At 69.0% G+C, this 56,182-nt stretch carries 52 protein-coding genes and 1 tRNA gene (2 of these 53 running past the window's edge); 44 read left to right on the forward strand and 9 right to left on the reverse strand.

The genetic code is table 11. The annotated features are described in order from the left end of the window. From IEX18_RS10830 to IEX18_RS10845, 4 genes are all read left to right on the forward strand, one after another. Positions 1 to 326, forward strand: the 3' portion of a protein-coding gene (locus IEX18_RS10830) for a 4-(cytidine 5'-diphospho)-2-C-methyl-D-erythritol kinase (RefSeq protein WP_188658798.1). Its footprint begins 499 nt before the window's first position; the window shows 326 of its 825 coding nt (coding positions 500–825); the start codon falls outside the window, past its left edge; its stop codon occupies positions 324 to 326. Between the two features lie 98 nt (positions 327 to 424). After that, a complete protein-coding gene (gene recA, locus IEX18_RS10835) occupies positions 425 to 1,498 on the forward strand; it encodes a recombinase RecA (protein WP_188658799.1) in 1,074 nt (357 codons plus the stop codon). Between the two features lie 250 nt (positions 1,499 to 1,748). Continuing rightward, complete coding sequence (locus IEX18_RS10840) at positions 1,749 to 2,582, forward strand: class I SAM-dependent methyltransferase (protein WP_188658800.1); 834 nt, start codon at positions 1,749 to 1,751, stop codon at positions 2,580 to 2,582. Beyond that, positions 2,579 to 3,205, forward strand: a complete 627-nt coding sequence (locus IEX18_RS10845) for a glutathione S-transferase family protein (RefSeq protein WP_188658801.1) — start codon at positions 2,579 to 2,581, stop codon at positions 3,203 to 3,205. The genes IEX18_RS10840 and IEX18_RS10845 overlap by 4 nt, the downstream gene beginning before the upstream one ends. On the opposite strand, the gene IEX18_RS10850 is transcribed toward IEX18_RS10845, so the two are convergent. Further along, a complete protein-coding gene (locus tag IEX18_RS10850) occupies positions 3,196 to 4,542 on the reverse strand; it encodes a dicarboxylate/amino acid:cation symporter (RefSeq protein WP_188658802.1) in 1,347 nt (448 codons plus the stop codon). The two genes, IEX18_RS10845 and IEX18_RS10850, sit on opposite strands and share 10 nt — an antisense overlap. A 73-nt stretch (positions 4,543 to 4,615) precedes the next feature. On the opposite strand from IEX18_RS10850, the gene IEX18_RS10855 reads away from it, so the two are divergent. The 4 genes from IEX18_RS10855 (at position 4,616) to IEX18_RS10870 (ending at position 10,042) form a co-directional block, all read left to right on the forward strand. Continuing rightward, positions 4,616 to 5,869, forward strand: a complete 1,254-nt coding sequence (locus IEX18_RS10855; protein ID WP_188658803.1) for a M24 family metallopeptidase — start codon at positions 4,616 to 4,618, stop codon at positions 5,867 to 5,869. Next, on the forward strand, positions 5,869 to 6,534 hold the full coding sequence (locus IEX18_RS10860) for a phytanoyl-CoA dioxygenase family protein (RefSeq protein ID WP_188658804.1): 666 nt from the start codon (positions 5,869 to 5,871) through the stop codon (positions 6,532 to 6,534). Before IEX18_RS10855 ends, IEX18_RS10860 begins: the two co-directional genes overlap by 1 nt. 71 nt (positions 6,535 to 6,605) lie before the next feature. Continuing rightward, positions 6,606 to 9,278 (forward strand): alanine--tRNA ligase, encoded by a 2,673-nt coding sequence (gene alaS / locus IEX18_RS10865; RefSeq protein WP_188658805.1) that lies wholly within the window; start codon positions 6,606 to 6,608, stop codon positions 9,276 to 9,278. Between the two features lie 98 nt (positions 9,279 to 9,376). Next, the gene (locus IEX18_RS10870; RefSeq protein ID WP_188658806.1) at positions 9,377 to 10,042 is read left to right on the forward strand and encodes a hypothetical protein; all 666 of its coding nucleotides are present in this window, start codon (positions 9,377 to 9,379) and stop codon (positions 10,040 to 10,042) included. A 45-nt stretch (positions 10,043 to 10,087) separates the two neighbouring features. Here IEX18_RS10870 and IEX18_RS10875 read toward each other — a convergent pair whose 3' ends face one another. Both IEX18_RS10875 and IEX18_RS10880 read right to left on the reverse strand, forming a co-directional pair. Next, positions 10,088 to 11,860 (reverse strand): cation:proton antiporter domain-containing protein, encoded by a 1,773-nt coding sequence (locus tag IEX18_RS10875; protein ID WP_188658807.1) that lies wholly within the window; start codon positions 11,858 to 11,860, stop codon positions 10,088 to 10,090. Between the two features lie 134 nt (positions 11,861 to 11,994). Further along, positions 11,995 to 13,215 carry an NADP-dependent isocitrate dehydrogenase gene (locus IEX18_RS10880; protein ID WP_188658808.1) on the reverse strand — a complete coding sequence of 407 codons (1,221 nt, stop codon included), beginning with the start codon at positions 13,213 to 13,215 and terminating at the stop codon, positions 11,995 to 11,997. Between the two features lie 148 nt (positions 13,216 to 13,363). Here IEX18_RS10880 and IEX18_RS10885 point away from each other — a divergent pair, with 148 nt between their 5' ends. From IEX18_RS10885 to IEX18_RS10895, 3 genes are all read left to right on the forward strand, one after another. Beyond that, entirely contained in the window at positions 13,364 to 14,392 is a 1,029-nt protein-coding gene (locus IEX18_RS10885; protein ID WP_229664527.1) for an SGNH/GDSL hydrolase family protein, read from the forward strand. A 93-nt stretch (positions 14,393 to 14,485) separates the two neighbouring features. Then, positions 14,486 to 15,208 carry a phosphatidylserine decarboxylase gene (locus IEX18_RS10890; protein WP_188658809.1) on the forward strand — a complete coding sequence of 241 codons (723 nt, stop codon included), beginning with the start codon at positions 14,486 to 14,488 and terminating at the stop codon, positions 15,206 to 15,208. Between the two features lie 50 nt (positions 15,209 to 15,258). Beyond that, complete coding sequence (locus IEX18_RS10895; protein ID WP_229664585.1) at positions 15,259 to 16,047, forward strand: CDP-alcohol phosphatidyltransferase family protein; 789 nt, start codon at positions 15,259 to 15,261, stop codon at positions 16,045 to 16,047. On the opposite strand, the gene IEX18_RS10900 is transcribed toward IEX18_RS10895, so the two are convergent. After that, complete coding sequence (locus IEX18_RS10900; protein WP_188658810.1) at positions 16,007 to 16,240, reverse strand: hypothetical protein; 234 nt, start codon at positions 16,238 to 16,240, stop codon at positions 16,007 to 16,009. The two genes, IEX18_RS10895 and IEX18_RS10900, sit on opposite strands and share 41 nt — an antisense overlap. Positions 16,241 to 16,570: 330 nt before the next feature. On the opposite strand from IEX18_RS10900, the gene rpsB reads away from it, so the two are divergent. From rpsB to IEX18_RS11000, 20 genes are all read left to right on the forward strand, one after another. Next, on the forward strand, positions 16,571 to 17,395 hold the full coding sequence (gene rpsB / locus IEX18_RS10905; RefSeq protein WP_188658811.1) for a 30S ribosomal protein S2: 825 nt from the start codon (positions 16,571 to 16,573) through the stop codon (positions 17,393 to 17,395). Positions 17,396 to 17,480: 85 nt separating this feature from the next. After that, on the forward strand, positions 17,481 to 18,416 hold the full coding sequence (tsf, locus tag IEX18_RS10910; RefSeq protein ID WP_188658812.1) for a translation elongation factor Ts: 936 nt from the start codon (positions 17,481 to 17,483) through the stop codon (positions 18,414 to 18,416). A gap of 204 nt (positions 18,417 to 18,620) precedes the next feature. Then, positions 18,621 to 19,361 carry a UMP kinase gene (gene pyrH / locus IEX18_RS10915; protein WP_188658813.1) on the forward strand — a complete coding sequence of 247 codons (741 nt, stop codon included), beginning with the start codon at positions 18,621 to 18,623 and terminating at the stop codon, positions 19,359 to 19,361. Then, positions 19,348 to 19,905: a ribosome recycling factor gene (gene frr / locus IEX18_RS10920; RefSeq protein ID WP_188658814.1), complete on the forward strand. Its 558-nt coding sequence runs from the start codon at positions 19,348 to 19,350 to the stop codon at positions 19,903 to 19,905. The genes pyrH and frr overlap by 14 nt, the downstream gene beginning before the upstream one ends. A gap of 94 nt (positions 19,906 to 19,999) precedes the next feature. Beyond that, positions 20,000 to 20,716: a polyprenyl diphosphate synthase gene (gene uppS / locus IEX18_RS10925; RefSeq protein ID WP_188658815.1), complete on the forward strand. Its 717-nt coding sequence runs from the start codon at positions 20,000 to 20,002 to the stop codon at positions 20,714 to 20,716. Positions 20,717 to 20,772: 56 nt separating this feature from the next. Further along, on the forward strand, positions 20,773 to 21,525 hold the full coding sequence (locus IEX18_RS10930) for a phosphatidate cytidylyltransferase (RefSeq protein WP_188659401.1): 753 nt from the start codon (positions 20,773 to 20,775) through the stop codon (positions 21,523 to 21,525). Beyond that, on the forward strand, positions 21,522 to 22,679 hold the full coding sequence (locus IEX18_RS10935; RefSeq protein ID WP_188658816.1) for a 1-deoxy-D-xylulose-5-phosphate reductoisomerase: 1,158 nt from the start codon (positions 21,522 to 21,524) through the stop codon (positions 22,677 to 22,679). The genes IEX18_RS10930 and IEX18_RS10935 overlap by 4 nt, the downstream gene beginning before the upstream one ends. Beyond that, positions 22,676 to 23,809: an RIP metalloprotease RseP gene (gene rseP / locus IEX18_RS10940; protein ID WP_188658817.1), complete on the forward strand. Its 1,134-nt coding sequence runs from the start codon at positions 22,676 to 22,678 to the stop codon at positions 23,807 to 23,809. Before IEX18_RS10935 ends, rseP begins: the two co-directional genes overlap by 4 nt. A 122-nt stretch (positions 23,810 to 23,931) precedes the next feature. Continuing rightward, positions 23,932 to 26,679: an outer membrane protein assembly factor BamA gene (bamA, locus tag IEX18_RS10945; protein WP_188659402.1), complete on the forward strand. Its 2,748-nt coding sequence runs from the start codon at positions 23,932 to 23,934 to the stop codon at positions 26,677 to 26,679. Next, positions 26,679 to 27,350, forward strand: a complete 672-nt coding sequence (locus IEX18_RS10950) for an OmpH family outer membrane protein (RefSeq protein WP_188658818.1) — start codon at positions 26,679 to 26,681, stop codon at positions 27,348 to 27,350. Before bamA ends, IEX18_RS10950 begins: the two co-directional genes overlap by 1 nt. Then, complete coding sequence (gene fabZ / locus IEX18_RS10955; RefSeq protein ID WP_268234946.1) at positions 27,347 to 27,823, forward strand: 3-hydroxyacyl-ACP dehydratase FabZ; 477 nt, start codon at positions 27,347 to 27,349, stop codon at positions 27,821 to 27,823. The genes IEX18_RS10950 and fabZ overlap by 4 nt, the downstream gene beginning before the upstream one ends. 105 nt (positions 27,824 to 27,928) lie before the next feature. Continuing rightward, the gene (gene rpmE / locus IEX18_RS10960) at positions 27,929 to 28,159 is read left to right on the forward strand and encodes a 50S ribosomal protein L31 (RefSeq protein WP_188658819.1); all 231 of its coding nucleotides are present in this window, start codon (positions 27,929 to 27,931) and stop codon (positions 28,157 to 28,159) included. Between the two features lie 36 nt (positions 28,160 to 28,195). Further along, positions 28,196 to 28,510: a PilZ domain-containing protein gene (locus IEX18_RS10965; RefSeq protein WP_188658820.1), complete on the forward strand. Its 315-nt coding sequence runs from the start codon at positions 28,196 to 28,198 to the stop codon at positions 28,508 to 28,510. 71 nt (positions 28,511 to 28,581) lie between these two features. Then, complete coding sequence (locus IEX18_RS10970) at positions 28,582 to 30,234, forward strand: MFS transporter (RefSeq protein WP_188658821.1); 1,653 nt, start codon at positions 28,582 to 28,584, stop codon at positions 30,232 to 30,234. Then, on the forward strand, positions 30,231 to 31,379 hold the full coding sequence (locus IEX18_RS10975) for an HlyD family secretion protein (protein WP_188658822.1): 1,149 nt from the start codon (positions 30,231 to 30,233) through the stop codon (positions 31,377 to 31,379). Before IEX18_RS10970 ends, IEX18_RS10975 begins: the two co-directional genes overlap by 4 nt. Continuing rightward, positions 31,376 to 32,758 (forward strand): efflux transporter outer membrane subunit, encoded by a 1,383-nt coding sequence (locus IEX18_RS10980; RefSeq protein WP_188658823.1) that lies wholly within the window; start codon positions 31,376 to 31,378, stop codon positions 32,756 to 32,758. The genes IEX18_RS10975 and IEX18_RS10980 overlap by 4 nt, the downstream gene beginning before the upstream one ends. 79 nt (positions 32,759 to 32,837) lie before the next feature. Continuing rightward, complete coding sequence (gene gntA, locus IEX18_RS10985) at positions 32,838 to 33,521, forward strand: guanitoxin biosynthesis heme-dependent pre-guanitoxin N-hydroxylase GntA (RefSeq protein ID WP_188658824.1); 684 nt, start codon at positions 32,838 to 32,840, stop codon at positions 33,519 to 33,521. Then, positions 33,518 to 34,114: a DUF1989 domain-containing protein gene (locus IEX18_RS10990; RefSeq protein WP_188658825.1), complete on the forward strand. Its 597-nt coding sequence runs from the start codon at positions 33,518 to 33,520 to the stop codon at positions 34,112 to 34,114. Before gntA ends, IEX18_RS10990 begins: the two co-directional genes overlap by 4 nt. An 83-nt stretch (positions 34,115 to 34,197) precedes the next feature. Continuing rightward, the gene (locus IEX18_RS10995) at positions 34,198 to 35,055 is read left to right on the forward strand and encodes an SDR family oxidoreductase (RefSeq protein WP_188658826.1); all 858 of its coding nucleotides are present in this window, start codon (positions 34,198 to 34,200) and stop codon (positions 35,053 to 35,055) included. A 139-nt stretch (positions 35,056 to 35,194) separates the two neighbouring features. Next, positions 35,195 to 36,121: an alpha/beta hydrolase gene (locus IEX18_RS11000; protein ID WP_373284545.1), complete on the forward strand. Its 927-nt coding sequence runs from the start codon at positions 35,195 to 35,197 to the stop codon at positions 36,119 to 36,121. Between the two features lie 4 nt (positions 36,122 to 36,125). On the opposite strand, the gene IEX18_RS11005 is transcribed toward IEX18_RS11000, so the two are convergent. Then, the gene (locus IEX18_RS11005) at positions 36,126 to 36,854 is read right to left on the reverse strand and encodes an arylesterase (protein ID WP_229664528.1); all 729 of its coding nucleotides are present in this window, start codon (positions 36,852 to 36,854) and stop codon (positions 36,126 to 36,128) included. 19 nt (positions 36,855 to 36,873) lie between these two features. Here IEX18_RS11005 and IEX18_RS11010 point away from each other — a divergent pair, with 19 nt between their 5' ends. Both IEX18_RS11010 and IEX18_RS11015 read left to right on the forward strand, forming a co-directional pair. Beyond that, positions 36,874 to 37,545 carry an ABC transporter ATP-binding protein gene (locus tag IEX18_RS11010; protein ID WP_188658828.1) on the forward strand — a complete coding sequence of 224 codons (672 nt, stop codon included), beginning with the start codon at positions 36,874 to 36,876 and terminating at the stop codon, positions 37,543 to 37,545. Beyond that, the gene (locus IEX18_RS11015; RefSeq protein WP_188658829.1) at positions 37,542 to 40,040 is read left to right on the forward strand and encodes an ABC transporter permease; all 2,499 of its coding nucleotides are present in this window, start codon (positions 37,542 to 37,544) and stop codon (positions 40,038 to 40,040) included. The genes IEX18_RS11010 and IEX18_RS11015 overlap by 4 nt, the downstream gene beginning before the upstream one ends. On the opposite strand, the gene IEX18_RS11020 is transcribed toward IEX18_RS11015, so the two are convergent. The 3 genes from IEX18_RS11020 to IEX18_RS11030 are packed head-to-tail and all read right to left on the reverse strand — an operon-like array spanning position 40,035 to position 42,531. Then, a complete protein-coding gene (locus IEX18_RS11020) occupies positions 40,035 to 40,385 on the reverse strand; it encodes a reverse transcriptase-like protein (protein WP_229664529.1) in 351 nt (116 codons plus the stop codon). The genes IEX18_RS11015 and IEX18_RS11020 overlap by 6 nt on opposite strands. Further along, positions 40,382 to 40,921: a pseudouridine synthase gene (locus tag IEX18_RS11025; RefSeq protein WP_188658831.1), complete on the reverse strand. Its 540-nt coding sequence runs from the start codon at positions 40,919 to 40,921 to the stop codon at positions 40,382 to 40,384. Before IEX18_RS11025 ends, IEX18_RS11020 begins: the two co-directional genes overlap by 4 nt. Further along, positions 40,918 to 42,531: an NAD(P)/FAD-dependent oxidoreductase gene (locus IEX18_RS11030; RefSeq protein WP_188658832.1), complete on the reverse strand. Its 1,614-nt coding sequence runs from the start codon at positions 42,529 to 42,531 to the stop codon at positions 40,918 to 40,920. Before IEX18_RS11030 ends, IEX18_RS11025 begins: the two co-directional genes overlap by 4 nt. Before the next feature lie 233 nt (positions 42,532 to 42,764). Between IEX18_RS11030 and IEX18_RS11035 the strand changes: the two genes are divergently transcribed. From IEX18_RS11035 to IEX18_RS11075, 9 genes are all read left to right on the forward strand, one after another. Continuing rightward, complete coding sequence (locus IEX18_RS11035; protein WP_188658833.1) at positions 42,765 to 44,024, forward strand: TolC family protein; 1,260 nt, start codon at positions 42,765 to 42,767, stop codon at positions 44,022 to 44,024. Beyond that, on the forward strand, positions 44,025 to 45,149 hold the full coding sequence (locus IEX18_RS11040) for an efflux RND transporter periplasmic adaptor subunit (protein ID WP_188658834.1): 1,125 nt from the start codon (positions 44,025 to 44,027) through the stop codon (positions 45,147 to 45,149). A gap of 4 nt (positions 45,150 to 45,153) precedes the next feature. Continuing rightward, on the forward strand, positions 45,154 to 48,261 hold the full coding sequence (locus tag IEX18_RS11045; RefSeq protein ID WP_188658835.1) for an efflux RND transporter permease subunit: 3,108 nt from the start codon (positions 45,154 to 45,156) through the stop codon (positions 48,259 to 48,261). Positions 48,262 to 48,347: 86 nt separating this feature from the next. Next, complete coding sequence (locus IEX18_RS11050; RefSeq protein ID WP_188658836.1) at positions 48,348 to 48,542, forward strand: hypothetical protein; 195 nt, start codon at positions 48,348 to 48,350, stop codon at positions 48,540 to 48,542. Beyond that, the gene (locus IEX18_RS11055; protein WP_188658837.1) at positions 48,539 to 48,865 is read left to right on the forward strand and encodes a hypothetical protein; all 327 of its coding nucleotides are present in this window, start codon (positions 48,539 to 48,541) and stop codon (positions 48,863 to 48,865) included. Before IEX18_RS11050 ends, IEX18_RS11055 begins: the two co-directional genes overlap by 4 nt. A gap of 17 nt (positions 48,866 to 48,882) precedes the next feature. Further along, positions 48,883 to 50,163 carry an NAD(P)/FAD-dependent oxidoreductase gene (locus tag IEX18_RS11060; RefSeq protein WP_188658838.1) on the forward strand — a complete coding sequence of 427 codons (1,281 nt, stop codon included), beginning with the start codon at positions 48,883 to 48,885 and terminating at the stop codon, positions 50,161 to 50,163. A 55-nt stretch (positions 50,164 to 50,218) separates the two neighbouring features. Then, positions 50,219 to 51,586 carry an L-serine ammonia-lyase gene (locus IEX18_RS11065; protein ID WP_188658839.1) on the forward strand — a complete coding sequence of 456 codons (1,368 nt, stop codon included), beginning with the start codon at positions 50,219 to 50,221 and terminating at the stop codon, positions 51,584 to 51,586. Positions 51,587 to 51,753: 167 nt separating this feature from the next. After that, the gene (locus IEX18_RS11070) at positions 51,754 to 52,413 is read left to right on the forward strand and encodes an acetylxylan esterase (RefSeq protein ID WP_229664530.1); all 660 of its coding nucleotides are present in this window, start codon (positions 51,754 to 51,756) and stop codon (positions 52,411 to 52,413) included. 11 nt (positions 52,414 to 52,424) lie between these two features. Continuing rightward, positions 52,425 to 53,861: a family 43 glycosylhydrolase gene (locus tag IEX18_RS11075; RefSeq protein WP_188658840.1), complete on the forward strand. Its 1,437-nt coding sequence runs from the start codon at positions 52,425 to 52,427 to the stop codon at positions 53,859 to 53,861. A gap of 14 nt (positions 53,862 to 53,875) precedes the next feature. Here IEX18_RS11075 and IEX18_RS11080 read toward each other — a convergent pair. Further along, a tRNA-Ser gene (locus IEX18_RS11080) sits at positions 53,876 to 53,965 on the reverse strand. A gap of 92 nt (positions 53,966 to 54,057) precedes the next feature. On the opposite strand from IEX18_RS11080, the gene IEX18_RS11085 reads away from it, so the two are divergent. Then, complete coding sequence (locus IEX18_RS11085; protein WP_229664531.1) at positions 54,058 to 55,104, forward strand: lytic murein transglycosylase; 1,047 nt, start codon at positions 54,058 to 54,060, stop codon at positions 55,102 to 55,104. Between the two features lie 75 nt (positions 55,105 to 55,179). Continuing rightward, a protein-coding gene (locus tag IEX18_RS11090; protein ID WP_188658841.1) for a D-alanyl-D-alanine carboxypeptidase family protein crosses the window boundary here: on the forward strand, positions 55,180 to 56,182 show its 5' portion. Its footprint extends 161 nt past the window's final position; 1,003 of the gene's 1,164 nt are visible here — the first part of the coding sequence; its start codon is at positions 55,180 to 55,182; its stop codon lies beyond the right edge, outside the window.

Here is a 56,182-nt window from a genome sequence, read left to right on the forward strand (position 1 = left end):
TGCTGGTCAATCCCGGCGTCGCCGTACCGACCGCCGCGGTGTTTGCCGGCTGGGACGGGATGGATCGCGGTCCCTTGCCCGAGGGCACGTTGCTCGACCGCGCGCGGGCCGGGCGCAACGATCTGGAACCGCCGGCTTTGCAAGTCGCGCCGGTGATCGCGGAAGTGCGCGCGATGCTCGATGCCGCACCGGGCGTGATCCTGTCGCGCATGTCGGGATCGGGCGCGACCTGTTTCGCGCTGTTCGCCAGCGATGCGGAACGGGACGCGGCCGCCGCCGGTGCGCAGGCCCGCGGATGGTGGATTCTGGCTACAGCGCTGGCCTGACGGCGAAGTTCTCCTCTTGTTCTCACGGAACAGATTGCGTACATAGCGCTCGACGCGTTGCCCCCGGCACGCTGATGCTCTAGCGATGGGAGCCCCTGATGGCCGCCAATCTGAAAGTGATCGACACCGGCATGGCAACCGCAAACGCAGACCGGCAGAAGGCGCTCGACGCCGCGCTGGCCCAGATCGACCGTGCCTTCGGCAAGGGCTCCGCGATGAAGCTCGGCCAGAAGGAGGCGATGCAGGTCGAGGCGATCTCGACCGGTTCGCTCGGCCTCGACATCGCACTCGGCGTCGGCGGCCTGCCGCGCGGGCGCGTGATCGAGGTCTATGGTCCTGAATCCTCGGGCAAGACGACGCTGGCGCTCCATGTGATCGCCGAGGCGCAGAAGAATGGCGGCACCGCCGCCTTCGTCGATGCCGAGCACGCGCTCGACCCCGTCTATGCCAAGAAGCTGGGCGTCAACATCGACGAGCTGATCGTGTCGCAGCCCGACACGGGCGAGCAAGCGCTGGAGATCACCGACACGCTGGTCCGTTCGAACGCGATCGACGTGCTGGTGGTCGATTCGGTCGCCGCGCTCGTTCCGCGCGCGGAGATCGAGGGCGAGATGGGCGACAGCCATGTCGGCCTGCAGGCGCGGCTGATGTCGCAGTCGCTGCGCAAGCTGACCGGCTCGATAAGCCGGTCGCGCTGCATGGTGATCTTCATCAACCAGCTGCGCATGAAGATCGGCGTGATGTACGGCAATCCGGAGACGACGACCGGCGGCAACGCGCTCAAATTCTACGCCTCGGTCCGCCTCGACATCCGCCGCACCGGTGCGATCAAGGACCGCGACGAGGTGACCGGCAATGCCACCCGCGTGAAGGTGGTGAAGAACAAGGTCGCGCCGCCGTTCAAGCAGGTCGAGTTCGACATCATGTATGGCGAAGGCATCTCGAAGATCGGCGAGATCATTGATCTGGGCGTCAAGGCGGGTCTGGTCGAGAAGTCGGGCAGCTGGTTCAGCTACGACTCGATCCGGATCGGTCAGGGACGCGAGAACGCCAAGACCTATCTGCGCGAGAACCCCGAAGTGGCCGACCGCCTGGAGAAGGCGATCCGCCAGCGCATCGACAAGGTGGCCGACGAGATGATGGTCGGCCCAGGTGCAGACGACGACATCTGATGCGCCGGAGCCGGAGCTCCATGCCGGAAGGGCTCGCCAGCGATGGCGGGCCCTTTTTGCGTGGGCCAGCCGCGCGCCGGTGTGAAAGGGGTGTCGGCGTCGGTCGGAAGAGGGAGCCGGAGGGCGGCTCGGGCTGCTCGGGCTGCTCTGGCGGCTCTGGCGGCTCGGGCGGCGTGGACGGCTCGGGCGGCCCGGCCTGCCCGGGCGATCCCGTCGGTGCGAACGGCTCGGACGTCTGGAGGCGCTGGCGATGACCCGCAGCTTCGACTGGCAAGCACGGGTCGGCGACGTCTGGGCGGAGGATTGGCAGCGGACCGACCGGGCCTTTGCCGGTCTGGTGCCGCATTTCGACGCGGCGATCCTCGCCGCCGCGCCCGGGGCGGGTGGCCGGGTGGTCGATATCGGCTGCGGCGCCGGGTCGACCGCGCTGGCTTTGGCCGACGCGCGGCCCGATTTGGTCGTGCATGGCGTCGACCTCTCGCCCGCGCTGCTCGCGGTTGCGCGCCACCGGGACGAGCGTGGCGCGGTGCAGTTCGTCGAGGGCGATGTGCTGACGGTGGTCCCGTCGCTCGCACCGGTGGACCTCTATGTCTCGCGCCATGGCGTCATGTTCTTCGCCGATCCCGCCGCGGCGCTCGCGCGGCTGGCAAACGCGGCACGTCCCGGAGCGGCGCTGGTGTTCAGCTGCTTCGCCGCGCCGGCTGACAATCCATGGTCGACGCTCATCACCCCGCCGCCCGCCCCGCGCGATCCGCCGCCGCCCGGCCCCTTCGCCTTTGCCGATCCGCAGCGCGTCGCGGCGCTGCTCCGCGATGCCGGCTGGCACGCCGAAGAGCCGGCCCGCATCGACTTCGCCTATCGCGTCGGGGCGGGTGAAGACCCGGTGGCCGATGCAGTCGATTTCCTGTCCCGCATCGGCCCTGCCGCCACGGTGCTGCGCGAGGCACGGCCCGCGGATCGGCCGGCGCTTGTCGAGCGGCTCGCGGCGGCGCTGGCGGACCATCGCCATGGCTCGTGCGTTGAGCTGCCCGCAGCCGCCTGGATCTGGCGGGCGAGGCGCATCGGGGCAGGGGAGGCGACATGACGATCATCGTGCATCATCTGGAAAATTCGCGGTCGCAGCGCGTGCTGTGGATGCTGGAAGAGCTCGGCATCCCCTATGAGGTGCGCCGCTACCAGCGCGACAAGGCGACGATGCTCGCCCCGCCCGAGCTGCGCCGCGTCCACCCGCTCGGCAAGTCGCCGGTGATCGAGGATGGCGAGCGCGTCGTCGCGGAGACCGGCGCGATCGTCGAATATCTGGTCGACAAGGCGGACGGCCGGCTGGGCGCGCCGCCGCATCGCGACGCCGCGCTCCGCTACCGCTTCTGGCTCCATTATGCGGAAGGGTCGCTGATGCCGCCGCTGCTCCTCAAGCTGGTGCTCGGCCGCATCCCGCTGATGGGCAAGCCGGCGATGAAGCGGATCCAGCCGATGATCGACCGGCATCTGGACTATGTCGAGAGCGAGCTGGCGCAGCGGCCGTGGTTCGCCGGCGATGCGATGAGCGCGGCGGACGTCATGATGAGCTTCCCGCTCGAGGCGGCGCGCAGCCGGGCGGGGCTGGATGGATCGCGGCCCGCGACCATCGGCTGGCTGGATCGCGTCCATGCCCGCCCCGCCTATCAGGCCGCGCTCGCCCGCGGCGGTCCCTATGCCTATGCGTGAGGGGGGCGGGGGGCACCGATCTCCTCGAACCGCTCCACCGCCACCGCCGGGCCGCCACCCGCAGGTGAGGGCGCCGCATCGACATCGGGGCTGTCGCGCGGGTCCAGCCCGCCCTCCCATTTGGCGACGAGCGAGGCGGCGATCGCATTGCCGATGACGTTGGTCGCCGAGCGGCCCATGTCGAGGAAATGGTCCACCGCCAGGATCAGCAGCAGCCCGGCCTCGGGGATCTTGAACATCGACAGCGTACCCGCGATCACCACCAGCGACGCCCGCGGCACGCCGGCGATGCCCTTCGACGTCACCATCAGCACCAGCAGCATCGTGATCTGCTCGCCGAGCGACAGGTCGATGCCATAGGCCTGGGCGATGAACAGCGACGCGAAGGTCATGTACATCATCGAGCCGTCGAGATTGAACGAATAGCCGAGCGGCAGCACGAAGCTGGCGATGCGCGGCGGCACGCCGAACCGGTCGAGCGCCTCGAGCGTGCGCGGATAGGCGGCTTCGGACGATGCCGCGGAGAAGGCGATGATCAGCGGATCGCGGACATAGCGGATCAGCAGCCGCGTCCGCCCGCCGATCAGCAGGAAGGCGATGCCGATCAGCAGCGCCCAGAGGAGCAGCAGCCCGAGGTAGAAGCTGCCCATGAAATAGCCCAGTTCGCCGAGCACGCTCGGTCCGCGTTCGGCGAGGGTCGAGGTCACGGCGGCGAAGACGGCGACGGGTGCGAAGCGCATCACATAGCCGGTCACCTGCAGCATCACCGCGACCAGGCCTTCGATGCCGCGGACCAGCGGCGCGGCCTTTTCGCCGACCGCGGTGATCGCGACGCCGACGAACAGCGAGAAGATGACGATCTGCAGGATCTCGTTGGTCGCCATCGCCTCGATGCCCGACGCGGGGACGATATGGGTGACGAAGGTGTTGAGGTTGAAGGCGGCGCGCTCGACGCCGCTGGCCGCGGTGGCGGGCGGCACCGGCAGGGCGAGCCCGACTCCCGGCTGGAGCAAGTTGACCAGCACCAGCCCGAGCGACAGCGACAACAGGCTGGCGGTGACGAACCAGCCAAGGCTCTTCAGGCCGACGCGGCCGAGCGCCGCGGTGTCGCCCATATGCGCGATCCCGACCACCAGCGTCGAGAAGACGAGCGGCGCGATGATCATCTTGATCAGGCGCAGGAACAGCGTGGTCAGGATCGAGAAATAGCCGGCGATCTCCTTCAGCTGCGCTGCCGCGGCCGGGGTCCCGTCGTCGATCGCGACGTGCAGCCCCCAGCCGAGGGCGAGGCCCGCCACCAGCCCGATCAGGATCCAATAGGTAAGGCGCGTGGCCATGCAGTGCTCCCGGAAATGCGGGCGCGAACGAAGGGGATTGTGATCGCCGGGTCAAGCGCCGTAACGATCGCGGATGCAGGCCGTCTCCCGCCGTTCGCTCCTCGTCGCCGCTGCGGCGACGCCGCTCCTGTCCGTCGCGGGCGTTCTGCGCGCCGCCGAAAGGGACTTGTCGGCGCTGAAGGACCTGACGGGCGATGCGCGCCCGATCGATGCCGCCGAGCGCGCCCGCCGCCTGGCCGCGGTACAGGCGCTGATGCGCGCGCAGGGGATCGGCGCGACCGTGGTCGAATCGGGCACGTCGCTCGCCTATTTCACCGGCATCCGCTGGGGCCGCAGCGAGCGGCCGACGCTGGCGATCCTGCCGGTCGAGGGCGAGCCGTGTATCGTCACGCCCTTTTTCGAGGAGCCGTCGATCCGCCAGATGCTGGCGGTGCCGGCCGAGGTGCGGGTGTGGCAGGAGGACGAGAATCCCTTTTCGACGGTCGCCGGCGTCCTGCGCGATCGGCGGCTTCAGGGCCGGCCCGTGGCGATGGAGGAGACGGTGCGCTTCTTCATCAGCGACGGCATCGCGCGGGCGCTGCCGGGGGCGCGGATCGTGTCGGCCAATCCCGTGGTGCGCGCCTGCCGCATGGTGAAGAGCCCGGCGGAGATCGCGCTGATGCAGGTGGCGACCGACGTCACCGTCGCCGCCTATCGCTGGCTCCATCCAAGGGTGGAGGCGGGGATGACGGGGGCGCAGATCGGCGCGTTGATGACCGCGGCGACGCGGGCGCTGGGCGGCGAACCCGAATTCGCGTTGGCGCTGATCGGCCCTGCCGCCGCGCTGCCGCACGGCAGCCGCGAGGTGATCCGCGTCGCCGCCGGGCAGGTGGTGCTGATGGACTGCGGCTGCACCGTGCAGGGCTATCAGTCGGATGTCTCGCGCAGCTGGGTCCATGGCGCGGCGAATGCGGAGCAGCGGCGCGTCTGGGATCTGGTCGCGCAGGGGCAGCAGCTCGCCTTCCGCACCGCGCGGATCGGCACGCCCGCCGGCGCGATCGACGATGCGGTGCGCCGGCTCTACGAAGCGCGGGGGTTCGGGCCGGGCTACCGCCTGCCCGGCCTGTCGCACCGGACCGGCCATGGCATCGGCTTGGACGGGCACGAGCCGGTCAATCTCGTCCATGGCGAGGCGACGCCGCTGGCGCCGGGCATGTGCTTCTCGAACGAGCCGGGCCTCTACCTGCCGGGCAAGTTCGGCATCAGGCTGGAGGACTGTTTCCACATGACGCCCGCCGGCCCGCGCTGGTTCAGCACCCCGCCCGTGTCGATCGAGCGGCCGGTTTGATGCAGGAGGCGCTTCACCGCGAGGGCTATGTGCAGTGGCCGGGCAGGTTGGATGCCGCCGGGCTGATCGCCCTCGCAAACCTGTCCGAGCAGATGGACCCGACACAGCCCGGCCATCGGCTCGACCCCCGATTGCTGCACGATGCGGACTGGCTGCGCCCGATCGAGGCGGATGTCCGGCCGCTGCTCGGAGGCAAGGCGCGTCCGGTCAGGGCGTTGCTGTTCGACAAGCGGGGCGAGGTGAACTGGGTGCTGGGCTGGCATCAGGACCGGACGATCGAGGTCGCGGAAGAGACGGCGGTCCCCGGCTTCGGCCCCTTCACACGCAAGCAGGGCCGCCTGCATGTCGCGCCGCCCATCGCGATCGTTGAGGCCATGCTGACGGTTCGCCTCCACCTCGACCCGGTGGACCGTGACAACGGCGTGCTCGTCGTCGCGCCGGGATCGCATCGCGAGGGCTTCATCGCGGAGGACCGCATCGAGACGGTGATCGCACGCTGCGGCGAGGCGGAATGCCCGGCCGGCGCGGGCGAGGTCTGGATTTATGCGACGCCCATCCTCCATCGGTCGGCGCGGTCGGCATCGGCGGCGCGGCGACGGGTTCTCCAGATCGACTATGCGCATCTGCCGCTTCCGGGCGGGCTGAGGTGGCTTGCGGATAGCTGATCCCCGTCGTCCCGCGGCCGCGCCGTGCAGCGTCTTGAGGCATCCCGCAGTCTCGCCTAAGCCGGGCGCCTATGACTTCGCCCTCCTTCACGTCGACCAACGACATTCGCCGCGGCTTCCTCGACTATTTCGGGCGTCACGGGCACCAGATCGTCCCGTCCGCGCCGCTCGTGCCGCAGAACGATCCGACGCTGATGTTCGTCAACGCCGGCATGGTGCCGTTCAAGAACGTCTTCACCGGGCTCGAGACGCGCTCCTACGACAAGGCGACATCCTCGCAGAAGTCGGTGCGCGCGGGCGGCAAGCATAACGACCTCGACAATGTCGGCTATACGGCGCGGCATCATACGTTCTTCGAGATGCTCGGCAATTTCTCGTTCGGCGACTATTTCAAGGAACAGGCGATCACCCATGCCTGGACCCTGCTGACGAAGGAGTGGGGCATCCCCGCCGATCGGCTGACCGCCACCGTCTACCACACCGACGACGAGGCGTTCGACCTGTGGCGCAAGATCGCCGGCCTGCCCGAGGAGCGGATCATCCGCATCCCCACCAAGGACAATTTCTGGGTGATGGGCGAGAATGGCCCGTGCGGCCCGTGCTCCGAGATCTTCTACGACCATGGCGACCATATCCCCGGCGGCCCTCCCGGCAGCCCGGACGAGGATGGCGACCGCTTCGTCGAGATCTGGAACCTCGTCTTCATGCAATATGAGCAGGAGGCGAACGAGATCGTCGCCGAACTGCCCAAAAAGTCGATCGACACCGGCATGGGGCTGGAGCGGATCGCCGCGGTGATGCAAGGCGTCCACGACAATTACGACACCGACACCTTCAAGGCGCTGATCGCCGCCTCCTCGGCGCTGACGCACAGCGATCCGGCGGGCGACATGAAGGCGTCGCACCGCGTGATCGCCGATCACCTCCGCTCTTCGGGCTTCCTGGTCGCAGACGGCGTGCTCCCGGCGAACGAAGGCCGCGGCTATGTGCTGCGCCGGATCATGCGCCGGGCGATGCGCCATGCGCACCTCTTGGGCGCGAAGGAGCCGTTGATGCACCGGCTGGTGCCGGCGCTGGTGGCGGAGATGGGCGCGGCTTATCCCGAGCTGATCCGCGCCCAGCCGCTGATCGAGGCGACGTTGCAGCAGGAGGAGACGCGCTTCCGCCAGACGCTCGATCGCGGGCTGAAGCTGCTCGACGAGGCGACGGCAGGACTGGCGCCCGGCGGCACGCTGTCGGGCGAGACTGCCTTCCGCCTCTACGACACCTATGGCTTCCCCTATGACCTGACCGAGGATGCGCTGCGGGCGCAGGGTCTGGCGGTCGACCGCGCCGGCTTCGACGCGGCGATGGCGGAGCAGAAGCGCGCGGCCCGGGCGGCCTGGAAGGGTTCGGGGGCCAAGGCGTCCGACGATATCTGGTTCGACATCGCCGAGCAGCATGGCTCGACCGAATTCACCGGCTACGCGAACGATGTCGGCGAGGCGGAGGTGCTGGCGCTGGTCAAGAACGGCGAGCGCGTCGATGTGGCGCGGGTCGGGGACGCCGTATCGGTCGTCGTCAACCAGACGCCCTTCTATGGCGAGAGCGGCGGGCAGGTCGGCGACGCCGGGACGATCAGCGGCGATGGCGGACTGCGCGCAATCGTTACCGACACCACCAAGCCGCTCGGCCGGGTCTGGGTCCATCATGCCGAGGTGCAGGCGGGCGAGATCAAGGTCGGCGATCCCGTGCGCCTCGCCATCGATCTGGGCCGCCGCGCGCAGATCCGCGCGAACCATTCTGCCACGCACCTGCTGCACGAAGCGCTGCGCCAGCGGCTGGGCAAGCATGTCGCGCAGAAGGGCTCGCTGGTCGCGCCCGACCGGCTGCGCTTCGACTTCTCGCAGCCGGTGGCGATGACGCCCGGCGACATCGCGGAGGTCGAGGAAAAGGTGAACGCACAGGTCCGTCGCAACGGCCCGGTGGTCACCCGCCTGATGACCCCGGACGAAGCGATCGCCGAGGGCGCGATGGCGCTGTTCGGCGAGAAATATGGCGACGAGGTCCGCGTCGTGTCGATGGGCGAGGACGAGGACGGCACCTACAGTCTGGAGCTGTGCGGCGGCACGCATGTCGGCGCACTGGGCGAGATCGGCCTGTTCAAGGTGGTGGGCGAGGGCGCGGTGGCGTCCGGCGTCCGCCGGGTCGAGGCGCTGACCGGCGAGGCGGCGCGCGCCTATCTGTCGCATCGCGACGAGGTGCTGCGCGAGGCGGCGGGCGCGCTGCGCTCGACCCCGGACGAGGTCCCGGGCCGCATCGCCACGCTGCTCGACGAGCGCCGCCGCCTGGAGCGTGAACTGGCCGAGGCCAAGAAGGCGCTGGCCATGGGCGGCGGTGCGGGCGGTCCGGCCGGGCCGGAGGACATCGGGGGCGTCGCCTTTATCGGCCAGCTGCTCGACGGCTTCGATGCCAAGGGGCTGCGCGGCGCGGTGGACGACGCCAAGCAGCGGCTCGGCTCGGGTGTGGCGGCGGTGGTCGCGGTCAATGACGGTCGCGCGTCGGTCGCGGTCGGCGTCACCGCCGATCTGACCGGGCGTTTCAACGCGGTCGACCTGCTGCGGCGCGCGGTGACGGCGCTGGGCGGGCAGGGCGGCGGCGGGCGGCCCGATATGGCCCAGGGCGGCGGCCCGGACGGCGCCAAGGGCGATGCGGCGCTCGCTGCGATCCGCGAGGCACTGGCGATGGAGCCGAGTGCCGCCTGATCCGTTTGCAGTATGACACGGATCGGATGCCGCGACAGAAGACGGCCCGGTCAGCAGGGGAGCGGCGGATGCGGGGTTGTACGGCGGTCGGAATAGCGATGCTGGCAGCATCGGCGCTGTCTTGCCCCGCCGCGGCGCAGTCCGCCCGTGATCTGTTGACCCAGGCCGCGTTTCAGGATCGCAACGCGCAGACCGCGCTGGCGCGGGTCGACAAGGCGCGCGCCACCGCCCAGGCCGAGCTGGACCGCGATCCGGCCGATGCCGACGCGGCGGTCGTCGCCGCGATTGCGCTCGGCTATCGGGCCAAGCTGACGGGCGAACGATCGGAAGCCCTGGCCGCGCGCCGCCAGTTCGAGGCGCTGGTCGCGCGCTATCCGAAGAACGCCGAGGCACAGGCGGGGCTCGGCGCATGGCATCTCGGCATCATCCTGCGCGTCGGGCGGCTGATGGGTCGGGCGGGCGCTGGCGCGCGCGAGGCCGTGGGGCTCTCCGCGCTCGACCGCAGCGTGCAGCTGGGCGGCAATCGGGCCTTCTTCGCCGGGCTCGCGGGCATGTTGCGGATCAATTACGATCGCGACGATGCGGTCGCCTTTACGTTGATCGAAACGGCCGCGCGTGCGCCCACGCCGACGCCGATCGACCGGATCATGCAGCGGTCTGCGCAGGCCGTGCTCGCCGTGCTGCGGCGGGGCGACCGCAAGGGCGCCCAGACGCTGGCCGACCGGCTGCTGCCATTCGGCTGGTACAACGACAAGAACCGGTAGGTCCTGACACCCGGGCCGGCCTGCGGGGCCCGGCACCGCCTCCGCCTATCCCGCGAGCTGGCTCTTGCGCACCCGCCGCAGCCGGGGCTCCCGCTCCAGCGACGCCTCGCGCCGGATGAGCTGACGCAGTTCGTCGCGTTTCTCGTGGATCGAGGCGATGACCGGTCCCATTGCCACCCCCAGATCGACCAGCACCGCCTCCGACAGCTGGAGCGAGCTTTCCAGCGTCTCGGGCACGGCGTCGGTCACGCCGGCGCGGTAGAGTTCGGCGGCATGGGCGGCATCGCGGGCGCGGGCGATGATCGGCAGCGTGGGCGACAGCGACCGCATGCGCTGCGCCAGCCGGACCGTCAGCACCGGATCGTCCATGGTCAGGACCAGCGCACGCGCCTCGGCGAGGCGCAGCCGCTCGACCAGCTCGCCGCGCACCACGTCGCCGAACAGGACGGGGTAGTTGGCCGATCGCGCCTGCGAGACGACGTCGATGTCCGCCTCGACCGCCAGATAGGGCTGGCCATGGGCGGCGAGCATATCTGCGACCATGCGGCCGACCCGGCCGAAGCCGATCAGGATCGTGCCCGGCTGCGCCTCGACATCGGTGGCGGCCGGCTCCAGGCTCGGTGCCTCGAGCCGGCGCGCGACGATCCGCCCCGCCTTGGCGAGCAACGGCGTGATGGTCAGCCCGATCGAAGTGACGGTCTGCCAGAAGGCGGCGGTGGACGGCAGGATCAGCTGTGCCTGGGCCGCGGTGGCGAGCACGATCAGCGTCGTCTCGGACGGGCTGCCCATCAGCAGCCCCGTCTCGGCGGCGGTGCCGAGACGCGCCTGGCCGATCCGCAGCAGCAGGAAGGTGACGACTGCCTTCACCGCGACGACGCCGGCCACGGCCAATAGCAGCGCCGGCCAGTTGGCGACGATCGAGCGCAGGTCGAGATCCATGCCGACGGTGATCAGGAAAACGCCGAGCGCGAGGCCCTTGAATGGGGCGGTGATGACCTCGACCTCGCTGTGATATTCGGTCTCCGCGATCAGCAGCCCGGCGAGCAGCGCACCGACGATCGGCGACAGGCCGGCCGCGGTGGTCGCGACCGAGGCGATGATGACGACGAGGAGCGAGGCGGCGAGGAACAGCTCCGGGCTCTTCGTGCGCGCCGCCTGCGCGAACAGGCGCGGGAGCACGATGCGGCCGCCGACATACATGCCCACGACGGTCAGCCCACCGCGCAGGGCGACCCCGCCAATGCCGCTCCAGCCGCCGTCCCCCGCGGTCGGCGCGAGGGCGCCGAGCACGAAGATGATCGGCACCAGCGCCAGATCCTCGAAGAGCAGCATGCCGAAGGCCGACCGCCCGACCGCGCTGGTCGTCCCCACCAGCGGCAGCACCAGCGCGGTCGAGGACAGCGCCAGCGCGAGACCCAGGCCGGCGGCGCCAGACCATCCCTGTCCCATGAGGTGCAGGGCGACGCCGATCAGGGCGGCCGAGCCGGCAAGCTCCGCGAAACCGATGCCGAACACCAGGCGCCGCATCGCCCAGAGCCGGCGGAACGACAATTCCAGCCCGATCGAGAAGAGCAGGAGGACGATGCCGAACTCGGCGAAGGGCGCGATCGATTCCCGGTCGCTGATCGTGACGTAGTAGAGCCAGGGGAAGCGATCGGTCAGCGTGCCGAGACCCGCCGGTCCGACCAGCACGCCGACGAGGATGAAGCCGATGACGGGGCTGATCCGGAAGCGCGCGAAGGCCGGAATGACGATCCCCGCGGCGCCCAGGATCACGAGCGCGTCGCTGAACGCAGGATTGTCGAGTTCGATGGCCATGACCGCGTTAGACCAGTCGCGGCGCGCTTCCGCCACCCCAAAGCCGTCAAAGCGGCCGATCCGGCCGGGCATGGTATGAAAAAGGGGTGCGCGACGCCCGTGCCGCGCACCCCTTGTCAGGTCTGTTGAAAGGATCAGGCCCAGGCGGCCATCTTCGCCTCGAGATTGGTGCGGATCTGCTCGAAGAACTGCTCGGTCGTCATCCAGGGCTGGTCCGGGCCGATCAGGATCGCGAGATCCTTGGTCATATGGCCGTTCTCGACGGTCTCGATGCAGACCTGCTCCAGCGTCTCGGCGAAGCGGGTGACGTCGGGCGTGTTGTCGAACTTGCCGCGATACTTGAGGCCGCCGGTCCAGGCGAAGATCGAGGCGATCGGATTGGTCGAGGTCGCCTTGCCCTGCTGGTGCTGGCGATAATGGCGGGTGACGGTGCCGTGCGCCGCCTCCGCCTCGATCGTCTTGCCGTCCGGCGTCATCAGCACCGAGGTCATGAGGCCGAGGCTGCCGAAGCCCTGCGCCACCTGATCCGACTGGACGTCGCCGTCATAGTTCTTGCAGGCCCAGACGAACTCGCCGTTCCACTTCAGCGCGGAAGCGACCATGTCGTCGATCAGGCGATGCTCGTAGACGATGCCGGCGGCCTTGAACTGGTCCTTGAACTCCGCCTCGAACACCTCGGCGAAGATGTCCTTGAAGCGGCCGTCATAGGCCTTGAGGATCGTGTTCTTGGTCGAAAGATAGAGCGGCCAGCCGCGGTTGAGCGAATAGTTCATGCTCGCACGGGCGAAGTCGCGGATCGACTCGTCCAGATTGTACATGCCCATGGCGACGCCGCCCGAGGGAAAGTCGAACACTTCGTGCTCGATCTTCTGGCCGTCCGCGCCCTCGAAGGTCATGGTCAGCTTGCCGGGGCCGGGCACGACGAAATCGGTCGCCTTGTACTGGTCGCCGAAGGCGTGACGGCCGACGACGATCGGGTGGGTCCAGCCGGGGATGAGGCGGGGCACGTTCTTGATCACGATCGGCTCGCGGAAGATCACGCCGCCCAGGATGTTGCGGATCGTGCCGTTGGGCGACTTCCACATCTTCTTCAGGCCGAACTCCTCGACGCGCGCCTCGTCCGGCGTGATCGTCGCGCACTTCACCGCGACGCCGTACTTCTGGGTCGCGTGCGCCGAATCGATGGTGATCTGGTCGTTGGTCGCGTCGCGATTCTCGACGCTGAGATCGAAATAGGCCAGCTCGATATCGAGATAGGGCTTGATGAGGCGCTCGCGGATCCATTCCCAGATGATCCGCGTCATCTCGTCGCCGTCGATCTCCACGACGGGCGTGTTCACCTTGATCTTGGCCATGCGGTAAGGGTCCTTCGCTGGATGAGAGATTGCGCCCGCGTCTAGGGGCGCTGCCAGCGGCTGGCAACGGGTCGCGCACCGCGGAACACCGGTGACGTCATGCCGTTGAAGCGTGACCGATAAACCATAGTGGGAGAGAGACATGCGGATGCGTGACGGTAGCGTAGCGTTCGGGCTGGCCGCGATGGCGCTGGCACTCGCCGGCCCGGCGGCGGCGCAGCAGCAGCGATACGACCGATTGTTCGTCTTCGGCGACAGCCTGGTCGATTCCGGCAATGCCCAAAAGCTGCGTGCCGACGGCGGCGGTGCCGATCCCGCGCCCGCCTCGCAGAGCTATTTCGAGGGCCGCTTCTCGAACGGCTACAACTTCGCCGACTATCTCTCGACCTATATCGCCGGCGGACCGGCGACCGCGTCGGAGCGCGGCGGCATCAACTTCTCGGTCGGCGGGGCACAGGCAGCGGAGGTGGCGGGCGACGCCAGCCCTAGCTTCCTCGAGCAGATCGACACCTTCGCCAAGAGCGGCGCGACCTTCGACTCCCGAGCGCTCGTCCTCGTCACGCTCGGCGGGAACGACGTCCGGCGCGAACTGGCGAATCTCGGGACCATTCCGGGCTATACGCCCGACCTGACCTCGACCGTGCAGGCGATGAGCACCGGTCTGACCCGGCTCTATGCCGCCGGGGCGCGCAACTTCGTCATCACCGGCTTGCCGGATATCGGCCAGATCCCGGCGGTCACCTCGCTCAACGTCCCGGCCCTCAACCAGGCGGGAACCGCGCTGTCGGCCGGCCTGAACACGGCCTTCGCGCAGCTGGTCGGCGGGTTCGACCGGCAACCCGGCGTCGACGCGGTGTTCTTCGACCTCTTCAACTACCAGAAGGCGATCTATCAATCGCCCGCAGCGGCAGGCCTCGTAACGCCGGGCGGGACGCTGAACACGTCGACGCCCTGCCTGTCGGTGCCGGGGGCCGCGCCGAACTGCGACAATTTCGTCTATTTCGATGCGATCCATCCGGTGACCGACGTGCATCGCGCGATCGCCAACGGCATCGCCACGCAGATCGGCGTCGCGGTGCCCGAGCCGGCGAGCTGGGCGCTGATGCTGACCGGTTTCGCCCTTACGGCCATGATGCTGCGCCGGCACCGGACGCGGGTACGGGTCGCCTTCGCCTGACCGGACGATCGGGGTCCGCGCCGTCCCTGTGAACGGACGGCGCGGACGCCGCGCGATTGTCACATCCGCCCCACGACGATACACCCCCCGGCCATGACCTCGCTCGACAAGCCGCCGATGACCACATCCACCGTCAAATGGCGCTTCCCGACCGTCCACCCCGAAGGGCGCAAATATGCCGCCATCGCCTTCGGCCTGACGCTCCTGCTGACGATCCTGTCCAAGGTGCTGTTCTGGCCGATGATCGGCGTGACCATCTGGGTGCTGACCTTCTTCCGCGATCCGGTCCGGACCACGCCGCAGGGCGACGGCCTGATCGTCGCCCCGGCGGACGGGCTGGTGACGATGATCCAGCGCGTCCCGATCCCGCGCGAGCTGATCGGCGATCTCGGTGAGGCGCCGCTGATCCGCGTGTCGATGTTCATGTCGGTGTTCGACGTCCACATCAATCGCACCCCGATCGCCGGGACGATCCGTCAGGTCGTCTACATCTCCGGCAAATTCCTCAATGCGGACCTCGACAAGGCATCCGACGAAAATGAGCGGCAGCATATCGTGGTGGAGGGGCGCGACGGCCGCCGCATCGGCTTCACGCAGATCGCCGGCCTGGTCGCGCGACGGATCGTACCGTTCGTCAAGCCGGGCGACATGGTCGCGACCGGCCAGCGGGTCGGACTGATCCGCTTCGGAAGCCGGGTGGACGTCTACCTTCCCGATGATTGCGCGCCACAGGTGACGCTCGGACAGCGGACGATCGCCGGCGAGACGGTGATCGGCCGGGTCGACGGGGTGCCCGTGACCGGGATTGCGCAGTGAGCGACGTCGGCGACGGCGCGCCGGATGCGGCGCTGCTCGGCGGGGCGTCCGTGCGACCAGTCCGGCCGCGTCGCTTCTCGCGCCCGCCGCGGGGGCTGCCGCTGCGAGCGATCGCACCCAATGCGGTCACGGCGCTGGCGCTCTGCTCGGGCCTGTCGGGCGTGCGCTTCGCGATCTCCGGCGAGTGGGAAAAGGCGGTGGCCATGATCATGGTCGCAGGCGTGCTCGACGGCATCGACGGGCGCATCGCACGGTTGCTGCGCGGCGAGAGCCGGTTCGGCGCGGAACTCGACTCGCTGTCCGACGCCATATCGTTCGGCGTGGCGCCGGCGCTGATCCTCTATCTCTGGACGCTGTCCGCCCTGCCACGCGTCGGCTGGATCAGTGCGCTGCTGCTCGCGGTCTTCTGCGCGCTGCGGCTCGCCCGCTTCAACGCGCAGATCGACGAGACCGTCCAGCCCCACAAGTCGGCGGGCTTCCTGACGGGCGTGCCCGCGCCCGCCGGGGCCGGCCTGGCGCTGTTGCCGATGTTCCTGTGGTTCTGGACCGACGAGCCGCTGCTCGCCTCGCCCTATCTCGTCGCGCCCTGGGCGGTATTCGTCGCCGTGCTGATGGTATCGAGCGTGGCGACCTTTTCCTGGTCGTCTCTGCGGCTTCGCCGGAGCATCCGGTTCGAGGCGCTGGCCGTGATCGTGTTGCTGGGTGCGGCGCTGATCAACGTGCCATGGCATACGTTGAGCGTGATCGCGATCCTCTATCTGGCGACGATCCCCTTCAGCATCGCCGCCTATGCGCGGGTCAGGCGACCTCGCGCAGTCGGCGGATCGGGGCCGGAATAGGTGCCGAGGCCCAGCGCCGCACGGCGATCCGCCGCTCGGCATGGGCGAGCGTGCGCAGCGGCGTGAACGCTTCGTCCGGACGACCGAAGGCGAGGCGCAGGATGCGCCGCCATTGCGGCGCCACCGCCATCGCGATCACCGCGACGGAGAGGGCGAAGGCACCCGTGAAAACCAGCAGACCGATCACCGCCATGTTCGTCTCCCTGACGAGGACGTCATCTATTCGACGTCCGCAAACCTGCAGACGCGCGCCGGGGTTCCGAGAGCCACGCCCAAATGCGTGCCCTTACGGGACAATTCGCATCGCAATTGCGGTGCGTGACAGGGCGTGCTTCTGTTGAACACGGTATGTTCCATTTGTGTTCCAGGTGTCAAGTGCGATGATGTGGTTGCGTTTTCGGGAGCATTCGCCTAGAGGCGCGGCCCTCAACCCCGCATGGGGAGCATCATACACCGGTGCGCATGGCTTCTGAGCCGCCGCGTCATCCGCTCCCCAGAGGCTCAACCGGAAGGAAAACACATCATGGCGGCTCCTGTCGTCTCCATGCAGCAGCTCATCGAGACCGGCGCGCACTTCGGCCACCAGACGCATCGCTGGAACCCGAAGATGAAGCCCTACATCTTCGGCGACCGCAACGGCGTCCACATCCTCGACCTGTCGCAGACCGTGCCGCTGTTCGCGCGCGCGCTCGAGTTCGTGTCGTCGACCGTCGCCGCGGGCGGCAAGGTGCTGTTCGTCGGCACCAAGCGCCAGGCGCAGGAGCCGATCGCCGATGCGGCGCGTCGTGCCGGCCAGCATTTCGTCAACCATCGCTGGCTCGGCGGCATGCTGACCAACTGGAAGACGATCTCCAACTCGATCAAGCGCCTGAAGTCGCTCGAGGAGCAGCTGTCGGGCAACACCGCCGGCCTCACCAAGAAGGAAGTGCTGCAGCTCACCCGCGAGCGCGACAAGCTGGAGCTGTCGCTCGGCGGCATCCGCGACATGGGCGGCATCCCGGACGTGATGTTCGTGATCGACGCCAACAAGGAAGAGCTGGCGATCAAGGAGGCCAACACACTCGGCATCCCGGTCGTCGCGATCCTCGACTCGAACGTGTCGCCCGACGGCATCGCCTTCCCTGTGCCCGCGAATGACGACGCGGCCCGCGCCATCCGCCTCTATTGCGAGGCGATCGCCATCGCCGCGACCCGTGGCGGCCACGAGCAGCAGCAGCGCCGCGGCGTCGACTTCGGTGCGATGGCCGAGCCGCCCGCCGAGGAGACGCTGGAGGTTTCCGCGGAGGATCAGGGCGCCGCGACCGTCGAGGGTGCGGGCGCCGAGACCGAGCGCCAGATCGACGCCTGACGCGTCACCGTTTCGTCATGCGGGCGGGGCAGGGCGTCAGCCTCGCCCCGCCCGCAAACACATTCCGATCAGAAGGACGACAGACATGGCCGATATCACGGCAGCGATGGTCAAGGACCTGCGCGAGAAGAGCGGCGCAGGCATGATGGACTGCAAGAAGGCGCTGAACGAGACCGGCGGCGACATGGACGCGGCCATGGACTGGCTGCGCACGAAGGGTCTCGCCGCCGCCGCCAAGAAGTCGAGCCGTACGGCGGCCGAGGGCCTGGTCGGCGTCGCGACCAGCGGCAATCGCGGCGCGGCCGTCGAGGTGAACTCGGAGACCGACTTCGTCGCCAAAAACGACCAGTTCCAGGACTTCGTGCGCGAGGTCACCCAGATCGCGCTGGCGACCGGCGGCGACATCGAGGCGCTGAAGCGCGAGGCGATGCCGTCCGGCACCACCGTCGGCGACGTGCTGACCAACAACATCGCGACGATCGGCGAGAACCAGTCGCTGCGTCGCGCCAAGCGCCTCGAAGTGTCGAAGGGCGCGGTGGTCGGCTACGTCCACAACAAGCAGTCCGAGGGTCTCGGCAAGATCGGCGTGCTCGTCGCGCTCGAGTCCGACGCGTCGGACGAGGTCCTGCAGAAGCTGGGCAAGGATCTGGCGATGCACGTCGCCGCGGCTTTCCCCAAGGCGCTGAACGAGGAGGATCTGGACGAGGCCGAGATCGAGCGCGAGCGCGCGATCGCGACCGAGAAGGCCGCGGAGTCGGGCAAGCCGGCCGACATCATCGCCAAGATGGTCGAGGGTGGCATCGCCAAGTATCGCAAGGAGCACGCGCTGGTCAGCCAGCTGTTCGTCATGGACGGCAAGACCAAGATCAGCGACGTCGTCGCCAAGGCGGCCAAGGATGCCGGCACGTCGATCGTGCTGAAGGACTATGTCCGCTTCCAGCTCGGCGAAGGCATCGAGAAGGAAGCCTCGGACTTCGCGGCCGAGGTTGCAGCCGCGTCGGGCGTGCCGCAGAAGGCCTGATCGCAAGGTCCTGAGGGGGCGGGGTGCCTCGGCATCCCGCCCCTTTCCGTGTCCGCCGTCCGGCCGTGCGGCGCGCGGGCAGGCCGGGGCCGCTTGGCGCTCCGCCGTGAATAATCGGTGCAGACGGCGCGCTCTGCTTGCCGGGCCCGAAGCCCGCGCCTAAGGTCCGCGCCGCCCCCATATTCGTGAAGTTTTCGATCCCGCATGACCGAACCCCGTTACAAACGTATCCTGCTCAAGCTGTCGGGCGAAGTCCTGATGGGCGAGGGGGGGCTGGCGATCGACCCCACCGTCACCGCGCGCGTCGCGGAAGAGATCGCCGATGTGAAGGCGCAGGGCTATGAGCTCTGCGTCGTCGTCGGGGGTGGCAATATCTTCCGCGGCATCTCGGGCGCCGCGCGCGGCATGGAGCGCGCGACCGCCGACTATATGGGCATGCTCGCCACCGTGATGAACGCGCTGGCTGTGCAGAATGCGCTCGAAGAGATCGGCGTCGACACCCGCGTCCAGTCGGCCATTCCGATGCAGTCGGTGTGCGAGCCGTTCATCCGCCGCCGGGCGATGCGCCACCTCGAGAAGGGACGGGTGGTGATCTTCGCCGCCGGCGTCGGCTCGCCGTTCTTCACCACCGACAGCGGCGCGGCATTGCGCGCGGCGGAGATGAAGTGCGACGCGCTGTTCAAGGGCACCAGCGTCGACGGCGTATACGACGCCGATCCGAAGAAGGTGCAGGGCGCCAAGCGCTACGACACCGTGACATTCAGCCGCGTCCTGTCCGACGACCTCAAGGTCATGGACGCCAGTGCGGTCGCGCTGTGCCGCGACAACAATATTCCGATCGTCGTGTTCAACATCCGCGAGCATGGCAATTTCGCTGCCGTGCTCGCCGGTACGGGCGTGTCGACGATCGTCCAGAACCAGGAGACGACCAATGCCGGCCTATGACAAGGCAGATATCCAGCGCCGCATGACCGGCGCGGTCGAAGCGCTGAAGCACGATCTGGGTGGCCTGCGCACCGGGCGCGCCTCCACCACGCTGCTCGATCCGGTGACGGTCGAGGTCTATGGCAGCCATATGCCGCTGACCCAGGTCGCGACGGTTTCCGCGCCCGAGCCGCGCATGCTGTCGGTGCAGGTGTGGGACAAGTCGAATGTCGGCCCGGTCGAGAAGGCGATCCGCTCCGCCGGGCTGGGTCTCAACCCGATCAACGACGGCCAGACGCTGCGCCTGCCGATCCCGGACCTGACCGAGGAGCGCCGCAAGGAGCTCGCCAAGCTCGCCAGCCAATATGCGGAGAAGGCGCGGATCGCGGTCCGCAACGTGCGCCGCGACGGCATGGACAGCCTGAAGACCGACGAGAAGAAGGGCGTGTTCGGCGAGGATGATCGCAAGCGCCACGAGACCGAGGTGCAGAAGCTGACCGACGCGACGATCGCCGATATCGACGCCGTGTCGAACGCCAAGGAAAAGGAAATCCTGGGCAAGTGACCGGCGGCCGGCGCCTGCTGTTGGGCCCGTGCCGGCGGCAGGGGCAGCCCGGCGGTCTTGCAGGGCGTTGCGCCTGTGCAACGGGAACGGCGGCGTGAGCACGGCTCCCGTCCTTGTGCCGGCACCCGCTATCGTGCCGCGGCATGTCGCGATCATCATGGACGGCAACGGCCGCTGGGCGAAGCAGCGCCATCTGCCGCGGGCCGCCGGGCACAAGGCCGGGGTCGATGCGGTCCGCCGCGTCACGCGGGCGGCTCGCGCGATGGGCATCGAGGCGCTGACCCTCTACGCCTTCTCGTCCGAGAACTGGCGGCGGCCGGTCGAGGAGGTCGGCGAGCTGATGAAGCTGCTGCGCTTCTTCATCCGCTCCGATCTCGCCGAGCTCGCGCGCGAGAATGTCCGGCTGCGCGTGATCGGCGACTATCGGGCCTTCGGGGCCGAGCTGGTCGCGCTGATCGACGATGCGATCGCCAGGACCTCGGCGAACACCGGGCCGCTGCTGGTGATCGCGCTCAACTACGGCGCCCAGGCCGAACTGGCCGCCGCGGCGCGCCGCGCGGCTGCGAAGCTGCCGGCGGACGCGATCGACGAGGCGGCGATCGAGGCCGAACTGGAAACCGCCGACCTGCCACCGCTCGACCTCGTCATCCGCACCTCGGGCGAGCAGAGGCTGTCCAATTTCCTGCTGTGGCAGGCGGCCTATGCCGAGCTGTTGTTCGTGCCGACCCTGTGGCCCGATTTCGATGCCGACGCGCTGGCGGAGGCGGTGGCGGCCTTTGGCCGGCGACAGCGGCGCTATGGCGGCCTGTGACCTTTCCGCCGACGCCTGACGCCAAACTGCGCACGCCCTCCAATCTGCGGCTGCGGATGATCGCCAGCGTGGTGATGATCGCGGTGGCGCTGCTCGCCCTCGTCGCCGGGGGCGTGCTGTTCTGGCTGCTCGCGGTGGTCGCCGCACTGTTCATGATGGCCGAATGGGCGAACCTGTCCGGCGCGGGCGCGCGCGAGAAGCGGATCAGCCAGTTCGCCCTCTCGGTGCCGCTGGCGCTGATGGCGCCGGCCTCGCTGATCCTCGAGATCCACGACTTCTTCACGCTCGGCCTCCTCGCCGGCGCGGCGTTCTTCGTCGTGATCGTGACGTCGCGGCGGCAGCTGGCAGGCGGCCTGCTCTATTGCGGATTGCCGGTGTTCGCGCTGGTCCTGATGCGGCGCCAGCCCGACGGACTGTTGCTGACGCTCTGGGCCCTGTCGCTCGTCTGGGCGACGGACATCGGCGCCTTCTTCACCGGACGCACCCTGGGTGGTCCGAAGCTCGCACCCCGGATCAGCCCTGCCAAGACCTGGTCGGGCCTGCTCGGCGGCATCGGCCTGGCGCTGATCGTGGCTCTGGCGCTCTATCGCTGGGAGGGGCTGCCCCTCAGGCTGGTCGTGGCGACGCCCTTGCTGGCGATCCTCGCACAGGCCGGCGATCTGTACGAAAGCGCCGTCAAGCGCCGCGCCGGCGTGAAGGATTCCGGGAATATCCTGCCCGGCCATGGCGGCGTGCTCGACCGGCTGGACGGCGTGGTGCCGGTCGCGCCCATGGCCGCGATCGTCGCCCTGTTGCCGCTGATCCGATGAGAAGCGTCACCATCCTCGGCGCGACCGGATCGGTCGGCAGCTCGACGCTCGACCTGATCGAACGCGAACCCGACCGCTACCGCGTCCGCGCGCTCACCGCGAACTGCGACGTCGACCGGCTCGCCGCCGCCGCGCGGCGGACCGAGGCGGAGCTGGCGGTCGTTGCCGATGAACGCTGCCTGCCGGCCCTGCGCGCGGCGCTGGCCGGAACCGGCACGCGCACGGCGGGCGGGGCGGCGGCGGTGATCGAGGCGGGGGCCTCGGGCGCGGACTGGACGATGGCCGCCATCGTCGGCTGCGCCGGCCTCGCCCCGACCATGGCGGCCATCGCGCGGGGCGGCACGGTGGCGCTGGCCAACAAGGAGGCGCTGGTCTCCGCCGGCGACGTCGTCATGGATGCGGTGGCCGCCCATGGCGCGCGCCTGTTGCCAGTCGATTCCGAGCACAACGCCATCTTCCAGTGTTTCGACTTCGCGCGGCCCGGCCTCGTCCGGCGTATCATCCTGACTGCGAGCGGCGGCCCGTTCCGCGACGCCACCGCCGAGCGGATGGCGAGCGTCACCGCGGCCGAGGCGGTACGGCATCCCAACTGGTCGATGGGCGCGAAGATCTCGGTCGATTCGGCGACCATGATGAACAAGGGGCTGGAGCTGATCGAGGCGGCGCGCCTCTTCCCGGTCCATCCCGACCAGATCGAGATCGTGGTCCATCGCCAGTCGGTGATCCACAGCCTGGTCGACTATGTCGACGGATCGATGCTGGCGCAGCTCGGACCCTCCGACATGCGCGTGCCGATCGCGCACGCGCTCGCCTGGCCCGAGCGGATGGCGACGCCGATGGCGCCGCTCGATCTCGTCGCGCTCGGACGGCTCGACTTCGAGGCGCCCGATCCGGGTCGCTTCCATGCCCTGACGCTCGCCCGCGCCGCGGTGAACGCAGGCGGTGCGGCGCCGGCGATCCTCAACGCCGCCAACGAGGTGGCCGTTGCCGCCTTTTTGGCGGGCAGGATCGGCTTCCTCGAAATTGCCGCAATCGTGGACGATATACTCCAGCGCTACGACCCGCCTTCGCCGGAGACGCTCGACGCGGTGCTCGCAGTCGACGCCCGGGCAAGGGAGCTGGCGGCCGAGCGGGTAGAGGATTGCGTCTGTTGATCGAAGCTCCCGGTGTTCCGCTGACCCTGATCGCGTTCGTTGCCGTCATCGGTCCGCTCGTCTTCGTCCACGAGATGGGTCATTATCTCGCCGGCCGGCTGTTCGGCATCAAGGCCGATGCCTTCGCGATCGGCTTCGGCCGTGAAGTGGCCGGCTTCACCGACCGCCGCGGCACCCGGTGGAAGTTCGGGTGGCTGCCGCTCGGCGGCTATGTGCGCTTCGCAGGCGACATGAACCCGGCGAGCCAGCCCGACGCCGAATGGCTCTCGCTCCCGGCGGCCGAGCGGGCGCAGACCTTCCAGGCCAAACCGGTCTGGCAGCGCGCGATCGTGGTCGCGGCGGGGCCGGTGGTGAATTTCCTCGTCGCGATCCTGATCCTCGCGGGCTTCGCGCACTTCTACGGCGTCCGCTATGCGCCGCCGACGGTCGGCGAGGTCGTCGCGGGCAGCCCGGCCGCGGCCGCGGGGCTCAAGGCAGGCGATCGCATCGTGTCGCTCGGCGGGCGGTCGATGGAAAGCTTCGCCGACATTGCCCAATATGCGATGATCCGGCCCGGCGAGGCGGTGCGCGTGTCGCTGGAGCGGGCGGGGCAGCCGGTCAACACGACCGTGACCATCGGCACGCTGCGGCAGCGCGACCGCTTCGGCAACGAATATCGCATCGGCCGGGTCGGGATCGGCAGCCCGAAGGTCGAATACCGCCCGGTCTCGCTGATCGCGGCGCCGGCAGAGGGTGCGCGCGAGGTCGTCGCGATCGTCCGCGGCTCGCTCGACGCGCTGGGCCAGATCATCACCGGACGCCGTTCGGTCGAGGAACTGGGCGGCCCCTTGCGCATCGCCAAGGTGTCCGGCGAGCAGATGTCGCTGGGCTGGCCGAGCTTCATCGGACTGATCGCGCTCGTGTCCATCAATCTGGGGTTCATCAACCTGCTGCCAGTGCCGATGCTCGACGGCGGCCACCTGATGTTCTACGCAATCGAGGCGATACGCCGCCGCCCGGTCGATGCGCAGGTGCAGGAATGGGCATTTCGAGGCGGACTGGCGGCGATCCTGGCGCTGATGATCCTCGTCACCTTCAACGATCTGGGCCAGATGGGCCTGTGGCGGAACCTGGCCGGCTTGATCGGCTGAGGAAGCTGGTGCAGGGCGAATGATCGACAGGGGTCGGTTTCACGTTTTCCTGGGGTGGGTTTCGAGTGAAGAATAACGGTCTCTCTGTCGCGACGGTCGGCGCGACGCTGCTGGCGAGCACGATGCTGGCGGGCGTCCCCGTTCAGGCGCAGACCGGCGCCCGCCGCCCCGCACAGCCTGCGGGCGCCCCCGCACGGGAGCGTTCGGGCCCGCGCGTCTCGGTCCCCACCGATGCGCCGCCGCCCCCTGCCGCCGTCACCGGCGCGCCCGCGGCGGCCGGCACGATCAAGTCGTTGCGCGTCGAGGGTTCGCAGCGGATCGAGCCGGAAACGGTGCTGTCCTACACCAAGCTGCGGGTCGGCATCCCCTATACGACGGCGACGCTGGACCAGGCGCTCGTCGACCTGCAGGCCTCCGAACTGTTCGCCGACTATTCGATCTCGGGCGTCGAGAGCGGCGACATCGTCCTTCGCATCCGCGAGAACCCGATCATCAACCGGGTGATTCTGGAGGGCAACAAGGCTATCAAGAGCGACAAGATCCAGAAGGAACTGAAGCTCGCCCCGCGCCAGATCTTCACCCGCACGGCCGTGCGCGCCGACGTGGCCCGAATCATCGAGCTCTACCGGCGCGGCGGCCGCTTCGCCGCCGTCGTCGAGCCGAAGATGGTCAATCTCGACCAGAACCGCGTCGATATCGTCTTCGAGATCAGCGAGGGCTCGAAGTCGAAGGTCCGGCAGATCAACATTCTCGGCAACGAGAAATTCTCGGACGACGAGCTGCGCGGCCAGATGGCGACGAAGCAGTCGCGCTGGTTCCGCCTGCTGTCGTCGGGCACCAGCTACGATCAGGATCGCCTCAACTACGACCAGCAGAAGCTGCGGCAATTCTATCTGACGAACGGCTACGCCGATTTCCGCGTTACCAGCGCGGTGGCGGAGCTGACGCCCGACAAGCGCGACTTCATCATCACCTATGTCGTCGAGGAGGGGCCGCGCTACAAGTTCGGCGACGTCACCGTCGACAGCGAGATCCGTGACTTCGACGGCGATCGCCTGGCCGCGTCGCTGCCGATGAAGAAGGGCGACTGGTACAACGCCAAGCTGGTCGAGGACTCGGTCGACAATCTCAGCCAGTCGGCGGGCCTGTTCGGCTATGCCTTCAGCCAGGTCGATCCCGAGTTCCAGCGCGACCGCGACACGCTGACGATGGGGATCAACTTCCACATCGCGCAGGCGCAGCGCACCTATGTCGAGCGGATCGACATCAACGGCAACACGCAGACGCAGGACAAGGTGATCCGGCGCGAGATGCGCGTCGCCGAGGGCGATCCGTTCAACGACTTCCAGATCAAGCGCTCGCAGGATCGCATCAATTCGCTCGGCTATTTCCAGGACAAGTTCGAGATCAAGCGGACGCAAGGCTCGACTCCGGATCGCATCGTGCTCGAAGCGCCGGTCGAGGAGCGGTCGACCGGCGAGCTCCAGCTCTCGGCCGGTTTCTCCAGCCTCGAACGCTTCATCATCCAGGCGAACGTCACCCAGCGCAACTTCCGCGGCAAGGGCCAGGAGCTGCGCTTCGGCGTCAACTATTCGAGTTATCAGAAGTCGGTCGAGGCGGGCTTCACCGAACCGTATCTGTTCGACAAGAACATCGCGGTCGGCGTCGATATCTTCCGGCGCGATTTCAACCAGTTCAACTTCGATCTGAACGGCAATCGCAACACCATCTACAACCAGGTGTCGACCGGGTTCCAGGTGCGTGCCGGCGTGCCGCTGACCGAATACTGGTCGCTGTCCGGCCGCTACGGCCTCTCCTATGACGAAGTGGGGCTGGACAGCAGCCTGCTGGTCAACGGCCAGTGCAGCAATGCGACCGTCGGCCGCTATCTGTGCGAGGCGCTGGGCAATCGCTGGACGTCGTCGGTCGGCTATTCGCTGATCTACAGCAGCCTCAACAGCAACCTGCGCCCGACCGCGGGCCGGCGCTTCACCTTCAGCCAGGACTTCGCCGGTCTGGGCGGCGACGTGAAGTATATTCGCACCCGCACCGAGTTCGCGCAGTATAAGGGGCTGGGCAAGGGCTTCGTCCTCTCCTTCCTGGGTGAGGGCGGCTATATCCACTCGCTGGAGAAGAGCCGCGGTGAGGGCATCGATCCGGTCCGGATCATCGACCGGTTCTATCTGGGCGAGCCGAACTTCCGCGGCTTCGACATTCGCGGCGTCGGTCCGCGCATCCAGCGCGTGCCGCTGATCACCGACCCGACGACCGGTATCCAGTCGCTGTCGACCGACCGCACGCAGATCGCCGACGACCCGCTCGGCGGCAAGGCCTATTATCTCGGCCGTATCGAGCTCGAACTGCCGCTCGGCGCCGGGGCGCGCGAGATGGGGCTGCGGCCGTCGATCTACGTCCAGGCAGGCAGCCTCTTCAACCTGACCCGGCCGCTGCCGACCACGGTCTTCCCGCAGGCGCGCGACACGAACGGCAACCTGCTGTTCAATCCGGATGGTTCGCCCACCCTTACGGGCGCGCCGATCACGACCACCGTCGGCAACCAGACCTATGCGCTCTATACCGTCGCGGCGACCGACACGACGAACGTCGGTCGCACCACCACCTGCGCGGTCGGCTATTCGGACACCGCGGGCGGCACCTGCGCCGGCAGTTCGGTCAACACGGCGCAGCTGACCAGCCCGTTCGTCGAGCGCTTCCTCGGCAACTCGGCCCGGCCGCGCGTGTCGGTGGGCATCGGCGTCAACTGGAACTCGCCGTTCGGGCCGCTGCGCATCGATCTTGCCAAGGCACTGGTCGCCCAGCCGGGCGACGACAAGAAACTCATCACTTTCAACGTAGGGACTCAGTTCTGATGCTCAGGATCACCGCTCTCATCCTCGCCGCCGTGTCGATCCCCGCGATCGTCGCGCCGGCCGCCGCGCAGGTCAGCGGCGTCGCCGTCGCCAATCCCGAAGGCGCGATCGCCAACTCCCGCGCCTGGGCCGCCGCCCGGACCCAGATCGAGACGACGTACAAGACCCAGCTCGATCAGGCGAACGCCCGCCGCGACGCGGTGCAGAAGGAACTGACGCCGCTCATCACCGCGTTCAACACCGCGCGGTCGCAGCCCAACGCCAACCAGGCCTCGCTGCAGAGCCAGGCGCAGGCGATCCAGACCCGCCAGCAGGCCGCCGAGCAGGAGCTGGGTCGGCTGACGCTGCCGGCGCAGCGCGCGCAGGCCTATGCCATCGAGCAGGTCTCGGCGAAGCTCAACGACGCGGTGCAGGCGGTGATCCGCTCGCGCAACATCAGCGTCCTGCTCCGTCCGGATGCGACGCTGTTCGCCCAGCCGGCGGCCGACGTCACCCCGGCGATCACCACCGAGCTCGATCGCCTGGTGCCGACCGTCAGCATCACGCCGCCGGCGGGCTGGGAACCCGGCCAGGCCGGGCAGCAGGGTGCCGCCGGCGCCCCGGCCGCGGCGACGCCCGCCGCGCCTGCCGCCAACACCAACCGCCGTCCGGCGCAGCCGTCGGGCCGGTGAGCGAGGGCAGGGAAGCCGCCGTCATCGGCCCGCTCGATATCGGGCGGGTGATGGCGGCGCTGCCGCACCGCTATCCGATGCTCCTCGTCGACCGCGTCGAGGAGCTGGTGATCGACGAGCGTATCGCGGCGATCAAGGCGGTGACGATCAACGAGGGCTTCTTTCAGGGTCATTATCCCGGGCGCCCCATCATGCCCGGCGTGCTGATCGTCGAGGCACTGGCGCAGGCGGCCGGCGTGCTGGCGGTGGAAAGCCTCGATCTCGCCGGATCGGGCAAGCTCGTCTATTTCATGTCGATCGACGGCGTGAAATTCCGCAAGCCGGTAGAACCCGGCGTGCTTCTTCGGCTCGAGGCCAGCTTCGTGCAGAAGCGCGCCCGCGTCTGCAAATTCGCGGGCATTGCGCGGATCGACGGCCAGGTGGTCGCAGAGGCGAATTTCACCGCGATGATCGCCGATCCGCCGACCGGCTGAGCCGGCCGGTCGGGGCAATCATCAATTTTGACTTCGGCGGCGCTCTTCCCTATGGGCGCCGCTTCTCATTTGGCTGGTCGGTACCAGCCGCCTTGGAGACGTGACGTGAAGCAGAACACCCATCCCGACTACCACATGATCAAGGTGCAGATGACCGACGGCACCGTGTTCGAGACCCGCTCCACCTGGGGCAAGGAAGGCGACACGATGCAGCTCGACATCGATCCGCTGGCCCACCCGGCCTGGACCGGTGGACGCGGCCAGATGCTCGATCAGGGCGGTCAGGTCGCGCGCTTCAACAAGCGCTTCGGTGGCGGTCTTACGCTCCGCAAGTAAGAGTGTGTTAGGCATGGCGGCGATAGCGTTGCCGCCATGTTTGTTGCGGAATTCGAGACAGTTGAATCGAGCGTTCGCCGACGCAGGGCACCCCGCGCCCCGGTCGCGCTCGAGGCGAGCCTGAACGGCAGCCGTTTCGACCGCGCCTTGTGCACCGTCGTCGACCTGTCGACGACGGGCGCCCGCCTTTCGACCTATTCGATGCTGCGCCGGGGAAGCGAGATCTCGCTCGTCCTGCCCGATCTCGGGGCCGTGCCGGCCACGGTAGTGTGGTCGACCGATTTCGAGGCGGGCTGCGAATTCCGGCGGCCGTTGCGTCAGGATCTCGTCGACAAGCTTCGCGAGCGCTGATCGCGGGATTTCCCAACCTTCCTCAATGCAAGGCTTTCGCCAAGCGCCGAACGGGGTCTATGCCGATTCGCATGTCGCTTGCCTCGCGCCTTCGCCATTTTCTGGCCGAGCAGGAATGGGCCTATGCCCCGCACGAGGCGCCGGTCATGCCGGGGTCGCCGGGCTCGCCGGAACATCCGGGGCGGCGGCGGCTCGCCTATGTGCTGGTGTCGATCCTGCTCGGGCTGACGGGCGGGCTGGGAAACGCGCTCGTCTCGGCCAACACGACGACCCTCGGCGGCGCGCTCGGGCTCGACCCGGCCGAGATCGCCTGGCTGCCGACCGTCTACGTGATGACCAACGTCAGCATCAACCTGCTGCTGATCAAGTTCCGCCAGCAGTTCGGCTTGCGCCCCTTTGCGCTGATCTTCGTCGGCCTCTATGCAGCACTGACGCTCGGCCACCTCTTCGTCAGCGACTTCTGGTCGGCGATCCTCGTCCGCGCGGCGAGCGGCATGGCCGCCGCGCCGCTCAGTACGTTCGCACTCTATTACATGATGCAGGCGATGCCGGCTCCGGCGCGGCTGCGCGGCGTGGTGCTGGGGATCGGCATCCCGCAATGCGCGACACCGCTCGCGCGCCTCTTTTCCCCCGAGCTCCTCGCGATGAGCCAGTGGCGCACCCTCTACCTGTTCGAGCTGGGCCTTGCCCTGATCAGCCTTGCCGCGGTCCTCGCCTTCCGCCTGCCGCCGACGACCCGGCAGCGGGCCTTCGAGCGGCTCGACTTCCTGACCTTCGCACTCTTCGCTACCAGCATGGCGCTGTTCGCGGCGGTGCTGGGGCTGGGGCGGATCGTCTGGTGGACGCAGGCGGGCTGGATCGGCTGGGCGCTGCTCGCCGCCATCCCGATGCTCGCCGCGGCGCTGCTGATCGAGCACGGCCGCGCCAACCCGCTGCTCAACACGCGCTGGCTGGCCAGCGCTGACATCGCCCGCTTTGCGATCGTCACGCTGATGGCGCGCATCGTCCTGTCCGAACAGACGTTCGGCGCGGTCGGCCTGCTGACCGTCCTGGGGCAGAACAACGATCAGCTGCTGGTCTTCTTCGCGATCATGGCCGTCGCCTCGTTCGCGGGCGTGCTGCTCAGCGCCGCGACCCTCAATGTCGAGAAGCTGGCGCACCCGGTCATGCTGGCGGTCGGGATCGTCGCGGTCGCCGCCTTCATCGATTCGCGCGCGACCAGCCTGACCCGTGCGCCGCAACTCTATGTGACGCAGGCGCTGATCGCATTCTCCGGCACCTTCTTCCTCGGACCGGCGCTGCTGTTCGGCATGACCCGCGCGCTGAAGGAGGGGACGGGACACATCATCAGCTTCATCGCGCTGTTCGGCATCATCAATTCGCTGGGCGGGCTGGCGGGTTCCGCGATCCTCGGCACCTATCAGGTGGTGCGCGAGAAGGCGAACAGTGCGGCGCTCGTGCAGGCGATCGATCCGACCGACCCGATCGTGCAGCAGCGCCTGCAGGCGGGTGCCGCGGGACTCGGCCGGGTCGTCGGCGATCCGGGACTGCGGACGGCGGAAGGCGGCGCCTTGCTCGCCCAGACCGCGACGCGCGAGGCCAATGTGCTCGCCTATGACGACGTCTTCCGGCTCGTCGCGCTGCTTGCCGCGTGGACCTTCACCTATCTGGCATTCCTGCTGCTGCGGCGCGCGGCCCGCATGCGGCGTCTAGGAGCGGCATGACCGACACACGCAACCCCGTCTCTGTCAGCCCGCCGACCGAGGAGCGGATCGCGGAACAGTCCGCCCCCGCAGCGCCGGCGGGTTCGGGCTGGCGCCCGCCCACCCTGTCGGGTCGCGCCCTCGCCGTCGTCGTGCTGATCGCCGTCGCGGGGATGGCGGCGGTAATGGCCGCATGGCGGATCGGTCCGTTCGCGACCGGCTACGAGACGACGGACAACGCCTATGTGCGCGGCCGGGTGACGGTGATCGCGCCGCAGGTTTCGGGCTATGTCACGCGCGTCCTCGTCCGGGACTTCGAAACGGTGCAGGCGAACCAGCCGCTCGTCGCGATCGACCAGCGTATCTACGCCCAGCGGGTCGAGCAGGCGCAGGCGCAGGTCGAGGCGCAGCAGGCGACGCTCGCCAACAGCCGGCAGGCGGCCGCCAGCCGGTCGGCGAGCTTCCAGGCGCAGGATGCCGCGGTGGAAAATGCCCGCGCCCAGTTGATGCGCGCGCAGGCGGACATGGCGCGGGTCGAGGACCTGGTGTCCGACGGATCCGTCTCGCTGCGGGAGCGCGACCAGACCCGGGCCGCGCTGCGCCAGGCACAGGCGGGCGTGGCGCAGGCCGAGGCCGCGCGGGAGATCGCGCGGCAGGACATCCGCACGGTCGAGGTCGGTCGCGGCGGCCAGGCGGCCGGCGTCTCGGGCGCCGAGGCGGCCCTGAGGCTGGCGCGCATCGACCTCGCCAACACGGTCATCCGCGCACCCGAGGCGGGGCAGCTCAGCGAGGTGGGCGTGCGTGTCGGCCAATATGTCACCGCCGGGTCGCAGCTGCTGTTCCTGGTGCCGGCCGAAGTCTGGATCATCGCCAACTACAAGGAGGCGCAGACGGCGCGCATCGCCGTCGGACAGGCCGCCAGCTTCACCGTCGACGCGCTGGCCAATGCGCGGCTGACCGGCCGCGTCGAGCGCATCTCGCCCGCGGCCGGCAGCGAGTTCGCGGTGCTGAAGTCGGACAATGCGACCGGCAACTTCACCAAGGTGCCGCAGCGGATCGCGGTGCGCATCCGGATCGATCCCGGCCAGCGGCTCGCGGCCCGGCTGCGCCCCGGCATGTCGGTGGTCGCGCGCGTCGACACCGGCACCGTCCCGGCACCGCGATGAAGGCGGTATCGGCGCTGCTGCTCGGTGTGGCCCTGACCGGCTGCGTCGCGCGCGGACCCCGCCGGGACCCGCCGGCCACGGCGACGGCGAGCGTGCCGGGCGGCTGGCGGACGCCTGTCGCGAACGGTGTCGCGATCGCGGGCGATTGGTGGACGGCATTCGGCGATCCCGTCCTGACGGCGCTGGTCGAGCGCGCGCTCGCGAACAATGTCGACATTGCCATCGCCGCCTCGCGGATCGAGGAGGCGCGTGCGGCGGAGGCGCTTGCGCGCGCCCAATTGTCGCCGCAGGTCGGCGGATCCCTGCCCGAGACCCAGGGGCAGACGCTGAGCCCGTTCGGGACTCCCAGCCGCGCGATCGGCGCGCAGCCGGGCATCACCGCAAGCTTCGACCTCGACCTATTCGGCCGGCTTCGCCTCGCCAGCCGCGCCGCGCGGGCGCAGCTGCTTGCGACCGCGGCGGCGCGCGACACGATCCGGCTGGCGACGGCGGCGACTACTGCCAGCGGCTATGTCACGCTGCGTGCCCTCGACCAGCGGCTCGCGATCGCCCGGGCAACGCTCGCCGCCCGCAGCGACGCGCTCCGGATCGCGCGGCGGCGGTTCGAGACCGGTTATTCCTCGAGGCTGGAATATCGGCAGGCACAGGCGGAATATGCCGCGACCGCCCAGTTGGTGCCCGCGGCCGAGCTCGCCATCGCGCGCCAGGAAAATGCCCTTTCGCTGCTGACCGGCGACCCGCCGCGTGCGATCGCGCGGGGCAGGGCGCTCGACCGGCTGGCCATCCCCGCCATCCCCGACGGTCTACCCGCCGATCTGCTGCGGCGTCGCCCGGACCTCTATCAGGCGGAGCAGACGCTGGTCGCCGCCGACCTGACGCTCGACAGCCAGCGCGCGGCGTTCCTGCCGAACCTCGCGCTGACCGGAACGGCGGGTGTCGTCCTGTCGACCGCGCTCAGCGATCCTGTCGCCCTGTTCTCACTCGGCGCGAGCGTGCTCGCTCCCCTGTTCGACGGCGGACGGCTGCGTGCGCAGGAAAATGCGGCGACGGCGCGGCGCGACCAGGCGGCCTTCGCCTATCGCCGCACGGCGCTCGTGGCATTCCGCGAAGTGGACGATGCACTTGCGGGCGTGCAGCGTACCGGAAAGCAGGCCGAGGATCTGGCGCAGCAGGCGGCCGCCGCCAGCGGCGCACTCCAGAATGCGACCAACCGGTACCGCGCCGGCTATTCGGCCTATATTGAGCAGCTCGACGCGCAGCGGAATCTGCTGACCGCGCAATTGTCGCTCGTTCAGGCTCAGACCGACCGGCTGACGAGTTACGTCGCGCTCTACCAGGCTATGGGCGGCGGCTGGACGCGACCCGTGCCGACCGGTTGATCCTGATCAGTCAGAATCTTGAGGAACGGCGTTTTTCATTCTCGCGTTCTCTTGGCCCATGTCATCCCGAACTCAACCTATGTTTGATTGGGCCTATCCCAACCAGGACACGCTTGCGGCCGAACTGCATCAGCACATCGTCGAGACCGCCTTTCCCTGCGTCGGCGCAAAGGCGGCCTTGGCCCGCGGAACGCTCGAGGTGCTCGCCGCACGCGATCTGGCGAGCGCGTGGGACGATGTCCGGATCCACGACCGGCTGCTCCATTTCGCCGCAGCCTATCGGGAGAAGCCCGCGCTGTTCCGCAGCCTCGCGATCGTGTTCGAACAGCCCGTGACGCTGACCGAGGCACGTTTCGAGCGGTTGCTGTGGGATCGGGTCCAGTCCCTGTCGGACAAGGATGTCTGGCGCGGCCAGAGCTATGACGACAGCGTCAGCGCCGATCCCGGCGACCCGCACTTTTCGCTGTCGTTCGGCGGGGAGGCGTTCTTCGTGGTGGGGCTCCACCCCGCGGCGAGCCGTCCGGCGCGGCGCTTTCCCCATCCGACCATGGTCTTCAACCTGCACGATCAGTTCGAGGTGCTGCGCGCACAGGGCAAATATGAGGGCATGCGCGAGAAGATCATGGTGCGCGACGAGGCCTTGGCCGGATCGCGCAATCCGATGCTGGCCCGCCATGGCGAGGCGAGCGAGGCGCGGCAATATTCCGGCCGCGCGGTCGACGCCGACTGGCAATGTCCCTTCCGCTACAAGGGCGAGGCATGAGCGCCGTTCAGGTCATACCGGAGCGGAGCGGAACCGCCTTCCGCCTCGCGGCCGGCGAACGGCTGGTGGTGATCGATCCCAGGGGAGAGCAGGTCGCTGACCTGCTCGCCTTCAACGCGGATGATACCGACGAGGTGATATCGTCGGGCCGCACGCTCGACTATGCGGAGAAGATCTGGCTCACCACCGGCGACCTCCTCTATTCGAACCGCTCGAACGTGCTGCTGGAGATCGAGGAGGATACGGTCGGGCGGCACGATTTCCTGCTGACGCCCTGCTCCTACGACACCTTTCACCATTTCTATCCCGGGCTGGAGCCGCATCGCGGGTGCTTCGGCAACCTGGTGGCGGCGCTGGCGCCCTATGGCATCGTCGCGGACCGGATACCGGTCGCCTTCAACTGCTTCATGAACGTGCCGATCGACGCCGAGACGGGGCGGCTCAGGGTCCTGCCGCCGATCAGCCGGGCAGGGGACCATATCGCCTTCCGCGCCCGGCGTGATCTCATCGTCGGATTGACCGCCTGTTCGGCCCCCGACTCGAACGGCGGCAGCTTCAAGCCGATCCACTACCGGATCGAGCCCGCCGCCTGACCGCTCAACTGGATCAGGCAAAAGCCGCGGATACCATGGCGCCGTGCGGCGGTTCTTGGCGGGCATTTACAGGAGCTTGCCCGATGGCCAACGAACCCACGCCGCCCCAGCCCGAACAGCAGCAGCCGATGCCCGGCTCGACCGCGGCGATGGATCCGCGGCCCGATCATGGCGAGGAGAGCTATGTCGGTCATGGCCGGTTGGCGGGCAAGAAGACGATCATCACCGGCGGCGACAGCGGCATCGGCCGCGCCGTCGCGATCGCCTTCGCGCGCGAAGGCGCGGATGTATTGATCGCCTATCTGAACGAGGACGAGGATGCGCAGGACACCGCGCGCCTCGTCGAAGCGGCCGGGCGCAAGGCGGTGCTGGTGCCCGGCGATCTCTCCGATCCCTCGCACTGCCGCAGCGTCATCGCGCGTGCGATCGAGTCCTTCGGCGGCATCGACGTGATCGTCAGCAACGCGGCGCATCAGGCGACGTTCGAGAAGCTCGAGGACGTCAGCGACGAGGAGTGGCGTCGCACCTTCCAGACCAATGTCGATCCGCTCTTCTATCTGACCAAGGCCGCGCTGCCCCACCTGAAGCCCGGCGCCTCGATCATCGCGACGAGCTCGATCAACGCCGACCAGCCGGGTCCCGAGCTGCTGCCCTATGCTACCACCAAGGGCACGATCCGCGACATGGTGGCCGGACTGGGCCAGCTGCTGGCCGAGCGGGGTATTCGGGTCAATGCCGTCGCCCCCGGCCCGGTCTGGACGCCGCTGATCCCATCGACCATGCCGCCCGAGAAGGTGAAGAACTTCGGTGCGAACACGCCGATCGGGCGCGCTGCCCAGCCCAAGGAGCTGGCGCCGCCCTATGTGATGCTGGCCAGCGACGAGGCGAGCTATATCCTTGGAGCGACCATTCCGGTGACCGGCGGACGGCCCTTCGTCTGAGCGGCGGTGGGGGGCGGTGGATGAACCTGCCCCGCGGAACCTGGGTCGCAGAGAAGGCCTTGCGTCCCGTCATCCTCCCCGTAAAACCAGTGTTAGCGCACAACAATGTGGCTGACACAACGATGTGGGGAGGATGGATATGAGAGTGTTGCGAGCGTGCGGCCTTGCGGTGGCGATGGCCGCGCTGGCGGCGTCGGCACCTGGCCTGGCGCAGGACTCCAAGATGACGCCGATCGCCGTGCCCGACCAGCCGGGCGCGATCGCGCTCGATACCGGCAAGCTGCCGAACGCGCCGATCCCCGAAAGCTGGCACCGTCAGTATAACAGTTCCTTCGCCCGCAACGTCACCGAGGCGACGCTGACCCCCTTCCTGCCGGACCCCGCCAAGGCGACGGGCGCGGCGGTGATCGTCGCGCCCGGCGGCGGATTTCGCACGCTCTCGATGGAGAATGAGGGCTGGAACGTCGCGCGGGCGCTCGCCGATCGGGGCATCGCCGCGTTCGTTCTCAAATACCGGCTGAACCAGACGCCGCGCGACATGGCGGAGTTCGATCGGTCGATGAGCGCCATGTTCTCCAGCGTCGGGCGTCCGGCGGCGCGCCTGCGGCCCGACCAGGCGCTGGCAAATCTGGCGCCGCAGATCGCCGACGCGCGTGCCGCCTTCGCGCTCGTCCGTGCGCGCGCCGGCAACTGGCGGATCGATCCCAAGCGCGTCGGCATGGTCGGCTTTTCGGCCGGTGCGATGCTGACCATGGCGACGACGCTGGCGGGGCAGGACGCAAAGCCGGCGTTCATCGGCATCATCTACGGCTCGATGGAGCCCGTGACCGTGCCGGCCGACGCGCCGCCGATGTTCGTCGCGCTCGCGGCCGACGATCCGCTGTTCGCGGGCAAGGGGATGGGGCTGATCGACAGCTGGATCCAGTCCAAGCATCCCGTCGAGTTCCACCTTTACCAGAAGGGCGGGCACGGCTTCGGCATGTACGACACCCACACGACCAGCACGGGCTGGTTCGACGCCTTCTACCGCTGGATCGACATGAACGGCTTCACGAAGGCTGGGTGAGACGTCAGGGCGCCTGCAGCGCCTTCTCGACCATCGGCGTCACGCGGTCGGCGATCCGCGTGACGCCGACCGCATTCGGGTGCACGCCGTCCGGCAGCATCAGGGCGCGGTTGCCGAGCACCCCGTCGAGGATAAAGGGATAGAGCGGCGCGTCGTGCGCCTTGGCCAGATCGGGCCAGATGCGGTTAAAGCGAGCGGCGAAGTCGGGGCCGAGATTGGGCGGCGTCATCATCCCGGTCAGCACCACCGGGATCTGGCGCCGCTCCAGCTCGTCGAGCATCGCGGCGAGGTTGGCGCGCGTCTCCTTCGGGTCGATCTGGCGCAGCACGTCGTTGCCGCCGAGCCCCAGCATCACCAGGTCCGGCTTTCGCTCGAGCCGGTCGAGCGTATAGACGAGGCGCCGGCGACCGTCGGCGGTCGTGTCGCCGGAGACGCCTGCATTGACGATCCTCGCGTCGATCCCGCCCGCCCGAAGCCGATCCTGGACGGCGTCGGGAAGGCTTTCGCCGCGTTGCAGGCCATAGCCGGCGTACAGACTGTCACCGAACGCCAATATCAGTCGTTTAGGGCCGGCGATCGGCACGCGCTGCACCGGCCTTGCGGGGGAGGGGGCCGGCGTCGCGGCGACATTGGCGATGTCGGCGTCGTCCGGAGCGGCTTGGCACGCCGCCAGCGACAATGCCGCTTGGAGGAGCGCTCCCTGCGCCGCATAGGAGAAATATGGACTTTTCACCCCAAACCCTTCGCCGTCGATGACCCGTCCCGATATGGTCGTCACCGCGCGCGATGTAAGGCTGACACTGGGGAGCGTGAAGCCCGTCGAGATCCTGCGCGGTATCGATTGCGATATCGCCGCGGGCGAGAGCGTCGCCCTGCTGGGCGCTTCGGGATCCGGCAAGTCGTCGCTGATGGCGGTGCTGTCCGGCCTCGAACGGGCCAGCTCGGGGCAGGTGACGGTCAACGGGCTCGATTTCACCAGCCTCGACGAGGATGCGCTGGCGGTCGCGCGTCGCGGCCGGATCGGTATCGTGCTCCAGGCCTTCCACCTGCTGCCGACGATGACGGCGCAGGAGAATGTCGCGGTGCCGATGGAGTTGCAGGGTCTCGCCGACGCGCGGGCGCGGTCGGCCGATGAGCTGGCGGCGGTCGGGCTGGAGCATCGGCTCGACCATTATCCCGCGCAACTGTCGGGCGGTGAGCAGCAGCGCGTGGCGATCGCCCGCGCGCTGGCACCGCGTCCGGCGCTGGTGCTGGCGGACGAGCCGACCGGCAATCTCGACGCGGCCACGGGGGCGAGGATCGTCGACCTGCTCTTCGCCCGCCGGGAGGCGACCGGAGCCAGCCTCGTCATCATCACCCATGATCCGGCGCTGGCGCGACGGTGCGACCGGGTGCTCGAAATGGTCGACGGGCGTCTCGCGTGACGGGTTGGGGTGCCGCATGGCGATTGGCGCGCCGCGAGCTGTCGCTGCGCTTCCGCGGCCTGCGCCTGTTGCTGTTCTGCCTGTTCCTCGGCGTCGGTGCGCTTGCGACGATCGGCAGCCTGACCAGCGCGATCGGCAGCGAGCTTGCGGCGCGGGGCAGCACGCTGCTCGGCGGCGATGCCGAGTTCCGGATCTCGCAGCGCCGTGCGGATCCGGACGAATGGGCAGCGATCCGCCGCGCCGGCCGCGCCTCCGAAACCGTGCGGATGCAGTCGATGGCGGTGGCCGCGAACGGCAATACCGCACCGGTGCAGCTCAAGGCGATCGACGCTGCCTATCCGCTCTACGGCCGGCTGACGCTGGAGGACGGGCGGGCGGTCCGCGCGCCGCTAGCCGACACCGTGTGGATCGGACGCGCGCTCGCCGACAGGCTCGGCCTGAAGCCCGGCGCGACCCTGCGGCTCGGCACGGCGACCTTCCGGATCGGCGGGATCATCGCCGAGGAACCGGACCGAATCAGCGAGGGCTTCACGCTCGGCCCGGTCGTGCTGGCCTCGATGCCGGGGCTCGAGCGGACGGGCCTGATCCAGCCGGGCAGCCTGTTCCAGGCGCGCTACCGCGTCGCGACCGGCGGCCGCGATCCGGCGGCGATCACACGCAGTTTCGCGCGAATTCATGCTTCGGCGGGTTGGGAGGTCCGCACCCGCGACCAGGCCTCGCCGGGCGCCAGCCGTTTCATCATGCGGATGGGCGAGTTCCTGACGCTGGTCGGGCTCGCCGCGCTGGTGATCGCCGGGATCGGCGTCGGCAACGGCGTCTCCTCCTATCTCGAGCAGCGACGGTCGGGCATCGCCATGCTCAAGGTGCTGGGCGCCACGTCCGGCTTCGTCGCGCGCGTGTACCTGTTGCAGGTGCTGGCCGTGGCTTCGGTCGGCGTCATGCTGGGGCTGCTGGCAGGTGTCGCCGCGGTTCCCCTGATCGGCGCCGCGGCGGGGCAGGTGCTGCCGGTCTCGCCGGGCCTGACGATCCAGCCGCTGCCGCTGCTGCTCGCAGCCCTTAACGGACTGCTGATCGCGCTCGCCTTCTGCGCGCCGCCGCTGGTTCGGGCGGCGACGATTCCGGCCGCGGCGCTGCTGCGCGGGGCACACGATGCGCGGCGGGGATCGGTCTCACCGGCGATCATCGGTGCCGGTGCGGCGGGTGCCGCCGTCCTCGCGCTGGCGATGGCCTCCAGCGATCGTCCACTGTTCACGCTGGGCTTTCTGGCGGCGACGGCCGCGACCTTGCTGCTGCTGGTGGCGATCGGTCACGGCGTTCGGCAGGCCGCGTCGAAATGGCCGCGCCCGCGCCGGCCGCTGCCCCGCCTGGCCCTCGCAGCGCTGCATCGTCCGGGCGCGCGCACCGTCGCGCTGGTCGTGGCGCTCGGCCTGGGACTGACCCTGTTCGTGCTGCTCGCGACGATCCGCACCAGCCTCGACGGCAATATCCGCCGCAGCGTTCCCGAGCGGGCGCCCGCCCTCTTCGTCCTCGACGTGCCGCCCGAGCGGGAGGGTGCCTTCCGCCAGACCGTGCTCGGCGCCGCGCCGGGTGCGCAGATCGCAACCGTGCCGCTGATGCGTGGCACGATCACCGCCTATGGCAAACAGCGTGTCGCCGATCTCAAGGAGGTGCCGGACGGTGCATGGGCCCTGCGCGGTGAGCGCGGGCTCACCTTCTCGGCCCAACTGCCGCCCGGCAGCTTGGTGAGCGAAGGCCACTGGTGGACGGGCGCGGAAGCGCGTCAGCCGCTGGTCTCGGTCGACGAGCGGCTGGCCGAGGCGCTGGGGCTGAAGATCGGCGATCCGCTCACCATCTCGGTGCTGGGGCTGGAGCGGACGGCGCGGATCGCGTCGTTCCGGCGGATCGCCTGGGATACGCTCGGCTTCAACTTCGTGCTGGTCTTCTCCCCCGGAGCGCTCGCCGATGTGCCGCACAATCTCGCCGCAACGATCGACATGCCGGCGGCGCGCAACGCGGCGGTCACGCGCGCGCTGCTGCCGCGCTTCCCGTCAGTCTCGGTGATCGAGGTCGGCGGCGTGCTCGCGCAGATCCAGACGATCGTCGGCCAGATGGCGACCGCCATTGCCGCGGCTGCCGGCATCGCCGTGCTCGCGGGCGTCGCGGTGCTTATCGGGGCGATCGCCGCCGCGCGCGCCGCGCGGACCTATGACGCCGTCATCCTCAAGGTGCTGGGCGCGACGCGGCGGCAGGTGCTGGCGATGCAGACGATGGAATATCTGATGCTGTCGGCGGTCGCGGGACTGGTCGCGCTCGTCCTCGGCGCGGGCGGCGGCTGGTATGTCGTCACCCGATTGTTCGGGTTCGAATGGCTGCCCGACTGGAGCACGGTCGCGGCGACGCTGCTGGTCGGTGCCGCCGTGACGGTGGCGATCGGCCTTGCCGGAAGCATCGCGGTGCTGCGGGCGCGGCCCGCCCAGGCGCTGCGCGAGCTATAGCCGGCGCGCGTCGAGCGCGATGCCGGCAAGGTTCTGCGTGCGGCGCAGATAGCGGATGCGCAGCGAAGAGCCGGGCCGGGGCAGGGCCTCGAAATAGGGCCGGCAGGCGGACGGGCAGCGCACCTTGCCGGTCGCCTGCTGGATCACCGCCGCCGCATCCCCCAGGAAGAGGGGATCGTCGATGCCCTGCGCGTCCGCCAGCCGGATCGCCGCCAGCAGTGCGAGCCATTCGGCCGCCATGCTGGTGCCGGGTCCGAGATCGTCGCCGAACTGCGCCCGGCCGGCGATGACGACGGCCCATTCCATCCCGGCGGGTCGGCAGCCCCCGTCGAAGAAGACCTTCACGCCTCGCGCCACGTGCCGGGCGCCAGATCGCCGAGCGACCAGTCGCCGATCCTGCAGCGCACCAGTCGCAGCGTGGGGAGACCGACCGCCGCGGTCATCCGCCGCACCTGCCGGTTGCGCCCCTCGCGGATCGTGAGGCGCAACCAGTGATCCGGAATGGCGGCGCGGACGCGTATGGGCGGATCGCGCGGCCAGAGGGGCGGGGGCGGTATCCGCTCCACCTCGGCAGGCCGGGTCGCGCCGTCCTTCAGCGTGACGCCCTGCCGCAGCCGGTCGAGGGCCACGTCGTCCGGCCCGCCCTCGACCTGCACCCAATAGGTCTTGGCGAGTTTGAAACGGGGATCGGCGATCCGCGCCTGGAGCCGCCCGTCGTCGGTCAGCAGCAACAGCCCCTCGCTGTCGCGGTCGAGCCGCCCGGCAGGATAGACGCCGGGCCGATCGATATGGTCGGACAGGGTGGCGCGTGCCTCCGGCGTGCCACGGTCGGTGAACTGGCTCAGCACGCCATAGGGCTTGTTGAACAGGATCAGCGTCATGCCGCCAGGCTCAGCGCCACCGCCTCCGCCACCTTGATGCCGTCCACCGCCGCGGACAGGATGCCGCCGGCATAGCCCGCGCCCTCGCCGGCGGGGAACAGGCCGCGCGTGTTGAGGCTCTGCATGTCGTCGCCCCGGGTGAAGCGGACGGGCGACGAAGTGCGCGTCTCCACCCCGGTCATGACGACGTCGGGATGATCATAGCCATCGATCTGCTTGCCGAAGACGGGAATCGCCTCGCGCATCGCCTCCACCACGAAGTCGGGCAGGCAGGCCGCGAGATCGGTCGGGGTGACGCCGGGCCTGTAGGAAGGGACGATCCCGCCCAGGGAGGTCGAGGGCCGGCCCGCCAGAAAGTCGCCGACCCGTTGGGCCGGTGCGCGATAGCTGGAACCGCCCGCGACGAAGGCCTGCTCCTCCAGCCGCCGCTGAAGTGCGATGCCGGCCAGCGGATCGCCCGGATAGTCGCGCGCGGGATCGATCGCGACGACGAAGCCCGAATTGGCGTTGCGCTCGTTGCGCGAATATTGGCTCATGCCGTTGGTCGCCACGCGCCCTTCCTCGGACGTCGCGGCGACCACGGTGCCGCCCGGGCACATGCAGAAGCTGTAGACGGTGCGGCCGTTCCGGCAGTGATGCGAGATATGGTATTCCGCGGCCCCCAGGATGCGGTTGCCGGCATCCTGGCCGAAGCGCGCGCGGTCGATCCAGCTTTGCGGATGCTCGATGCGCACGCCGACGGAGAAGGGCTTCGCCTCGGCATGGACGCCGGCGGCATGGAGCATCGCGAAGGTATCGCGCGCGCTATGGCCGACGGCCATCACGACGTGATCCGCCTCCAGATAGCCGCCGTCGTGAAGGTGCAGCCCGCGCACGCGCCGTTCGCCGCCGCCGTCGGTCACGACATCGATCCCGTCGACCCGCGTCGAGAAGCGATACTCGCCGCCCAGCGCCTCGATCGCCACGCGCATGCTCTCGACCATGGTGACGAGCCGGAAGGTGCCGATATGCGGATGCGCCTCGGTCAGGATCTCCGGCGGCGCGCCCGCCTTGACGAACTCGGTCAGCACCTTGCGGTTGAGGTGCCGCGGATCCTTGATGCGGCTGTACAGCTTGCCGTCGGAAAAGGTGCCCGCGCCGCCCTCGCCGAATTGGACGTTCGATTCGGGATTGAGGACGCTGCGGCGCCACAGGCCCCAGGTGTCCTTGGTCCGCTCGCGCACGACCTTGCCGCGTTCGAGGATGATGGGCCGGAACCCGCCCTGCGCCAGGATCAGGGCCGCGAACAGGCCGCAAGGCCCGGTGCCGACCACGACCGGGCGGCGCGCGCCCGTCGGCGCGGTCGCCACCGGTCTGTATCGCGTGTCCGGCGTCGGCTGCACGTCGCGGTCGCGGCGGAAGCGGGCGAGCAGCGGCGCTTCATTCCGCACCTGCACGTCGATCGAATAGACGAGCGAGATCCGGCTCTTGTCCCGTGCGTCATGGCCTCGCCGCGCGATCGTATAGCGCACCATGTCGCGGGGCGTGATGCGCAGGCGCTTGCAGATCGCCGCCGGCAGCGCCTCGTCGGCATGATGAAGGGGGAGCTTGAGTTCGGTGACGCGGATCATGAGCACGCGCCCATACACGCTGGCCCGAAGCTCGGCAAAGTCCACGCGCCCCGCAGTCCATTACCGGAAGATGGCGAGAATTTAACGAGCATCAGCCTTCGGACCCCGATAATCGGCCTGTCGAACCACCATGCGGCAGTGCAGCGAAGCGCAAGGAGCGTTTCGGGCCGGACGGCATGGCGACGAAAGTGGGGCATGACCGGGTGAGCAGGTTTCGGGGCCATTTGGCCGTGATGGCCATTCTCTGTGCAGTGATGCCGGCGGCCGATGCCTGGGCGCAGACGGTTCCGGATATTGCCGCGCGGGCGGGAGAAGCGCTGACGCTCGATGCCGCGCTTCAGGCGGCGACCAGCGGCAATATCGATCTGCTCAACGCCCGCCTCGCGGTGCAGAGCGCCCGGGCGAACCTGCGCTCCGCGGACACCGCGCCCAATCCCGTGTTCAGCGTCAACGCAGTGCAGATCCGCCCCAGTCAGGTCGGCCGGCTGCCGTTCTCTCGCTACGCCGATGCCGTCGCGCGGGTCGATCTGCCGCTCGAGCGCGGCGGCAAGCGTACCGCCCGGGTCGCCGCCGCACGGGCGTCGGTGACCGCGGCCGAAAGTGATCTGGCCGACGCCCAGCGCCAGATGCGCGCCGCCGTCGCAAACGCCTTCTTCGCGCTCAAGGCAGCGGAGCAGCGCGTCGCGGCGCTGGAGACGATCGCGCGCGACTATGGCGAATCCATCCGCATCGCCACGACCCAGCGGCGCGCCGGTGCCTTGTCGGAAGGCGATCTGGTCCGGCAGCGCGTCGATGCGCTCTCCGCACAGGGCGACGCGCAGCAGGCCGCCAGCGACTTGCGCGACGCGCAGATTGCCCTCGCGATCCTGATCGGGCGCGAGGCCGACGCGGCGGCCCTGAGCACCGCGGGCGACTGGCCGGTCCGCGGCGAAGGGCCGGAGGAGCCTGCCGAAGCGATCGCAGCCCGGCGTCCCGACGTCCGCGCCGACCAAGCCCGGGTCGAGGCGGCGCGGCGCAACCTCGACGGGGCGCATGCGCTCCGCCATCCGGACGTGACCGTCGGCGTCCAGGCGGAGCGGGCGGCCGGCGATCTCGGCGTCGGCAACAGCCTGGGCTTCGGCGTGTCGATCCCACTCCCCGTCCGCAACCTGTACCGGGGTGAAATCGATGCGGCGAGCACGGCGCTCGTCCAGGCGGAAGCGCAGGCGCGCAAATCGCTCGCGGTCGCGGTCGCCGAGATCGAGACCGCGCGACGGCAACTGGCTCAGGCGAGCGACCGGCTGACGCTGATCGAGGGAACCCAGCTGCCCGCCGCCAGGCGCGCGTCCGACATTGCGGAGTTCGCCTATGGGCATGGCGCGATGACCCTTCTCGACGTGCTGGATGCGCGCCGTTCGCTGAAGGCGGTCGAGCTCAGCGTCATCGATGCACGGGCAGCACAGGCACAGGCCATCGCGCGGCTGCGCGCGGCAGAAACCACGGGAACGAACTGAATGCGCAAGGGGCATGCAGGATTTTGGACGTCGGCCGCATTGGCCTGCGCGCTGCTGACGGTCGGGTGCGGAAAGCAGGAGGACGCGGCCCCGCCGCCGCCTGCGGCCAAGAAGGCGCATGACCTCATCACCTATGCGCCGGGATCGCCCGAGCTGGATTCGATCCAGATCGTCCCCGCCAATAGCGGCGCGCTGCCGATCTCGGCCGATCTCAACGCACGGCTGGTCACCGACGAGACGATCACCAGCCGGATCGGCGCGCCCGTCGCGGGACGGGTGACGCGGGTTCTGGCGGACATGGGTCAGGCGGTACGGCGCGGGCAGGCGCTCGCGGTGGTCGATGCGCCCGATCTCGGCCAGGCGCGTGCCGATCTGCTCAAGGCACAGGCCGATGCGCAGCTCAAGCGCCGCGCGCTCGATCGCGCCGGCTCGCTCTATACGGGCGGTGCGATCGCGCGCCGCGATGTCGAGCTCGCCCAGGCGGACTCGCAATCCTCTGCCGCGGAATTGCAGCGTGCGCGCCTGCGCCTCGACAATCTCGGCGGGGGAAGCGAAGACTCGATGGCGCTGACCAGCTCGGTGTCGGGCTATGTCATCGATCGCCAGATCAATCCCGGTCAGCAAGTGAGTGCCGGGCAGGGACCGCTCTTCACCGTCACCGATCCGCGAGAGCTGTGGCTGGTCGTCGACGTGCCGGAGACCTCGATCAGCCGGGCCAAGGTCGGTGAGGCGATCGAGTTCGAAGTGCCGGCCTGGCCTGACCGCAAGTTTCGCGGCACCATCTCCCAGATCGGGCTTGCGGTCGATCCGGGCACGCGGCGCATCCAGCTGCGCGCCACGGTCGCCAATCCCGATCTGGCGCTGAAGCCGGAGATGTACGCCCGCGCACGGTTCCTGACGCAGGACGGCCGCCGCGCGATCCGCGTTCCGAATGCCGCGCTCTTCGAACAGGGCATGCAGACCTATGTCTTCCGCGTCGAGGGACCGGGCAGGTTCCGGCGCGTGCCGGTCGGCGTGAGCGAGCGGGGCGACACCTATTCCTACGTCGTCAGCGGGCTGAAGGACGGCGACCGGATCGTCGGCGAGGGCGCGGTGCTGCTCAACGCCCAGCTGGTCGGGGAATAGCGGCATGCTGGACGCAATGGGCCGCTTCGGGGTCCGCAACCGCATCTTCGTCATCATCATGGCGGTGGTGCTGGTCGTCGTCGGCGCGAAGGCCGTGTCGGAACTGCCGATCGAGGCGTTCCCCGACGTGCAGGACGTGCAGGTCGTCGTCATTACCCAGCAGCCGGGCCAGGCGCCGGAAGAGGTCGAGCGCGCGGTCTCGCTGCCGGTCGAGCGGGCGCTGGCCGGTACGCCGGGCGTCACCGACATCCGCTCGGTCTCGATCACCGGCCTGTCGGTGGTGACGCTGATCTTCCAGGACGGCACCGACGATTATTTCGCCCGCTCGCAGGTGCTCGAGAAGCTGCGCGACGCCGACCTGCCGCAAGGCGTGACGCCTAGTCTCGCGCCGCTGTCGACCGCGGTCGGCGAGGTCTATCGCTACGTCCTCGAAAAGCCCGCCGACATGCCGCTCTACGAGGCGCGGGCGATCCAGGACTTCGTCGTCCGCCCGGCGATCCGCATGGTGCCGGGCGTCGCCGACGTGACCAGCTTCGGCGGCAGCATCAAACAGTATCAGATCCGCGTCCGCCCCGACCTGCTGAAGCGGTACGCGGTGACGCTGGCCGATATCCAGCGCGCGGTCGGCGCTGCCAATTCCAATGTCGGCGGCGGCACGATCCCGCGTGGCGACGAGGCGGTGGTGGTCCGCGGTATCGGCCTGTTCAAGGGCATCGACGACGTGGCGAACACGCTCGTCAAGTCGAAGGACGGCAACACCGTTCGCGTCGGCGATCTGGGCGAGGTCGCGATCGGGACGCCCGAGCGGAGCGGCATGGTCGCGATCGACCACGAGAACGACGTCAGCGAAGGCATCGTCACCATGGTCAAACGGCAGAATGCCGCGGTGGTGGTGAAGGGCGTCCGCGAGGCGGTCGACCGGCTGAATGCGCAGTTCAGGCTCGATGCGCAGCGCAGCGGGCGCCAGCCGATCCAGATCCGGCCGACCTATCAGCGCACCAAGCTGCTCGACCGGACGGTCGAGACGGTCGGCGAAAATCTGATCGTCGGCGCGACGCTGGTGACGGCGCTGCTGCTCCTGTTCCTGCGCAACTGGCGCGCGGCGCTGGCCGTCGCCGCGATCATCCCGCTGTCGCTGCTGGCCGCCTTTGCGGGGCTGGACCAGGTGCGGGTGCCCGCGAACCTCATCTCCATGGGCGCGGTCGACTTCGGCATTATCATCGACTCCGCGGTGGTGCTGGTGGAGGCGATGATGGTGGCGCTGGCGATGGAAGCGGCGCGGCACAGCGGGCAGCAGCCCGATCAGTTCCGGCGTCGGCAGATCCTGTCGAACACGGTGACCAACCTCGCCAAGCCGATCCTGTTCTCCAAAGCGATCATCATCACCGCCTTCGTGCCGATCTTCACCTTCCAGCGGGTCGAGGGGAAGATGTTCTCGCCCGTGGCGCTGACCCTGTCCTTCGCGATCGGGGCGGCGCTCGTCCTGACGCTCACCTTCCTGCCGGCGGTGCTCAGCTTCCTCGTCGATCGCTACGACATGGCCGAGAAGCATATCGGCTGGATGGACAAACTGCGCGATGGCTATCGCGATATACTCGCCCGTTCGCACGGGCGCGCGAAGCTGGTGTTCGGCGTATCCATCGCGGCGCTCGTGCTGGCCGGCGCCATGGTCCCGCGCCTCGGCTCGGAGTTTCTTCCGAAGCTGGACGAAGGCAATATCTGGCTGACCGTCCAGCTCGCGCCCTCCGTGTCGATCGACACGACCCGCCGGGTCGAGGCAAAGATCCGCAACATCATGCTGACCTATCCGGAAGTCCGGCAGGTCAGTTCCGAGACCGGTCGTCCCGACGACGGCACCGATCCCAAGGGTCCGTCGAGCCTCCAGATGCTGATCGACCTGAAGTCCCGCGACGAGTGGCGCGCCCAGTTCGGCAGCAAGGCCGCGCTCGAGGACGATATGCGCAAGAAGATCGGCACCATGCCGGGCGTGCCGACCAACTTCAGCCAGGCGATCGAGGACAGCGTCGAGGAAAGCCTGTCGGGCGTGAAGGGCGAGATCTCCGTCAAGATCTATGGCGACGATCTCAACATCCTCGAGCAGCTGGCGGACAAGACGGCGCGGGTGATCGCGGCGGTGCCGGGCGCATCCGACGTCGGCGCGATCAAGTCGGGCGGCCAGACCGAGGCGCGGGCCGTGCTCGATCGCGGCGCGATGGCGCGCTACGGTCTCAACCCCGATGATGCGAACACCGCGATCGCGACCGCCTTTGGGGGCGCGACCGTCGGCACCGCCTATGAGGGCGACCGCAATTTCGACATCGTGCTGCGCTTCGCCCCCGATCAGCGCAATGCCGTGGACGATCTGCCGGCGCTTCAGATCCCGCTACCCTCCGGCGGCACCATCTCGCTGGGCGAGATCGCGCATATCGAGGTGCGCGTGGGCGCTTCGCGGATCAGCCGCGAGGATGGCGGCCGCAACGCCGCGGTGAAGGCCAATGTCGATGGTCGCGACCAGGGCGGCTTCGTCGCCGACGCCCAGCGCGCGGTCGCCGAGCAGATCAAGCTGCCGCCGGGCTATCGCATGACCTGGGGCGGCCAGTTCGAGAACCAGCAGCGCGCGATGAAGCGGCTGGAGGTGATCGTGCCGGTCGCGCTGCTCGGCATCTTCACGCTGCTCTTCGCGGCCTTCCGCTCGGTCCGCTCGGCGGCGCTGATCCTGGCGATGGTGCCCTTCACCATGGTCGGCGGCGTAGCGGCGCTGGCGCTGGCCGGGCTCCACATGTCGGTGTCCGCAGCCGTGGGCTTCATCGCCGTGGCGGGCATCTCGGTCCAGAACGGCGTCGTGATGCTCGAACACATCACCGAGCGGTTCCGCAACGGCGATCCGTTCGAGCTGGCGGTGACCGAAGGCGCGGTCGACCGGCTGCGACCGGTGCTGATGACCGCGCTGATGGCGGGCCTGGGCCTGCTGCCGGCGGCGCTCTCCACCGGCATCGGCTCCGAAACGCAGCGGCCCTTCGCCTGCGTGATCGTGGGCGGGATCGTCTCGGCGACGGTGTTCATGCTGGTCCTCCTGCCGCTCGCGCTTCGCCGCCTGCCGCGCGACGCCTGATCGCGCGCCTATCTCCCTCATCGAAATCAGGAAGCGGAACCGCCTCGCCGACCTCCCGTTGCCAGAGAACAGCAAGGAGACGATCGATGGCGCAGAAAGGCGCGGGCGGCAATCCGGGGGCGATCCCCGTCAAGGGCGGCGATCCGGGCGCCGGACCCAAGAGCAAGGGGACCGGCGGCAAGGGCGCAGGCGGCGGCGGCCCCGGCGGCAAGCGCGGCGGCAGCGGCAAGGGTGGTGAGGTCGAGGCCGGGCACGGTCTGGCGCAGGGTCACAAGTCATGAGCGGTCCGCGCCTGTACGGAGCGCCCGACGACACGGACAAGCAGGGTCCGGGCGAGGCCGGGCTGCGCGGCGAGCACGCGATCGATCCGGATGCGACCGAAGGCTATGTGCGCACGCTGCCGGTCGCTGACGGCCCCGACATCGCGATCGAGGAGCTGTCGGGCGTAGCACGGGCCGAGGCCATGACGCCGGGCGCGGATCGCGCCGGCGCGCAGGCGGCATCGGACGCCGAGACGCGCCGGCCCGGAAATGCTGAGGCTGCCTCCGACGAGTCCCTCCAAGCGAGCGATCCGCCCGGCTACGATCCCCATCCGTCTGAATAGGTCCGGGGCACGCGCAAATGGGGGATCGAAGGGCCAGACCGCGTATCGTCATCCTCGGCAGCGGCTTCGCCGGCCTGGCCTGCGCCCGCGCGTTGGGCGGCAAGTCCGCCGACGTGACGCTGGTCGATCGCAACAATTACCACCTCTTCGTTCCCCTGCTCTACCAGGTCGCCACCGCGGCCCTGTCGCCGGCCGACATCGCCGAGCCGATCCGCAAGATCGTCCGCCGCCACCGCAATATCGATGTGGTCCTCGGAGAGGTCGTGGGCATCGACGTGCCCGCACGGCATGTCGCGCTCGCGGGCGGGCGGCGGCTCGCCTTCGACCGGCTCGTGCTCGCGACCGGATCGGCCTACAATTATTTCGGCCATGATGCCTGGGCGGTGCACGCGCCGGGGCTCAAGACGATCGACAATGCCCGTCAAATCCGCACCCGCATCCTGAAGGGCTTCGAACTGGCCGAGCTGACCGACGATCCGGCAAAACAGGCGGCGCTGATGACGACGATCGTCGTCGGCGCCGGCCCGACCGGGGTCGAAGTGGCCGGCGCGGTCGCGGAGCTGGCCCGCTATACGTTGGCCCGCGATTTCCGCCGGATCGATCCGCGACGGGCGCGCGTCCTGCTCGTCGAGGCGGGACCGCGCATGCTGACCGCCTTTCCGGACGATCTCGTCGCCTATGCGCGCCAGCGTCTCGACCGGCTCGGCGTCGAAGTGATGCTCGACCACAAGGTCGAGGGCATCCGGGCGGAGGGGGCCGTCGTCGAAGGGCACCTCATCCGCGCCCAGACGGTGATCTGGGGCGCGGGGGTGCGGGCTTCGCCCGCCGCGCAGTGGCTGGGTGTCGAAGCGGATCGCGCCGGCCGCATTCCGGTCACGCCCGATCTGTCGGTCCCCGGCCTGCCCGGCATCTATGTCCTCGGCGATACCGCCAGCACGCCCGATGCCCATGGCCAGCCCCTGCCCGGACTGGCGCAGGTCGCCGAGCAGCAGGGGCAGCATCTCGGCAAGGCGTTGGCGCGAGAGATCGAGACGGGTGCGCCGCTGCCGCCCTTTCAGTTCCGCAATCGCGGCAACACCGCGATCATCGGCCGCAATGCGGCGATCTTCGACTTCGGCCGGGGCCGGCATCTGCGCGGCTTCGCTGCCTGGCTGCTGTGGGCCATCGTCCATGTCTATCTGCTCGTCGCCTTCGACAAGCGGCTGATCGTCACCTTCCAGTGGCTGTGGCGCTACCTGACCTATCAGCGCGGCGCCCGCCTGATCACCGGCGACGGGGCGGGGGAGGGCACACCCTAGGCGGGACCCGCGGGCGCGCCTAAAGCCGGGCGGGAAGAGCCTGGGGAGTAGCGTCGTGGTCGCGAGTGTATTCGACCTGTTCAAGATCGGGGTCGGCCCGTCGAGCTCGCATACGATGGGGCCGATGACCGCCGCGGCCGACTTCGCGCGCCGCCTGGACGATGCCGCCATGCGGGTCGAGGCGTCGCTCTACGGATCGCTCGCGCTGACGGGGAAGGGGCATGCGACCGACCGGGCGGTGTTGCTGGGTCTGGCGGGTCACGTCCCCGCCGACATCGATCCGGACGAGGCGGATCGCGAGGTCGAACGGATCCGTGCGACGCGTTGCCTGCGCCTCGCCGGCGTCCGCGACATCGCCTTCGACGAGGATCGCGACCTGCGCTTCCTCCAGCGCGAGCGTCTCGACTTCCATTCGAATGCGATGCTGTTCGTCGCCTTCGACGCGCGCGGCGGCGAGCTGACGCGGCGGACCTATTACTCCGTCGGCGGCGGCGCCGTGCTGAGCGAGGACGACGTGCTGCGCAACGCACCGGACGAGGCCGGCTGGGACGTTCCGCATCGCTTCTGCTCGGGCGCGGCGCTGCTGCAGCTGACCGTCGACCGCGGCAGGACGATTGCCGAGCTGATGCGCGAGAATGAGGAGACCGGCCTTTCTCCCGACGAGGTGTCGCATCGGCTAGCGCTGATCCGCGATGCCATGTCGGCCTGTATCGACCGCGGGATCCGCAGCGATCTGCCGGAGCTGCCTGGCGGCTTGCGCGTCAAGCGGCGCGCGCCGGCCATCCATCGCACGTTGATCGCGCGGCAGGAACGCGCGCTCTCCGACCCGCTGACCGTCATCGACTGGATCAACCTCTGGGCGCTGGCGGTGAACGAGGAGAATGCGGCGGGCGGCAAGGTCGTCACCGCGCCCACCAACGGCGCCGCCGGGATCGTGCCGGCGGTGCTGCGCTATTATGAGCGGTTCGCGCCCGCCCCAAGCCAGCGCGGCGTCGAGGACTTCCTGCTCACGGCGGCGGCGATCGGTTCGCTGTTCAAGGAGAACGCTTCCATCTCGGGCGCCGAGGTCGGCTGCCAGGGAGAGATCGGCGTCGCTTGCTCGATGGCGGCGGCCGGACTGGCCGCGGCACTCGGCGCCAGCCCGGCCCAGATCGAGAATGCGGCCGAAATCGGCATGGAGCATAATCTCGGCCTGACCTGCGATCCGGTCGCGGGATTGGTGCAGGTCCCGTGTATCGAGCGCAACGCGGTCGGCTCGGTCAAGGCGATCGAGGCGACCCGGCTGGCGATGCTGGGCGACGGGACCCACCGCGTCAGTCTCGATCAAGTCATCGAGACGATGCGCCGGACGGGGATCGACATGAACGAGCGCTACAAGGAGACTTCGCTCGGTGGACTGGCGGTCAATGTCGTCGAATGCTGAGGCGGCAATCATCCAAATTCCTGAAATGCGGATAGATTGACCCCGCCTGCCGCATCAGTAAGTTGGTGCGCATAACGGAATCGGCGGCGACGAGCTTTGTCGATCGAACAGGCGAGGGGATGGCCGACATGGCAATCGGAAAATGCGGGACTGTGGCGGGTGCAATAATGTTAGCGCTCCCGTCGATCACGGCACCGGCCGTCGCCCAGATGCCGTCCGTGCCGCCGCTGGAGGACTTCTTCGCACCGGCTTCCGTCCAGCCCGTGGCCCCGGACGAGGACGGGTTTCTGCGGCGGTGGTTGATCCTGGAGCCGCTCGCCAAACCGAACCGGACGAATGCGGTGTTCACCGGGACCTATGTGCGCGAGGCCTTGTCGCCCCAGACCTTTCCGGGCCGCTTTGGTGCCTTGCCGCGCGACGGGGAGGTGGTGCCGGGCGCCGATCCGATCCGCTGGCACGCGCTCGATTCCCGCCTGTGGGACGTGAAGCTGTTCAACTTCGCCCAGGCGCTCGGCAAACCCAAATATGGCGTGATCTTCTGGGTGGTGACGGTGGTGAACAGCCCGCGCGAGATGCGCAACGTCCGCCTCGCCATCGGCTCCAATTCCGCTTCGCGCTGGTGGGTGAACGACGGGCTGGCGGTCGAGGCGTTCGACGACCGGCGGATGGTGATGGACGACGTATTGTCCGACCGCATCACTTTGAAGAAGGGCCGCAACGTCATCCGCGGCGCGGTGATCAACGGACCGGGGCTCAGCGATTTCTGCGCGCGGTTCGTCGACGAGGCCGGCCGGCCGGTCCGCGACCTGACGCTGACCGTGAAGTGAGGAGGGGCACCATGAACCGAACGCTCGTCTGGCTGGCGCTGGCCGCCGGCACCGCCGCTCCCGCCGCCGCGCAGCTCGCGGGCCAGGTCTTCATCCACGATCCGTCGACGGTGACCCAGTCCGACGGCAAGTGGTACACGTTCGGCACGCGCGGCGGCGGCCTGATCTCGGAGGATGGCTGGACGTGGCAGGGTGGCGCGGAGCGCCCCGGCGGCGGGGTCGCGCCCGACGTGATCCGGATCGGCGATCGCTACTACGTCGCCTATGCGGTCGGCGGTGGCGGCATGTCCGGCGGGCATGCGAGCCAGGTCAAAATCATGTGGACCAAGACGCTCGATCCCAAGTCGCCCGACTTCGGCTATCACGATGTCGGCGTGGTCGCCTCGAGCGACGGGATCGAGAACAACGATGCGATCGACCCTGCCTTCCTGCTGGTCGATGGACGATTGTGGCTGAGCTACGGGACCTATTTCGGCTCGATTCGCATCGTCGAGCTCGATCCGCGTACCGGCCAGCGGGTCGCGGGCAATCAGCCGGTCGATATCGCGATCGACATGGAAGCGACCGCGCTCCTCCATCGCGACGGCTGGTACTATCTGCTCGGCACCCACGGTACCTGCTGCGACGGGCCCAACTCGACCTACAACATCCGCGTCGGCCGGTCGCGCAGCGTGACCGGACCCTATGTCGACAATATGGGCGTGCCGCTGCTCAAGGGCGGCGGCAAGCTGGTGGTCAGCGCGCGCGGCCGGCATCAGGGCCCGGGTCATTTCGGTCTGATCGACCTGGGCGGCGAAATAGAGAAATTCTCCATGCACTATGAGTCCGATCTCGACCGCAGCGGACGCAGCGTACTCGGCATCGAGCCGCTGATCTGGCGCGACGGCTGGCCGGTCGCGGGCAGCAACGTCCAGCCCGGCAACTATGAGATCATGTCGGAGCGGAGCGGCAACGCGCTCCAGCTCAAGGTGGATTTCGTCCGCATCCCGTTCGACGCGCGGCGCAGCTTCATGGCCAAGCCGACCGACCCCGTCTCGCCGGTCCCCGACCAGACGCTCGCCGATATGCAGGGCCAGTGGCCGGCGGGGGCGATCCGGGTCGATCTGTCCGCCTATATGCGCCGGCCGAACCAGCTGTGGACCATCGCGCCCCAGCCCGACAAGGGCGGCTGGTTCGGTGCGCCCTATTACCGGATCGGCATCACCGGCACCCAGCGCGTGCTGGCGACGACCGCCGCCGGCGAGGTCGAGGCCGCGCCCGGTTACACCGGCGCCGACGCGCAGCTCTGGCGCATCGACCAGCTGACCGACGGCAGCTATCGGATCACGCCCAAGCTGCAGCGCAAGGGCGAGGATCTCGCCCTGATGGCTATCGGCACCAGCACCCCGACGCTCGCCCGCTTCGATCCGCGCAGCGATGCGGGGCGATGGCGGTTCATGATGCCCTGAGGCGAAGCGACGGGTGGCGGAGAGGGTGGGATTCGAACCCACGGTGGGCGTGAACCCACGGCGGTTTTCAAGACCGCTGCCTTAAACCACTCGGCCACCTCTCCGCGGTGGGACTTCGCATAGCGTGCGCGTCGGGCCGTGCAAGTCCGGCGACGATCAGGGTTGCCCTGTTGTGCCGTGCAAACGACAAGCGGGCATGCTTCGCCTGTCGCTCCTCTGCCTTGCCCTGTCGTCCGCCATGCCTGCCCTCGCGCAGGAGGTCGTGCAGCCGGTGCCCGCCGTCGCGCCGGCGGTCGATCCGTTTGCCACCTATCTCGCCGAGGTTCGGACCCGCGCCATCGCGCAGGGCGTGACGCCCGCGACCCTCGACCGCGAGTTCGCCGGTCTGACGCTCAACCAGCGGGTCGTGGACCTCGACCGGCAGCAGCCGGGCAATCCGCAGAGCACAAGCTTCTCACCCTTCGCGCCCTATCGCGCGGCCCATGTCGATGCCGCCCGGATCGGCCGCGGCCGCAGCGTCTATCAGGCCCAGCGAGCACGGCTTGCCGGGATCGAGCGCGAGACCGGCGTGCCCGAGGAGATCATGGTCGCGATCTGGGGCCATGAGACCAATTACGGGTCCTATACCGGCAATTTCGACCTGATCCGCTCGCTCGCCAGCCTGGCGTTCGACGGCCGCCGCCGCGCCCTGTTCGAGGGCGAGCTGATCGCCGCGCTCAAGATGATCGACCGGGGTGTCCCGCGCGAGCGCCTCAAGGGCAGCTGGGCGGGCGCGACTGGGAACCCGCAATTCCTGCCGTCCATCTATCTGCGCCTCGCCCGGGACGGCGACGGCGACGGCCGGGCCGATATCTGGAACAGCGATGCGGACACGCTCGCCTCGATCGCCGCCTATTTCGTCGACGCCGGGTGGCGCCCGGGCCAGCCCTGGGGCGTGGCCGTGGGGGTTCCGGCCAGCTTCGACCGTTCCGCGATTACGAACCGGCTGGTCAGCCCGCGCTGCCCGCGAGTGTTCGAGCGCCACAGCGGGTGGCGCTCGATCGCCGAATGGCGCGCGCTCGGCATCGCACCGCTGGCGGGCCGCTGGCCGGCCGACACCGTCCAGGCCACGCTGATCGAACCCGACGGGCCCGGCGAGACGGCCTATCTGATCACCGGCAATTACCGCGTGATCCTCGACTACAACTGCTCGAATTTCTACGCACTGTCGGTCGGCCTGCTCGCCGACGCCGTGGCCGGATGAAGGCGTGACGCGGCGGGCCACCGCCGCTATGTCTGTCCCGCTATCGAACATTCGCCGACAACGGACCCCAGAAGCATGAAGAAGCTGATCCTCGCTCCCGTCATGGCCGCGCTGCTCGCGTGCCCCACCACCGCGGCCGCGCCGCAGTTCCAGACGGCTGCGCCGGTCGCGTTCCTAGAGGATCTGTCGACCGGCGCGATCCTGTTCCAGCGCGACGCCGATCGCCGCATGCCGCCGGCTTCCATGGCGAAGATGATGACGGTCTATGTCGCGTTCGACCTGATCAAGCGCGGCGAGCTGAAGCTCAACGACATGGCGACGGTGCGTCCCGAGACCTGGCAGCGCTGGCATGGGCCCGCGGCAGGCTCGACCATGTTCCTGTCGGCCAACGAGCAGGTCAGCATCGCAAACCTCCTCTACGGCATCGTGACATTGTCGGGGAACGATGCATGCGTGGTGCTGGCCGAACATATCTCCGGTTCCGAGCAAGCCTTTGTCGAGCGGATGAACCGCGTGGCGCAGCAGATCGGGCTGAAGAACAGCCATTTCGGCACGTCGAACGGCTGGCCGGACGAGGGTGTCACCTATGTCACCGCGCGCGATCTCGCGCAGCTGGCGAAGGCGACGATCGAAAACTATCCGCAGCTGTACAAGCAGTTCTACTCCCGGCGGGACTTCACCTGGGGCAAGACCATGGGGGGATCGGAGATCACCCAGGCCAATCGCGACCCGCTGCTGGGCCGCGTCGCCGGGGCGGACGGCCTGAAGACCGGCCATACCGAGGAGGCGGGCTATGGTTTCACCGGCTCGGCGATCCAGAACGGGCGGCGGCTGGTTATGGTCATGGCCGGACTGAACAGCTTCAACCAGCGCATCGAGGAGTCGGTGCGCTTCATGGACTGGGGCTTTCGCGCGTGGCAGGCCAAGCCGATCGCGTCGAAGGGCAAGCAGGTCGAAACGGCCGACGTCCAGATGGGTAGCGCGCGCACCGTCGGGCTCGTCGCCGGCCAGGATCTGAAGGTCACCTTGCCGGCCGGCCTGGCGCCGGAGCTGTCGGCCAAGGTCGTCTATCAGGGCC

Origin of the sequence: Sphingomonas metalli, from assembly GCF_014641735.1 — a bacterium.
GTDB classification, from domain to species: domain Bacteria; phylum Pseudomonadota; class Alphaproteobacteria; order Sphingomonadales; family Sphingomonadaceae; genus Sphingomonas; species Sphingomonas metalli.

What these genes read in the sequence shown, in the direction of transcription:
- IEX18_RS11035 (WP_188658833.1), top strand. Translation starts at nt 42,765, where the DNA reads ATGGCCATTCTCTGTGCAGTGATGCCGGCGGCCGATGCCTGGGCGCAG.
- IEX18_RS10970 (WP_188658821.1), top strand. Translation starts at nt 28,582, where the DNA reads ATGTCGCTTGCCTCGCGCCTTCGCCATTTTCTGGCCGAGCAGGAATGG.
- IEX18_RS10980 (WP_188658823.1), top strand. Translation starts at nt 31,376, where the DNA reads ATGAAGGCGGTATCGGCGCTGCTGCTCGGTGTGGCCCTGACCGGCTGC.
- IEX18_RS10890 (WP_188658809.1), top strand. Translation starts at nt 14,486, where the DNA reads ATGACCTCGCTCGACAAGCCGCCGATGACCACATCCACCGTCAAATGG.
- gntA (WP_188658824.1), top strand. Translation starts at nt 32,838, where the DNA reads ATGTTTGATTGGGCCTATCCCAACCAGGACACGCTTGCGGCCGAACTG.
- IEX18_RS10860 (WP_188658804.1), top strand. Translation starts at nt 5,869, where the DNA reads ATGCAGGAGGCGCTTCACCGCGAGGGCTATGTGCAGTGGCCGGGCAGG.
- IEX18_RS10840 (WP_188658800.1), top strand. Translation starts at nt 1,749, where the DNA reads ATGACCCGCAGCTTCGACTGGCAAGCACGGGTCGGCGACGTCTGGGCG.
- IEX18_RS10930 (WP_188659401.1), top strand. Translation starts at nt 20,773, where the DNA reads ATGATCGCCAGCGTGGTGATGATCGCGGTGGCGCTGCTCGCCCTCGTC.
- IEX18_RS10900 (WP_188658810.1), bottom strand. Translation starts at nt 16,240, where the DNA reads ATGGCGGTGATCGGTCTGCTGGTTTTCACGGGTGCCTTCGCCCTCTCC.
- tsf (WP_188658812.1), top strand. Translation starts at nt 17,481, where the DNA reads ATGGCCGATATCACGGCAGCGATGGTCAAGGACCTGCGCGAGAAGAGC.
- IEX18_RS10880 (WP_188658808.1), bottom strand. Translation starts at nt 13,215, where the DNA reads ATGGCCAAGATCAAGGTGAACACGCCCGTCGTGGAGATCGACGGCGAC.
- IEX18_RS11050 (WP_188658836.1), top strand. Translation starts at nt 48,348, where the DNA reads ATGGCGCAGAAAGGCGCGGGCGGCAATCCGGGGGCGATCCCCGTCAAG.
- recA (WP_188658799.1), top strand. Translation starts at nt 425, where the DNA reads ATGGCCGCCAATCTGAAAGTGATCGACACCGGCATGGCAACCGCAAAC.
- IEX18_RS11070 (WP_229664530.1), top strand. Translation starts at nt 51,754, where the DNA reads ATGTTAGCGCTCCCGTCGATCACGGCACCGGCCGTCGCCCAGATGCCG.
- IEX18_RS10845 (WP_188658801.1), top strand. Translation starts at nt 2,579, where the DNA reads ATGACGATCATCGTGCATCATCTGGAAAATTCGCGGTCGCAGCGCGTG.
- IEX18_RS11000 (WP_373284545.1), top strand. Translation starts at nt 35,195, where the DNA reads ATGAGAGTGTTGCGAGCGTGCGGCCTTGCGGTGGCGATGGCCGCGCTG.
- IEX18_RS11025 (WP_188658831.1), bottom strand. Translation starts at nt 40,921, where the DNA reads ATGACGCTGATCCTGTTCAACAAGCCCTATGGCGTGCTGAGCCAGTTC.
- IEX18_RS10990 (WP_188658825.1), top strand. Translation starts at nt 33,518, where the DNA reads ATGAGCGCCGTTCAGGTCATACCGGAGCGGAGCGGAACCGCCTTCCGC.
- IEX18_RS11010 (WP_188658828.1), top strand. Translation starts at nt 36,874, where the DNA reads ATGACCCGTCCCGATATGGTCGTCACCGCGCGCGATGTAAGGCTGACA.
- IEX18_RS10995 (WP_188658826.1), top strand. Translation starts at nt 34,198, where the DNA reads ATGGCCAACGAACCCACGCCGCCCCAGCCCGAACAGCAGCAGCCGATG.
- rpsB (WP_188658811.1), top strand. Translation starts at nt 16,571, where the DNA reads ATGGCGGCTCCTGTCGTCTCCATGCAGCAGCTCATCGAGACCGGCGCG.
- IEX18_RS10875 (WP_188658807.1), bottom strand. Translation starts at nt 11,860, where the DNA reads ATGGCCATCGAACTCGACAATCCTGCGTTCAGCGACGCGCTCGTGATC.
- alaS (WP_188658805.1), top strand. Translation starts at nt 6,606, where the DNA reads ATGACTTCGCCCTCCTTCACGTCGACCAACGACATTCGCCGCGGCTTC.
- frr (WP_188658814.1), top strand. Translation starts at nt 19,348, where the DNA reads ATGCCGGCCTATGACAAGGCAGATATCCAGCGCCGCATGACCGGCGCG.
- IEX18_RS11040 (WP_188658834.1), top strand. Translation starts at nt 44,025, where the DNA reads ATGCGCAAGGGGCATGCAGGATTTTGGACGTCGGCCGCATTGGCCTGC.
- IEX18_RS10855 (WP_188658803.1), top strand. Translation starts at nt 4,616, where the DNA reads ATGCAGGCCGTCTCCCGCCGTTCGCTCCTCGTCGCCGCTGCGGCGACG.
- IEX18_RS10965 (WP_188658820.1), top strand. Translation starts at nt 28,196, where the DNA reads ATGTTTGTTGCGGAATTCGAGACAGTTGAATCGAGCGTTCGCCGACGC.
- IEX18_RS11060 (WP_188658838.1), top strand. Translation starts at nt 48,883, where the DNA reads ATGGGGGATCGAAGGGCCAGACCGCGTATCGTCATCCTCGGCAGCGGC.
- IEX18_RS10870 (WP_188658806.1), top strand. Translation starts at nt 9,377, where the DNA reads ATGCTGGCAGCATCGGCGCTGTCTTGCCCCGCCGCGGCGCAGTCCGCC.
- IEX18_RS10850 (WP_188658802.1), bottom strand. Translation starts at nt 4,542, where the DNA reads ATGGCCACGCGCCTTACCTATTGGATCCTGATCGGGCTGGTGGCGGGC.
- IEX18_RS11075 (WP_188658840.1), top strand. Translation starts at nt 52,425, where the DNA reads ATGAACCGAACGCTCGTCTGGCTGGCGCTGGCCGCCGGCACCGCCGCT.
- pyrH (WP_188658813.1), top strand. Translation starts at nt 18,621, where the DNA reads ATGACCGAACCCCGTTACAAACGTATCCTGCTCAAGCTGTCGGGCGAA.
- IEX18_RS11055 (WP_188658837.1), top strand. Translation starts at nt 48,539, where the DNA reads ATGAGCGGTCCGCGCCTGTACGGAGCGCCCGACGACACGGACAAGCAG.
- IEX18_RS10975 (WP_188658822.1), top strand. Translation starts at nt 30,231, where the DNA reads ATGACCGACACACGCAACCCCGTCTCTGTCAGCCCGCCGACCGAGGAG.
- IEX18_RS10935 (WP_188658816.1), top strand. Translation starts at nt 21,522, where the DNA reads ATGAGAAGCGTCACCATCCTCGGCGCGACCGGATCGGTCGGCAGCTCG.
- IEX18_RS11045 (WP_188658835.1), top strand. Translation starts at nt 45,154, where the DNA reads ATGCTGGACGCAATGGGCCGCTTCGGGGTCCGCAACCGCATCTTCGTC.
- IEX18_RS10950 (WP_188658818.1), top strand. Translation starts at nt 26,679, where the DNA reads ATGCTCAGGATCACCGCTCTCATCCTCGCCGCCGTGTCGATCCCCGCG.
- IEX18_RS10885 (WP_229664527.1), top strand. Translation starts at nt 13,364, where the DNA reads ATGCGTGACGGTAGCGTAGCGTTCGGGCTGGCCGCGATGGCGCTGGCA.
- IEX18_RS11030 (WP_188658832.1), bottom strand. Translation starts at nt 42,531, where the DNA reads ATGATCCGCGTCACCGAACTCAAGCTCCCCCTTCATCATGCCGACGAG.
- bamA (WP_188659402.1), top strand. Translation starts at nt 23,932, where the DNA reads ATGCTGGCGGGCGTCCCCGTTCAGGCGCAGACCGGCGCCCGCCGCCCC.
- IEX18_RS11085 (WP_229664531.1), top strand. Translation starts at nt 54,058, where the DNA reads ATGCTTCGCCTGTCGCTCCTCTGCCTTGCCCTGTCGTCCGCCATGCCT.